The organism is Halogeometricum limi (assembly GCF_900115785.1).
Taxonomy (GTDB): Archaea; Halobacteriota; Halobacteria; order Halobacteriales; family Haloferacaceae; genus Halogeometricum; species Halogeometricum limi.
Genome location: NZ_FOYS01000002.1, coordinates 1 through 56,156, shown reverse-complemented (window position 1 = coordinate 56,156; position 56,156 = coordinate 1). Strand labels below are relative to the sequence as shown.

56 protein-coding genes (1 of these 56 running past the window's edge) are annotated in these 56,156 nt (G+C 66.2%); 22 read left to right on the top strand and 34 right to left on the bottom strand.

Going from position 1 to position 56,156, the window contains the following annotated elements; all coding sequences use genetic code 11:
- The 3 genes from BM282_RS05160 to BM282_RS05150 all read left to right on the top strand — a co-directional run.
- Window positions 1-749 carry the 3' end of an alkaline phosphatase PhoX gene (locus tag BM282_RS05160; protein ID WP_089877547.1) on the top strand. It extends 1,537 nt beyond the left edge of the window, so only the last 749 of its 2,286 coding nucleotides appear in the window; the start codon falls outside the window, past its left edge; the stop codon is at window positions 747-749.
- Between the two features lie 93 nt (window positions 750-842).
- Window positions 843-1,280: a hypothetical protein gene (locus BM282_RS05155; RefSeq protein WP_089877544.1), complete on the top strand. Its 438-nt coding sequence runs from the start codon at window positions 843-845 to the stop codon at window positions 1,278-1,280.
- Between the two features lie 126 nt (window positions 1,281-1,406).
- Window positions 1,407-1,733, top strand: coding sequence for a 2Fe-2S iron-sulfur cluster-binding protein (locus tag BM282_RS05150; RefSeq protein WP_089877542.1), 327 nt, complete (start codon window positions 1,407-1,409; stop codon window positions 1,731-1,733).
- Between the two features lie 122 nt (window positions 1,734-1,855).
- Here BM282_RS05150 and BM282_RS05145 read toward each other — a convergent pair whose 3' ends face one another.
- Together BM282_RS05145 and BM282_RS05140 are read right to left on the bottom strand one after the other, a co-directional pair.
- Window positions 1,856-3,004, bottom strand: coding sequence for an MBL fold metallo-hydrolase (locus BM282_RS05145; RefSeq protein ID WP_089877539.1), 1,149 nt, complete (start codon window positions 3,002-3,004; stop codon window positions 1,856-1,858).
- Window positions 3,005-3,068: 64 nt separating this feature from the next.
- The gene (locus BM282_RS05140; protein WP_089877536.1) at window positions 3,069-4,826 is read right to left on the bottom strand and encodes a globin-coupled sensor protein; all 1,758 of its coding nucleotides are present in this window, start codon (window positions 4,824-4,826) and stop codon (window positions 3,069-3,071) included.
- A gap of 105 nt (window positions 4,827-4,931) precedes the next feature.
- Between BM282_RS05140 and BM282_RS05135 the strand changes: the two genes are divergently transcribed.
- Both BM282_RS05135 and BM282_RS05130 read left to right on the top strand, forming a co-directional pair.
- Window positions 4,932-5,567: a rubrerythrin family protein gene (locus BM282_RS05135; RefSeq protein ID WP_089877533.1), complete on the top strand. Its 636-nt coding sequence runs from the start codon at window positions 4,932-4,934 to the stop codon at window positions 5,565-5,567.
- Window positions 5,567-6,121, top strand: a complete 555-nt coding sequence (locus tag BM282_RS05130) for an MOSC domain-containing protein (protein ID WP_089877531.1) — start codon at window positions 5,567-5,569, stop codon at window positions 6,119-6,121. Before BM282_RS05135 ends, BM282_RS05130 begins: the two co-directional genes overlap by 1 nt.
- Before the next feature lie 8 nt (window positions 6,122-6,129).
- On the opposite strand, the gene BM282_RS05125 is transcribed toward BM282_RS05130, so the two are convergent.
- The 3 genes from BM282_RS05125 to BM282_RS05115 all read right to left on the bottom strand — a co-directional run bounded on the left by BM282_RS05125 (window position 6,130) and on the right by BM282_RS05115 (window position 10,002).
- A complete protein-coding gene (locus tag BM282_RS05125) occupies window positions 6,130-7,080 on the bottom strand; it encodes an acetamidase/formamidase family protein (protein ID WP_089877528.1) in 951 nt (316 codons plus the stop codon).
- A gap of 298 nt (window positions 7,081-7,378) precedes the next feature.
- Complete coding sequence (locus BM282_RS05120; RefSeq protein ID WP_089877525.1) at window positions 7,379-8,620, bottom strand: mandelate racemase/muconate lactonizing enzyme family protein; 1,242 nt, start codon at window positions 8,618-8,620, stop codon at window positions 7,379-7,381.
- Between the two features lie 122 nt (window positions 8,621-8,742).
- The gene (locus tag BM282_RS05115) at window positions 8,743-10,002 is read right to left on the bottom strand and encodes an HAD family hydrolase (RefSeq protein WP_089877522.1); all 1,260 of its coding nucleotides are present in this window, start codon (window positions 10,000-10,002) and stop codon (window positions 8,743-8,745) included.
- A gap of 94 nt (window positions 10,003-10,096) precedes the next feature.
- Between BM282_RS05115 and BM282_RS05110 the strand changes: the two genes are divergently transcribed.
- Window positions 10,097-10,546: a DUF5799 family protein gene (locus BM282_RS05110; RefSeq protein WP_089879401.1), complete on the top strand. Its 450-nt coding sequence runs from the start codon at window positions 10,097-10,099 to the stop codon at window positions 10,544-10,546.
- A 49-nt stretch (window positions 10,547-10,595) separates the two neighbouring features.
- On the opposite strand, the gene BM282_RS18415 is transcribed toward BM282_RS05110, so the two are convergent.
- From BM282_RS18415 to BM282_RS05025, 17 genes are all read right to left on the bottom strand, one after another.
- Entirely contained in the window at window positions 10,596-10,745 is a 150-nt protein-coding gene (locus BM282_RS18415; protein WP_175501384.1) for a DUF7557 family protein, read from the bottom strand.
- Window positions 10,746-10,824: 79 nt separating this feature from the next.
- Window positions 10,825-11,817: a class II fructose-bisphosphate aldolase gene (fba, locus tag BM282_RS05100; protein ID WP_089877516.1), complete on the bottom strand. Its 993-nt coding sequence runs from the start codon at window positions 11,815-11,817 to the stop codon at window positions 10,825-10,827.
- A 300-nt stretch (window positions 11,818-12,117) separates the two neighbouring features.
- Complete coding sequence (locus tag BM282_RS05095) at window positions 12,118-12,600, bottom strand: PTS fructose transporter subunit IIB (protein ID WP_089877515.1); 483 nt, start codon at window positions 12,598-12,600, stop codon at window positions 12,118-12,120.
- A complete protein-coding gene (ptsP, locus tag BM282_RS05090) occupies window positions 12,597-14,300 on the bottom strand; it encodes a phosphoenolpyruvate--protein phosphotransferase (protein WP_089877512.1) in 1,704 nt (567 codons plus the stop codon). Before ptsP ends, BM282_RS05095 begins: the two co-directional genes overlap by 4 nt.
- Before the next feature lie 3 nt (window positions 14,301-14,303).
- Window positions 14,304-14,573 (bottom strand): phosphocarrier protein HPr, encoded by a 270-nt coding sequence (gene ptsH1 / locus BM282_RS05085; RefSeq protein ID WP_089877509.1) that lies wholly within the window; start codon window positions 14,571-14,573, stop codon window positions 14,304-14,306.
- Complete coding sequence (locus BM282_RS05080; RefSeq protein WP_089877506.1) at window positions 14,573-15,037, bottom strand: PTS sugar transporter subunit IIA; 465 nt, start codon at window positions 15,035-15,037, stop codon at window positions 14,573-14,575. Before BM282_RS05080 ends, ptsH1 begins: the two co-directional genes overlap by 1 nt.
- Window positions 15,038-15,117: 80 nt before the next feature.
- Complete coding sequence (locus BM282_RS05075) at window positions 15,118-16,263, bottom strand: PTS fructose transporter subunit IIC (RefSeq protein ID WP_089877503.1); 1,146 nt, start codon at window positions 16,261-16,263, stop codon at window positions 15,118-15,120.
- Window positions 16,264-16,361: 98 nt separating this feature from the next.
- A complete protein-coding gene (pfkB, locus tag BM282_RS05070; RefSeq protein WP_089877500.1) occupies window positions 16,362-17,285 on the bottom strand; it encodes a 1-phosphofructokinase in 924 nt (307 codons plus the stop codon).
- Window positions 17,282-18,049, bottom strand: coding sequence for an HTH-type transcriptional regulator GlpR (glpR, locus tag BM282_RS05065; protein WP_089877497.1), 768 nt, complete (start codon window positions 18,047-18,049; stop codon window positions 17,282-17,284). Before glpR ends, pfkB begins: the two co-directional genes overlap by 4 nt.
- Before the next feature lie 222 nt (window positions 18,050-18,271).
- Window positions 18,272-19,240: a 3-isopropylmalate dehydrogenase gene (gene leuB, locus BM282_RS05060; RefSeq protein WP_089877495.1), complete on the bottom strand. Its 969-nt coding sequence runs from the start codon at window positions 19,238-19,240 to the stop codon at window positions 18,272-18,274.
- Complete coding sequence (gene leuD / locus BM282_RS05055) at window positions 19,233-19,847, bottom strand: 3-isopropylmalate dehydratase small subunit (protein WP_089877493.1); 615 nt, start codon at window positions 19,845-19,847, stop codon at window positions 19,233-19,235. The genes leuB and leuD overlap by 8 nt, the downstream gene beginning before the upstream one ends.
- Window positions 19,844-21,265, bottom strand: a complete 1,422-nt coding sequence (gene leuC / locus BM282_RS05050; RefSeq protein ID WP_089877490.1) for a 3-isopropylmalate dehydratase large subunit — start codon at window positions 21,263-21,265, stop codon at window positions 19,844-19,846. Before leuC ends, leuD begins: the two co-directional genes overlap by 4 nt.
- Window positions 21,258-21,497: a hypothetical protein gene (locus BM282_RS05045; RefSeq protein WP_175501382.1), complete on the bottom strand. Its 240-nt coding sequence runs from the start codon at window positions 21,495-21,497 to the stop codon at window positions 21,258-21,260. The genes leuC and BM282_RS05045 overlap by 8 nt, the downstream gene beginning before the upstream one ends.
- A gap of 5 nt (window positions 21,498-21,502) precedes the next feature.
- Entirely contained in the window at window positions 21,503-22,546 is a 1,044-nt protein-coding gene (gene ilvC / locus BM282_RS05040) for a ketol-acid reductoisomerase (RefSeq protein WP_089877487.1), read from the bottom strand.
- Window positions 22,539-23,222, bottom strand: coding sequence for an acetolactate synthase small subunit (gene ilvN / locus BM282_RS05035; protein ID WP_089877485.1), 684 nt, complete (start codon window positions 23,220-23,222; stop codon window positions 22,539-22,541). The genes ilvC and ilvN overlap by 8 nt, the downstream gene beginning before the upstream one ends.
- Window positions 23,219-24,973 carry a biosynthetic-type acetolactate synthase large subunit gene (ilvB, locus tag BM282_RS05030; RefSeq protein ID WP_089877483.1) on the bottom strand — a complete coding sequence of 585 codons (1,755 nt, stop codon included), beginning with the start codon at window positions 24,971-24,973 and terminating at the stop codon, window positions 23,219-23,221. The genes ilvN and ilvB overlap by 4 nt, the downstream gene beginning before the upstream one ends.
- 364 nt (window positions 24,974-25,337) lie before the next feature.
- A complete protein-coding gene (locus tag BM282_RS05025) occupies window positions 25,338-26,582 on the bottom strand; it encodes a LeuA family protein (RefSeq protein WP_089879396.1) in 1,245 nt (414 codons plus the stop codon).
- Between the two features lie 368 nt (window positions 26,583-26,950).
- Here BM282_RS05025 and BM282_RS05020 point away from each other — a divergent pair, with 368 nt between their 5' ends.
- Complete coding sequence (locus BM282_RS05020; protein WP_089877480.1) at window positions 26,951-27,238, top strand: DUF5779 family protein; 288 nt, start codon at window positions 26,951-26,953, stop codon at window positions 27,236-27,238.
- A 32-nt stretch (window positions 27,239-27,270) separates the two neighbouring features.
- On the opposite strand, the gene BM282_RS05015 is transcribed toward BM282_RS05020, so the two are convergent.
- Complete coding sequence (locus BM282_RS05015) at window positions 27,271-27,999, bottom strand: fosmidomycin resistance protein (protein WP_089877478.1); 729 nt, start codon at window positions 27,997-27,999, stop codon at window positions 27,271-27,273.
- A 191-nt stretch (window positions 28,000-28,190) separates the two neighbouring features.
- Between BM282_RS05015 and BM282_RS05010 the strand changes: the two genes are divergently transcribed.
- On the top strand, window positions 28,191-28,877 hold the full coding sequence (locus tag BM282_RS05010; protein WP_175501380.1) for a hypothetical protein: 687 nt from the start codon (window positions 28,191-28,193) through the stop codon (window positions 28,875-28,877).
- Window positions 28,878-28,918: 41 nt separating this feature from the next.
- Window positions 28,919-29,338 (top strand): hypothetical protein, encoded by a 420-nt coding sequence (locus BM282_RS05005; RefSeq protein ID WP_089877475.1) that lies wholly within the window; start codon window positions 28,919-28,921, stop codon window positions 29,336-29,338.
- Between the two features lie 17 nt (window positions 29,339-29,355).
- On the opposite strand, the gene BM282_RS05000 is transcribed toward BM282_RS05005, so the two are convergent.
- Window positions 29,356-29,568, bottom strand: a complete 213-nt coding sequence (locus tag BM282_RS05000) for a ribbon-helix-helix domain-containing protein (RefSeq protein WP_089877473.1) — start codon at window positions 29,566-29,568, stop codon at window positions 29,356-29,358.
- A 97-nt stretch (window positions 29,569-29,665) separates the two neighbouring features.
- On the opposite strand from BM282_RS05000, the gene BM282_RS04995 reads away from it, so the two are divergent.
- Window positions 29,666-29,992, top strand: coding sequence for a DUF5789 family protein (locus tag BM282_RS04995; RefSeq protein WP_089877470.1), 327 nt, complete (start codon window positions 29,666-29,668; stop codon window positions 29,990-29,992).
- 11 nt (window positions 29,993-30,003) lie between these two features.
- Here BM282_RS04995 and aglJ read toward each other — a convergent pair whose 3' ends face one another.
- Window positions 30,004-31,005, bottom strand: a complete 1,002-nt coding sequence (aglJ, locus tag BM282_RS04990) for an S-layer glycoprotein N-glycosyltransferase AglJ (RefSeq protein WP_089877467.1) — start codon at window positions 31,003-31,005, stop codon at window positions 30,004-30,006.
- Window positions 31,006-31,175: 170 nt separating this feature from the next.
- On the opposite strand from aglJ, the gene aglF reads away from it, so the two are divergent.
- The 3 genes from aglF to BM282_RS04975 are packed head-to-tail and all read left to right on the top strand — an operon-like array spanning window position 31,176 to window position 34,206.
- Window positions 31,176-31,922 (top strand): UTP--glucose-1-phosphate uridylyltransferase AglF, encoded by a 747-nt coding sequence (gene aglF / locus BM282_RS04985; RefSeq protein WP_089877465.1) that lies wholly within the window; start codon window positions 31,176-31,178, stop codon window positions 31,920-31,922.
- A gap of 56 nt (window positions 31,923-31,978) precedes the next feature.
- Complete coding sequence (locus BM282_RS04980; protein ID WP_089877463.1) at window positions 31,979-33,151, top strand: glycosyltransferase; 1,173 nt, start codon at window positions 31,979-31,981, stop codon at window positions 33,149-33,151.
- A complete protein-coding gene (locus tag BM282_RS04975) occupies window positions 33,148-34,206 on the top strand; it encodes a glycosyltransferase family 4 protein (RefSeq protein WP_089877459.1) in 1,059 nt (352 codons plus the stop codon). Before BM282_RS04980 ends, BM282_RS04975 begins: the two co-directional genes overlap by 4 nt.
- Here the strand turns inward: BM282_RS04975 and BM282_RS04970 are convergent.
- From BM282_RS04970 to BM282_RS04960, 3 genes are read right to left on the bottom strand one after another with little or no spacing between them, the layout of a single operon-like run.
- A complete protein-coding gene (locus tag BM282_RS04970) occupies window positions 34,173-35,627 on the bottom strand; it encodes a lipopolysaccharide biosynthesis protein (protein WP_089877456.1) in 1,455 nt (484 codons plus the stop codon). The genes BM282_RS04975 and BM282_RS04970 overlap by 34 nt on opposite strands.
- A 6-nt stretch (window positions 35,628-35,633) precedes the next feature.
- Window positions 35,634-37,037, bottom strand: coding sequence for a sulfatase-like hydrolase/transferase (locus BM282_RS04965; protein ID WP_089877453.1), 1,404 nt, complete (start codon window positions 37,035-37,037; stop codon window positions 35,634-35,636).
- On the bottom strand, window positions 37,034-37,930 hold the full coding sequence (locus BM282_RS04960) for a glycosyltransferase family 2 protein (RefSeq protein ID WP_089877451.1): 897 nt from the start codon (window positions 37,928-37,930) through the stop codon (window positions 37,034-37,036). Before BM282_RS04960 ends, BM282_RS04965 begins: the two co-directional genes overlap by 4 nt.
- 123 nt (window positions 37,931-38,053) lie before the next feature.
- On the opposite strand from BM282_RS04960, the gene BM282_RS04955 reads away from it, so the two are divergent.
- Both BM282_RS04955 and BM282_RS04950 read left to right on the top strand, forming a co-directional pair.
- Window positions 38,054-39,202: a glycosyltransferase family 4 protein gene (locus BM282_RS04955; protein ID WP_089877448.1), complete on the top strand. Its 1,149-nt coding sequence runs from the start codon at window positions 38,054-38,056 to the stop codon at window positions 39,200-39,202.
- A 114-nt stretch (window positions 39,203-39,316) separates the two neighbouring features.
- On the top strand, window positions 39,317-42,484 hold the full coding sequence (locus tag BM282_RS04950; RefSeq protein ID WP_089877445.1) for an oligosaccharyl transferase, archaeosortase A system-associated: 3,168 nt from the start codon (window positions 39,317-39,319) through the stop codon (window positions 42,482-42,484).
- 284 nt (window positions 42,485-42,768) lie between these two features.
- Here BM282_RS04950 and aglM read toward each other — a convergent pair whose 3' ends face one another.
- Window positions 42,769-44,061: a UDP-glucose 6-dehydrogenase AglM gene (gene aglM, locus BM282_RS04945; RefSeq protein ID WP_089877442.1), complete on the bottom strand. Its 1,293-nt coding sequence runs from the start codon at window positions 44,059-44,061 to the stop codon at window positions 42,769-42,771.
- A 150-nt stretch (window positions 44,062-44,211) separates the two neighbouring features.
- Here aglM and BM282_RS04940 point away from each other — a divergent pair, with 150 nt between their 5' ends.
- Complete coding sequence (locus BM282_RS04940) at window positions 44,212-45,231, top strand: DUF368 domain-containing protein (RefSeq protein ID WP_089877439.1); 1,020 nt, start codon at window positions 44,212-44,214, stop codon at window positions 45,229-45,231.
- A 7-nt stretch (window positions 45,232-45,238) separates the two neighbouring features.
- Here the strand turns inward: BM282_RS04940 and BM282_RS18130 are convergent, their stop codons facing one another.
- Complete coding sequence (locus BM282_RS18130; protein WP_139229690.1) at window positions 45,239-45,394, bottom strand: rubrerythrin-like domain-containing protein; 156 nt, start codon at window positions 45,392-45,394, stop codon at window positions 45,239-45,241.
- A 107-nt stretch (window positions 45,395-45,501) separates the two neighbouring features.
- Window positions 45,502-46,059, bottom strand: a complete 558-nt coding sequence (locus tag BM282_RS04935; protein ID WP_089877436.1) for a class I SAM-dependent methyltransferase — start codon at window positions 46,057-46,059, stop codon at window positions 45,502-45,504.
- A gap of 149 nt (window positions 46,060-46,208) precedes the next feature.
- On the opposite strand from BM282_RS04935, the gene BM282_RS04930 reads away from it, so the two are divergent.
- Window positions 46,209-46,409, top strand: coding sequence for an HEWD family protein (locus BM282_RS04930; RefSeq protein WP_089877433.1), 201 nt, complete (start codon window positions 46,209-46,211; stop codon window positions 46,407-46,409).
- A gap of 1 nt (window position 46,410) precedes the next feature.
- Entirely contained in the window at window positions 46,411-46,722 is a 312-nt protein-coding gene (cutA, locus tag BM282_RS04925; protein ID WP_089877430.1) for a divalent-cation tolerance protein CutA, read from the top strand.
- Window positions 46,723-46,724: 2 nt separating this feature from the next.
- On the opposite strand, the gene BM282_RS04920 is transcribed toward cutA, so the two are convergent.
- On the bottom strand, window positions 46,725-47,402 hold the full coding sequence (locus BM282_RS04920; RefSeq protein WP_089877427.1) for a phosphoglycolate phosphatase: 678 nt from the start codon (window positions 47,400-47,402) through the stop codon (window positions 46,725-46,727).
- A gap of 47 nt (window positions 47,403-47,449) precedes the next feature.
- The gene (locus tag BM282_RS04915) at window positions 47,450-48,619 is read right to left on the bottom strand and encodes a Cdc6/Cdc18 family protein (RefSeq protein WP_089877425.1); all 1,170 of its coding nucleotides are present in this window, start codon (window positions 48,617-48,619) and stop codon (window positions 47,450-47,452) included.
- Window positions 48,620-48,971: 352 nt separating this feature from the next.
- Between BM282_RS04915 and glpA the strand changes: the two genes are divergently transcribed.
- From glpA to BM282_RS04900, 3 genes are read left to right on the top strand one after another with little or no spacing between them, the layout of a single operon-like run.
- Window positions 48,972-50,780: an anaerobic glycerol-3-phosphate dehydrogenase subunit GlpA gene (glpA, locus tag BM282_RS04910; RefSeq protein WP_089877422.1), complete on the top strand. Its 1,809-nt coding sequence runs from the start codon at window positions 48,972-48,974 to the stop codon at window positions 50,778-50,780.
- Complete coding sequence (glpB, locus tag BM282_RS04905; RefSeq protein WP_089879392.1) at window positions 50,767-52,032, top strand: glycerol-3-phosphate dehydrogenase subunit GlpB; 1,266 nt, start codon at window positions 50,767-50,769, stop codon at window positions 52,030-52,032. Before glpA ends, glpB begins: the two co-directional genes overlap by 14 nt.
- Before the next feature lie 4 nt (window positions 52,033-52,036).
- Window positions 52,037-53,341, top strand: a complete 1,305-nt coding sequence (locus tag BM282_RS04900; protein ID WP_089877419.1) for an anaerobic glycerol-3-phosphate dehydrogenase subunit C — start codon at window positions 52,037-52,039, stop codon at window positions 53,339-53,341.
- Window positions 53,342-53,470: 129 nt separating this feature from the next.
- Here BM282_RS04900 and BM282_RS04895 read toward each other — a convergent pair whose 3' ends face one another.
- On the bottom strand, window positions 53,471-54,706 hold the full coding sequence (locus BM282_RS04895; protein WP_089877416.1) for an FAD-dependent oxidoreductase: 1,236 nt from the start codon (window positions 54,704-54,706) through the stop codon (window positions 53,471-53,473).
- A gap of 213 nt (window positions 54,707-54,919) precedes the next feature.
- Between BM282_RS04895 and glpK the strand changes: the two genes are divergently transcribed.
- Window positions 54,920-56,156: glycerol kinase GlpK (gene glpK / locus BM282_RS04890; protein ID WP_089879389.1), on the top strand; the 1,237-nt coding region annotated here is incomplete at its 3' end.

Here is a 56,156-nt window from a genome sequence, read left to right as displayed (position 1 = left end):
CGCTTCGCGAAGCGGACCTCGAAGTCATCCACAACGGGAACCGGAACTACATCTCGAACGAGGACATCGTCGAGTGGGCGAAGCAGTACGAGGAGAACGGTCCGGGCGGGGTCGACGAGGAACTCCGACGCGTGCCGTTCTTGGAGACTCGCGCGGCCGCGAAGGAAATCGGCGCGTCCATCGAGTTCAACAAGGCAGAGGGCGTCGACAGCGTCGACGACGCCGGACCGGGCGACTACGTCTACTTCGGCATCTCCGAGTTCAACGACGCGCTGGCGGACGACGAAGGCGACGTCCAGATGGACCGCGTCGACGGGGGCGTGGTCTACCGCGCCGAAATCGAAGACGATTACAACGTCTCGACGCTCGAACCGGTCATCGTCGGACCGGACTTCACCGACCCGCCGGAGGACGCAAACGACGCCCTCCGGAACGTCGACAACGTCTACACGATGCGCGACGGCCGCGTGCTCTGCTGTGAGGACGGTTTCGGCGGACCCGCCCGGTCGTACCCGAACGACGGCCTCTACGTCTACGAACCCGAGGACCCGGACGACGGTGACGGCGACGGCGACGAGAACGGCCAGGACGACGGAAACGACGACGAGGACGGCCAAGGCAACGGAAACGGCGACGAGAACGGCCAGGGCCAAGGCAACGGTAACGGTCAGGGCAACGGCCAGAACCAAGGCAACGGTAACGGCCAAGGAAACGGCGACGACTCGGACGAGGAAGCGTCGAGCGAGTAACTCGGTGCCGAGAGACCGGTGCTGCGCGGCCGGGTCGCCGGACGGCGGCCCGTGAACCGTCGCCGACCGCTCGGCCCCACTTCGAGACCTAACATGTCACAGACCAACCAGCGAACGACCGACGAACAGGCCGCGGACCCGACCGAGTCCGTCTACCGCGAGTACATCCTCGGCGTCCGAATCGTCGAACGAACGGCCGGCGGAGACGAGACAGCCTACCGGTTCGAGGCACCGCACCACGAGGGCATCGAGTTCGACGACCCCCAGACGGCGACGCTGTACGCGGACGTCTACTTCGACGTGAACGGCTTTCAGGAGGCCGGCACGGGAGAGCGAGGCATCCCGCCGGAGATAGTCCAAGCCGGACGGGATACGCTCGTCGCTTACTTCCTCACGCAACAGAACGTGGACGTTGAGTGGGTCGCCTCCTACTACGGCGAGAAACCCGAGAAGGTACGGCGGTACGCGAACCGCGTGCGGAAGCGGGCGAAGAAGATACGCGAGGGGGCGGCCGAGCGCGGACTGACCTGACCGCTCGGACCCGCCAGCGGTCGGCGGAACGCACCGTCGCCGCCGACGTCCGGCACGTTCCGACCTCGGTTCGGCGACGGAATCACTCCATAAAGAGTTTTGATACGGTCCCGCAAATTTCGGTACATGACCGAGTACACCGTCGAGTTCGTCGGGACGGGCGAGTCGATTCAGGTTTCCGACAAGCAGACGATTCTCAAAGCCTGCATCGAGGAAGGCATCGCACAGGAGTACTCCTGCCGGGTCGGCATGTGTCTGGCCTGTTCCGCGGAGATTATCGAAGGCGAAGTCGTCCAACCCGCCGCCCGCGGCTTCACCGACGAGGAGAAAGAACACTACGCGCTGACGTGCATGGCGCGCCCGCAGAGCGACCTGAAGCTGAAGCGCGGCGTCTACCCGCCGAGCATCGAGAACGACGCGGCGTCGGCCGCACCCGCCGCAGACGACGACTGAGCGAACGACGCTCCAGTCTTCGCGACGCGCGGTGCCGTGCGTCGCGTGTCACGACAGTATCCCGAGTGACTACCCAGCGGCGAGTGGCTACCAACCGGCGAGCGACTGCCTCGTTCGAGGCGTCAGTCCGCGTTCGACACCGCGCAGTTGTTCGGGCCGAGTTCCAACTCGAACGCCTCGGCGTCGTCGACGTCCGCCCGTCCCAGGTTCGTCTCGATTATCTCCTCGTAGTTCGCCGGCCGCGGCGGCATGTCGTTCGTGACGTGGTCGACGAACGCGGACTCAGAGAGCGACAGGGCCGACAGTTCCGCCCGAAGGTCACCGAACGTGGTGGTGTACGTCCCGTCGGCGTTCCGTTCGGCGGACGGTCCGTAGTGCGCCGGGGCGACGCGGACGTCGTCGTCGAACGCGCCGAAGACGGTGTGGAGCGTGTCGTACAGTCGCCGTGCGGCCGCCGCCGCCCCCTCGTCGCCCCGCTCTAAGTCGGGTCGGGCGACGCTCTCGACGAACACCGAGTCTCCCGTGAGACAGAGGTCGTCGATGCGGAAAGCGGTCATCTCGGAGGTGTGTCCCGGCGCGTGCACGGCGGTGAGAGCGACGTCCCCGACGCGAATCTCGTCGCCGTCGACGACGTAGGTGGCGTGCACGTCCGCCTGTAGACCGCGTTCTCTCGCCCCGGAGGGGAACATGGGTGTCGCCCCCGTCTCTGCCGCGAGTCGCCGGACGCCGCTGACGTGGTCGGCGTGGACGTGCGTGTCGACGGCGTAGACCAGGTCGGCCCCGTATTCCCGCGCGTCGGCGGCGTAGCGGTCGGTGAACTGTCGAAGCGGGTCGACGACGAGGGCTTCGTCCCCGGAGACGACGAGGTAGGCGAGACATCCGCTCGACGGGCGGCGGTACTGGTGGACCACGTGTTCGCCCGCCATCGGAATCACGACGGAGACGTACACGCGCGCCCACCCTCGCATCCCCTCTTCGAGGTTTTCGGCGTCGAAGCCGGCGTCTCTCAGCAGTTCGGCGACGTAGTCGCTGGCCTCGCCGCGGCCGCAGACGACGACGACGGGGTCGTCGGGGTCGAGTCCGGCCTCGCGGGCGGTGTCGGCCACCGCGTCTCGCACTTCGGCCGCCATGAACTTCGAGTACGGTACGAGCGTCGTCGTGGCCGCCTCGGCGTCGATATGCCACGTCTCGAACTCGTCTCGGTTTCGGACGTCGAGGATGGACGTCGACTCACCTCGTTCGAGTCGTTCGTGGAGGCTGTTCGGTGTCACACCTCCAGTAGCACGTGTCGTGAGAAGAACGCTTCGCGAGTCGTTGGAGCCACTCGGTCGACGTTCAGTCGCCCGCGTCGTCGCCGCCGGTCGCGTCGGTCGACTCGTCGGACGCTGCGGCCGCGAGCACGTCGTCGGGGACGTTCGCCCTGACCGCCTCGGGAATCGCGTCGACGCCGCCGTCCGTGTCGACGAAGGCGGGGGCGGACGCGTCATCCACGACACCGGCCGCCGTCTCGTCGTCGCTCGATTCGCCGCCGGCCAGTTCGCCGTCGTCTCCGCCGTCGTCGCCGACGGCGAGTCGCTTCGTCGACTCCCGGATGCCTTCCATCTTGGTGGCCTGTCGGCGACTCGCGTCCGCCACGTCCTCGACCTGTTCGGCGACGGTCTCGGCCTGCTGACGCGTGTTCTCGACCACGCTCGTGACCTGTTCGGCGCTCATCGCCTGGTTGTCGGTGGCGTCGGCGACTTCAGCGATTCCGTCGGTCGTTCGCTGGACTGCGTCGACGATTTCGCCGAGACTGCTCATCGCGTCCTCGCCGCGCTCGATCCCTTCGTGGAGTTTCTCGGTCGTCTCCGACAGACTCTCGACGGTCTCACCGGCCTCCTGTTGGACGCTGTTGACCGTCTGTTCCACCTCGCTCGCCTGCGCTTGCGACTCCTCGGCGAGCGACTTCACCTCGTTTGCGACGACGGCGAATCCCTCGCCGGCGTCACCGGCGCGTGCGGCCTCGATTGAGGCGTTGAGCGCGAGGAGGTTCGTCTGTTCAGCGATTTCGTTGATGGTCTCGATGACGCCGTCCACCTCGTCTATCTTCTCCTGCAGGCGACGGACGTCTTCGGACGCCTCGGTCGCCGCCCGACTGACGTCCTCCATCACCTCGATAGCCTCGTCGGCCGCCTCCTCGCCGTTCGCGGCGCGCTCGGCGGCCTCCGTGCTCGTGTGCTCGACTTCCTCCGCGGTGGCGGCTATCTCTTCGACGGTCGCACTCATCTGAGACACCTCGCCCGCGACTTCGTCCATGTCCGCCGCCTGTCGGTTCGCGATGCTGCGAATCTCCTCGGCTTCCTCGGAGACGGTGAGCGACGACTGGTGGACGTCTTCGATGGGGTCGCGGAGTTCGCCCTCGACCTGCGAGGCGAGTTTGCGACGCCGTTCGGCCTGTGCGCGCGCTTCCTGACTGTACGAGTGGATGTACGTGTCCATCGCGACCTGTTGGTCGAGGAGGAACAGCTTCATGAGCGAGAGCGTCCGTTCGACCACGGCGTCGACCGCTGCCGACACGTCGCCGCCGTCGCCGGAACCGCGGAGGCCAGAGAGGAGTCCGCCGCCGTCCGCGTCGGCACCGCCGTCGCCGTACTCCCGTTTGACCTCCGCGCCGATGGCCCGGGTCAGCCCCTCGTAGTACACCGAGTACGCGCCGAGGTAGAACTTCGGCCCGAGTTCCAACATATCGTGAATCTTGCCGACTCGCGCCCGCCGCTCGAAGTACTCGCGGTCGTACTCGCCGGTGCCGAGCGACCGGAGGTACGCGCGTTGGTCGGCCTTGAGTGCCGTCAGACCCTTACTCGACCGCCCCAGTATCTCCGTCGCCCCCTCGTCGCCCGTCAGGTGGTCGTAGAACTCGTCGACCACCTCGTCGGCCACGTCGTCGAACACGGGTTCGAGCGACTCCAGTCGAGCCACGTCCTCCGCGCCGAATCGGTTGAACTCCTTGCGCCACGCTATCTCGTCGCCGTCGAGACCGAGACCGTCCGCGAGGGCCGACCCGTCGACCATCTCACGCTGTTCGTCGGTCACGGCAACAGCGTCGTCGCTCATGTCCTCCCCGATGGGACACCCCATGAAGAATGTTCGTCGCCGGATATCAGAACTGAGACCGCCCCGACACGAAGGTTCACGACGGTACTGCCCGAACGACTGGGTATGGACGCAGCGACGCTCCGTTCGACGGTCGAAGAAGACAAGCAGACGGAGTTGGACCGACTCGGCTCCCAACAACTGCTCGTCGCGTTGACCGACGCGGACCTGACGCGCGAACGGGTCCTCGACGTGGCGGCCGCGAGCGAACACGCCGCTCACGTGACGTTCGACGGATGGACGGCGGACGAAACCGACGACGACGCGCGCGAGGCGTTCGCCGTCGTCGCCGACCAGGAGGCCGACCACCTCGAACGCGTGACCGCAGAACTCGACGGGGAATGGGAACCGGACGACGAACCGGGACCGATGCACGCGTACCTGCGCGGCCGCGACGCGACGGTCGAGCGAATCGCCGCCGGGATGGTCGGTCGTCCCCTCGTGAGCCAACGGACGTACAACCAACTCATCGGATTCTTCGTGAACGAGGCCGACGAGAGGACGGCAGACGTCCTCCGCGGACTGAAATCGGAGACGCTGGAGACGCTGGAACGGGGACTGTCGCTCCTCGATGCGACCTGTGAGACGGAAGAAGACTGGGAGACGGCCCGGCGAGTCGCCGGCTACACCATCCAGTTGGCGTACGAGGACTACGCGGACGCACTGCGGGGTCTCGGGTTCGACCCCCGGTCGGTGTGCTGATGGCGGGAGACGACGCGGGCGAACGGGAGCCACTGGGCCGCGTCGAAGCGCTCTGGACGAGTCCGGAAGACGGTGCGCCGATGGTGTCGCACGAGTCGATAGAAGCCGTCGACGGCGGCCTCCGCGGCGACCGCTACCTCCTCGGGACGGGCTACTACTCGCCGTACGACGTGTGCGAGGTGACGTTCGTCGACGCCGGCGCACTGGAGGCGATTCTCGAAGAGACGGGTATCGACCTCACCGACGGCCGTCACCGACGAAACGTCGTCGTGCGCGGGGTCGACCTCCACGACCTGCTGAAGACGACGTTCCGCGTCGGCGAGGTGACGTTCCGCGGGACGCGGCCGCGACCACCCTGCGCGCACGTCGAACGGGTCGCCGGCGAGGACGGCGTCGCTCGCGCCCTCGGACGGAAGCGCGGCGGCATCTGCGCGAACGTGGTCGACGGCGGGACGATTCGCGTCGGCGACGAACTCGAACTGCTCGAAGCGGACCCCCGGACGGTCGGGAAATCCATCGCAGACCGCTTGCGCGAGACGTTCGGGGACGACTGACTCGTTCGCTACGGGAAGATGCTCTCGGGCACGTACGCCGTGACTGTCCAGTTCGGCGCGTCGACGACTTCGCTTATCTTCAGGTCGACCGCCGCAGAGCAGAGGATGTACGCCTCGCCGCGCGTGAGGCCGCGTTCCGCCTCCAGATGGTCGATCATGTGTCTGACCGCCTTCTTCGTCGCGACCATCAGGTCGTCGGCGATGCCCGTCGTCGCGTACATCGGTTCGTCGGACCCGGTCGGGGTGAACGGTCCGGTCGTCTCCAGTTGCGGTTGCTTGACGGACTTGTCCTTCAGCACGTCGAACCGCGCGGTGACGAACATCGGTGCCTCTATCCCGGTCACGCAGACCTCACCGTCACCCTGCGCGGCGTGGCAGTCGGCGGTGGAGAACAACGCCCCCTCCGTCTCGACGGGGAGGTACACCGTCGACCCCGCCGTCATGTGTTTCACGTCCATGTTTCCGCCGGTGTCCCGCGGCGGGAGCGTGTCGTGTTCGCCGTCGTCGCCGGGGGCGACGCCGATGATACCGGGGAACATGTCGAGGGGAACTTCGATACCGTTCACGAACTGCGCCACCTCGTCGTCCAGTTCCCAGACGTGTAGGCCCGCCTCCTCGAACTCCTCGGGCAGCAGACCGAGACCCATCTCGCCGGGCATGTACCCCGTGAACCCCCAGCCTTTGTGCTCGAAATCCAGCAGTTCGACGGCCAACACGTCGCCGGGTTCCGCGCCTTCGACCGCGACGGGGCCGGTGAGCGGATGGACCGGGTCGAAACTCGCGTTCGCGAGGTCCTCGGCGTCGGAGTCGGGGCCGACCTGTCCGTCGAGTGCGTCCCGGCACTCGAACCGGACGATGTCCCCGGGTTCGACCGTGACGCGGGGGTCGAGACTGTTGTCCCACACGTGGTGGACGTTCTCGTCGGCATCCGAGAGTTCGTAGTCGACAGAGTACGACATACGTCAACAGTTGACTCGGCGTTCGATAAGTGTAGGTGTACCGGCACGTACGTTTTTATAAAGAGCGGCGGCCAGTCCGCGCCGTGACGTGACAGTCACTCGGAGCGACCTGCGAGTGCGCGGCGCGACCGCTTCGAGTAGTCGAACGCGCGCCGCCTGTCCGTCATAAAGCGTCGGTCTCGTGGCTCGACTCGCCTTACGCTTCGTCGAACACGGAAAATCGAAGATTTTCCTGCACGACGAGTCGTTTCACTCCCCGTCGAACGGCGCAGCACCTCGTGCTGCGAGTACGACGAAGCTACGCTTCGTCGAACAACGTCTCGCCGTCGACCATGTGTTCTTCGACGACGTCCATGTCGAGCGTGACGCCGAGACCGGGTTTCTCCGGAATCTCGATGTAGCCGTCCTCGATGACGTCCTCTTCGACCAGGTCCTCCCACCAGCCGAGTTGGTAGCTGTGGTACTCGACGGCCAGCGAGTTCGGGATGGCCGTCCCGACGTGGGCGCTGGCCATCGTCGCGACGGGCGAGGCGACGTTGTGCATCGCGACCGGCACGTAGTAAGTGTCCGCCATGTCGGCTATCTTCCGCGTCTCGCGCATCCCGCCGACCTTCGGCATGTCGGGCGCGATGATGTCGACGGCCTGCTCTTCGAGGAGACGACGGTGCCCGTGCTTCCGGTAGACGTTCTCGCCCGCCGCGATGGGCGTTGTCGGGGAGGCCTGCGTGACTTCACGCTGGACGTCGTGGTTCTCCGGCGGGACGGGGTCTTCGAGCCACCAGACGTCGTAGTCGGCGATTGCGGCGGCGAGTCGCTTCGCGCTCCCCGCCGAGAACGTCCAGTGACAGTCGAAGGAGACGTCCGCGCGGTCTTTCACGCGTTCGGTGACGGCCTCCACTATCTCTTTCTTGTGGCGAATCTCGGAGTTGCGCAGGTGACGGTTCGCTCGGTCCTTCTCGTGGCCCGAGGGGACGTCGAGGTCGAACTTCAGCGCGTCGTAGCCGAGTTCCTCGACGACGCGTTCCGCCTCGTCGGCGCACGCTTCGGGGTCGGCCTCGTCGGCCGTGTGGCAGTCGCAGTAGACGCGCACCTTGTCGCGGTACTTGCCCCCGAGCAGTTGATAGGCCGGAACGTCGAGAATCTTCCCTGCCACGTCGTGGAGGGCGACTTCGATGCCGGAGATTGCGGTCACGGTGACGCCCTGTACCGACCCCTCGCCGGACATCTTCTGGACGAGGTGTTCGAACAGTCGGTCGATATCCAGGGGGTTCTCCCCGACCAGGAACGGCTTCATCCGTTCGATGAGTTCCGGGACGCCCGCGCCCCAGTAGGCTTCACCGGTGCCGACGACGCCCGCGTCGGTGTAGACGCGAACGAGCGTCCACGGGAAGTTGCCGTCTATCATCGTCGTCTGGACGTCGGTTATCTCGACGTCGCGGCGGCCACCGCGTTTCCCCGAGACACCCATCGTTTCGGCGGAGAGTTCCCGCATCGTGTACTCCGCGTTCGGGTCGTGCAAGTCTGCGTAATCTTTGCTCATAGTTCTGCGTTTACTCGATAAGTTGTAAACCTTTGCACTCCGGCCGTCGGTCGTCGGAGCGTCCGAATCGGCCGTTCGGACCCGGACGGCAAAAGTGGTTCGTGCGGGCAGTTCCCCCGGGACTACAGTTCGTCGAGGAGGTTCATCACGTAGACGATGCGGAGCAGAGACGCGGCGTCGCCGCGGTCGTACACCAACTCGTCGGTGGCGCGGACGTGAGTCAACACGTCTTCGGAGGCGTGTTGCGGCGCGGCCGCGATACCCGCGTCGGCGTCGTCGGCCCACTCCATCACTCTGAGGTCGGATTTACTGTCGCCCATCACGAGGACGAACGGGTCCTCGACGTCGAGGACGTCGAGGGCCGCCCGAACGCCGTTCGGCTTGTTGAGTTCGAGCGACCCGATTTCGGCCGCGTCGGCGTGGTAGTACGCGACGTCGATGCGGTCGAACAGCGACCGAACCGTCTCGGGGACGTCTTCGGGGTCACACTCCGGTGCGGCGCCTCTGTCGCCGAGGACGGTCTGAACTTCGGGGTCCGCGGCGGCGTAGTACGCGCGGGCCCAGTCTTCGGCGACCCCGCCGTCGGCGTCGACGCCGAGTTCGCCGTCCAGTGCGGAACCGACCGCGCGGCCGAGGAGGTCCACGAGGTAGACGAGGCCGTGGTCGATGACCTCTTCGGCGGGGTCGCTCCCGATGTCGAAGTTCGGCTTGAGCGTGATGTTGAACTCGTTGCCCTGCAGGTGGACGGACTCGCGCAGGTCGTCCGGCGCCTGCGGGAGGACGCGCGAACGAACCTCCGAGAACACCTCGCGGACGGTGTCGTCTAAGTCCTCGTACAGCAACTGCTTCGTCGTCGACCCGTGGCCGGGAGTGAACACGCCGGTCCCCGCCTCGTAGACGATGCTCACGTCGCCCGAGTGGACGAGTTCGTTGCCGAGACCCTGGATGGTGAACCCCTTGACGTTCTCTAAGGTCTGTCCGGTGCAGATGACGATGGGGACGCCCGCCTCGTGAAACTCCGTCAGGAGGTGGAGCGTGTCGCGCGGAATCTCGTTGTCCGTCCGCCCGGCCGAACGAAGCGTCTCGTCGACGTCGAGGACGAGTGCGTTCACCGACCGGCCGTACTTCGAGTGCAGGTCGAGTGCCGTGAACGTCTGGTCGCGAGTCGCCCGCGCGGCTATCTCGGCGAACGTCGCGCCGGCGGCGAACGACGACTGCACCTCCTCTTTTCGGTCCTCTAGTTCGTCGCTCGCGTCCTCCCAGTAGTCGAGTGCGATGCGCGAGTCGACGGGGGGAAAGAGGTCGACGAAGTTCTGTAACTCTCTGAGCGTGTCCGTCTCGAAGTCCGCGTACAGTCGGTAGAGAAGGTCGTATCGTTCCATACGACTATCGGGACCCACGGGCGCAAAAAGGATGCCCGTGCGGCGATTCCTGCACGGGGAAACGCTCAAACGCCTCGTACGCATACGCCGACACATGGCTAACTGGACCGACAGCATCGTCGGAGACCGGATGACGGTCGACCGCGAGTTCAACGACCGAGTCGCCGCCTCGGAGTTCTCCAGTCAGGAGTGGGGACTCATCATGACGGCGACGGAGTTCGAGATCGAACACGCGGACGACCCCGAACGGGCGCGCATCGTCGCGGACACCGAGAAACTCCCGCAGATAATGCCCGAACTGAAGAACGTCCGGTCGCAGATGGCGCAGATGGGCGGCGCACCCGCGGAGTCGTCGTCGGGCGGCGGTGGCGGTCTGTTCGACTCCATCAAGGGCGCACTGGGACTCGGCGGTGGCGGCGGCGGCGACGACGCCGAGAAACGGCGAGAGGCGGAGCGTCTCGTTCAGGAGTACGCCGACGAGTTACAGCGTCACCTGGAGTCGAACGGAAAGTGGGAACGAGTCAGAGTCGCGTACCAAGAGTAGCAGGCCGCGGGCGCGTCTGAAACCGGTGAGTCGGCGGGTCGGCGGTCGGTCAGACTTCGTCGCCGGTGCGGAACAGCGTGAGTTCTTCTGCCTCGTAGATGTTGATGAGTTCGGTGATTATCTCGTCGTAGTCTTCGTCCTCTTCTCGAAGCGAGTCGAGTCGGGCCACCGTCTCCTCGTCGAGGTGTACTTGAGGCATGACTGACAGAAGGTCACGGAGCGACTTAAGCGCGGGGGCGGTGTCGACGCCGCCGACGAAAGAGGAGTGCGCGAGGCGTTCAGCGGTAGCGACTTCGGCCCGCACTGCCGGAGACGTGCGTCAGGTCCGCGTGCACGTCCGCGACGCGGTCACGAATCTTCCGGCCGACGACGCGGGGGTCGAACACGTCTTTGTTCGGCGACCACTCGGTCTCGTTGAAGAACGTGTCGCGGGCGTCCTCGACGCCTTCGGGCGGGACGATGGCCTCGTGGTCCTCGCGGTAGTGGTCGTACGCCGTCCGCGTGTACTCGTACTGGTAGCGCGTGTCCTTGTTGACCTTACAGATGCCGTGTTGGAGCATCTCCTGCAGTTGGTCGGGTTGGACGCCCGAGGACCCGTGCAGGACGAGGGGCGTGTCGAGGCCGTGGTCGCGGAGTGCCTGTCGGATGTCGTGTGCGAGGTCCGGGCGGAGTTCGAGGTCCTTCCCCTTCGCGACGCCGTGTTGCGTCCCGACGGAGATGGCGAGGAGGTCACACCCCGTCCGGTCGACGAACTCGACGGCCTGTTCGGGGTCGGTGTAGAACGCCTCTTCGGCCTCTATCTCGTCTTCGACGCCCTTTATCTGACCGAGTTCGGCCTCGATGAGGACGTCCGCACCCTTCTCCTCTTTCATCTCGACGACTTCCTTGCTCGTCGCGACGTTCTCCTCGAACGCCTCGTGGGAGGCGTCGATCATGATAGAGGAGGGAATCCCGAGGTCCATCTGCGCCTCGATGAACTCCATGTCCGTCTGGTGGTCCATGTTGAGGAAGACGCCGATGTCGTACTGGTCGGCGATGACCTCGATGTAGTTGCCCATCGCCTTCAGGCCGGAGACGGCGTCGCCGTTCCCGGCGAACGAACAGGCACCGCCGGACAGTTGCATGAGGAGGTCGGAGTTCTCTCGCGAGGCACCCTCCATCAACCCCATCATGACGTTGGTTTCGGCGACGTTCGAGGCGACGAGACCGAACCCGTCTTCCAGTGCGTCGTCGTAGACCTTGCCGAGTTCACTACCGCCGTAGAATGGCACTATGGGTCACCTGTCTGGGGATTCACGTGCGGGGATTATAACGTATGCGGAGAGCTTTCGTTCCTGCACGATTTCCCGAGTACGACGCACGAACTGCGAACAGCACATATCGGTACTCGAATCCGTGTAAATCGGCGAGTCGGACGAGATATGACCACCGGCGTGTCTGTTCGGTTCTGTTCGTTTTCGAGAGCGTTCGTGACTGTTATCGACGCAGTGTGCAGCGAGCGCGCGAAGGACGAAGCGCGGAGCGCGGAGTGAAGCGGCGAAGAACGGAGAGCGGAGAGCGACGACGGCGGTTCAGGAGAAGAGTTTCTTCAGACGGGCGAACAGTCCCTTCTCGCGGTCGCCGCCGCGGCGTTGCTGCGTCGCCTGCTGCGAGTTCGTCTCCGCGGGTTCTGGGTCGGAGTCGGCATCGGACTCGGCGTCCGCCGCGTCCGAACCGCCGGCGGCGACGTCGACCTGTTCTGCGCCGTCGGACTCGGCGAGTTCTTCGGCCTTCTTTACGAGTCCTTCGGCGTCGTTGACGCCGTCTTTGACCGTTCCCTTCACGAGGGATTTACCCTCGAACCGGTCGCGGCTGACGGCCGTGTCGGCGGCGATGATGACGACGTCCGCCTCGGCGATGTCGTCGGCCGTGAGTTCGTTCTGCGCGCCCATCGCGCCCTGCACTTCGACCTTGATGTCGTGGCCGAGTCGGTCTGCTGTCTGTTCGAGGTTCTCTGCGGCCATCTGGCTGTGAGCGATGCCAGTTGGACACGCGGTGACTGCGACTAGCTTCATGATTGTGTGTTCTGTGTTAGCACTTGTTCGACTTCATCTTTGGTGCTGGCCGACAGTGCGCTATCGGCCAGTTTTCGCGCCGCCTCCGTGTTCGTCTCCGTCACGGCCTGTTTCACCTGCGGCACGGTGACGGCGCTCATGCTGAGTTCGTCGAGGCCGAGGCCGAGGAGGAGTTCGGTCAACTCGGGGTCGCCGGCCATCTCACCGCACATGCCGACCCAGACGTCGGTTCCCTCGGCGGCGTCGACGGTCGCGCGGATGGCTCGGAGCACCGCCGGTTGTCGGTAGTCGCCGAGGTCGGCCACGCGTTCGTTGCCGCGTTCGGCCGCCATGACGTACTGTGCGAGGTCGTTCGTCCCGATGCTGAAGAAGTCGACTTCTTCGGCGAGGTCCGCGGCCATGAACGCCGCGGCGGGCGTCTCGACCATCACGCCGAACTCGGGAACGGCGTACTCGATTCCCTCTCGCTCCAGGTCGTCGGCGAACAGTTCGAGTCGTTCGCGGGCGGCCACCACCTCGTCGACGGTGGAGACGAGTGGGAGCATGACCGCGAGGTCACCGCCCGTGTCGTGCGCCGCGGCGCGCAAGAGCGCGCGAAGTTGCGTCTCGAACAGGTCCGCGTCGGGACTGAGCGACCGCCGAATCCCCCGTTCGCCGAGGAACGGATTCTCCTCTTCGGGCAGGTCGAGGTAGTCGATTGGCTTGTCGCCGCCGACGTCGAGCGTTCGGACGACGACGCGGCCCTCGGGGAACGTCTCCAACGCCTCGACGTACGCCTCGTACTGCTCCTGTTCGTCCGGCGGCGACTGCCGGTCGAGAAAGAGGAACTCGGTGCGGAAGAGACCGATGCCGTCGGCACCGCGGTCGGCGGCCGGTGCGAGGTCAGCCCGCGTGCCGACGTTTCCAGCGACCTCTATCTCGACGCCGTCGGCCGTCGACACCGGGTCGTGACGAACCGTCACGTCGTCGCCGTCGACGGCGGCCTCGCGGGTCGACTCGTCGGGGTCCACGACGACGACGCCGTCCGTGCCGTCGACGGCGACCGTCTCGCCGTCTTCGACGTCGTACAACTCTTCGCCGACGCCGACGACGGCGGGAAGCGCCAGCGAGCGAGCGAAGATAGCCGCGTGGGAGGTTCGGCCGCCGGTGACCGTGACGAACCCGGCGACGCGTTCGGGGTCCAACTGCGCCGTGTCGCTCGGCGTCAGTCGCTCGGCGAAGACGACGCTCCCCTCGGGCAACTCCGCGAGGTTCACCCGTTCGCCGCCCGCGAGGACGCGAACGAGTCTGTCGCGCACGTCGCGCAGGTCGTCTGCGCGTTCGGCCATCCGACCTTCCATGCCCTCGAACTGCTCGACGAAGCGGTCGAACGTCCGCTGGACGGCGTGTTCGGCGGGGAGTCCCTCGGCTATCTTCTCTTCGACGCCGTCGGTTATCTGCGGGTCGTCGAGGAACTGGACGTGCGCGTCGAACACCGCCGCCTCGTCCTCACCGACGCGCTCTGCGGTCCGTTCGCGTTCGAGTTGCAACTCCTCACGTGCCGTGGTGCGAGCCTCCTCGAATCGCGTCGTCTCGGCCTCGGCGTCCACGTCTTCGGGGGCCGGCGGGTCGTCCAGTTCCGCGTCGGGCGCGTACCAGACGACGTCGCCGACGCCCGACAGTGGCGTGACGCCGACGCCGCCGAGTCGTCGTTCTGTCATCGGTTACAGTTCGTCCTCCGGTGTCGAAAGCACTTCTTCGAGGGCGTCGAGTGCCGCTTCGGCGTCGTCGCCCTCCGCGGAGATGCGGACCTTCTCGCCGCCGGAGACGCCCAGACCGGTGACGGCGAGCATGCTCGCGGCGTTCACCAAGTCGCCGTCTTCGGGGCCGACTTTGACCTCCGAGTCGTACTCGTTTGCCGTCTCGACGAACTTCGAGGCGGGACGGGCGTGCAGGCCGTCTTCGGGGACGACTTCGACGACGCGTTCGGGCATCAGTTCACCGCCTCCCGAACCGTGTTCTGAACCGTCTCTTCGTCCTCGGCGTTCAGGAGTTTCTCGCGCACGTCCTCGTGCATGAGGGCGCGCGAGAGCGAACTGAGAATCTGCAGATGTTCCTCGCCGCCCTCCTCGGGGACGAGAATCATGAACAGCAGTTTCGCGGGTTCGTCGTCCATCGCGTCGAAGTCGATGCCCTCCGAGGACCGCGCGAACGCGACGGAGGGAGCCTCGACGGCGGTGGTCTTGGCGTGCGGGATTCCGATTCCCATGCCGACGCCGGTGGTGGCCTCTTTCTCTCGCTCCTTGAGGTCCGCGAGTGCCGTCTCGCGTTCGGTCACGCGACCGTTCTCCACGACGAGGTCCAAGAGGAACTCGATGGCCAGTTGTTTCTCTGCGGGCGGTTCGTCTAACGAGATGTGCGCCGTCGGCATCAGGCGGTCGATTTCATCTTCGAGCATTTTCGTGCGAATATGTGAACGGGAAGAGTAAGGTAGTTGCGTTGTCGGTGGTCTTTAGTTCGATTGGTCGGTGGTCGTGGTCAGTCGTCGGACGCCGCCGCGCCGGACCCGGTGCCGACGCGTTCGTCGAAGTCGGGTTTCGTGACCGTCGCGATGACGGCCGTGACGAGAGACCCGATGACGATTGCGGCGAGGAACATCAACGGCTTGTTCGACAGCGGAACGACGAAGATACCGCCGTGCGGGGCGGGCATCGTCACGTTCAGCGCCATCGACATCGCACCGCCCACCGCGCTTCCGGCGATGATCGAGGGGATGACGCGGACGGGGTCCGAGGAGGCGTACGGAATCGCGCCCTCGGTGATGAACGAGAAGCCGAGGACGATGCCCGACTTCGCGTTCTCGTACATCTCGGCCGCGTACTTGTGCGGCGCGATGAAGTTCGAGATGGCGAGGCCGATGGGCGGGACCATCCCGCCGATCATCACGGCCGCCATCGGGGCGACGACGCCCTCGGCGATGAGGCCCGTGGCGAACACGTAGGCGACCTTGTTGACGGGTCCGCCCATGTCGAACGCCATCATGCCGCCGAGGAGTGCGCCGACGAGGACCGCTTGGCTCCCCTGCATACTCTGCAGGAAACTGGTCAGTCCGGCGTTCGCGATGGCGACGGGGACGCCGAGGACGAAGATGACGAGAGGCGACAGAATCGCCATCGTCAGCACCGGTACGATGAGCACCGGCATCATCGGCTGGACGAACGACGGGACGCTCCAGCCCTTTATCCAGCGAGCGACGTATCCGGCCAGCAGACCGGCGACGAGCGCGCCGAGATAGCCCGCACCGGCCGCACCGCCCTGCAGGCCGATGACGTCACCGGCCGCCTGCAGGACGTTGCCTTGCTGGATGATGTACGACAGCAGGAATCCGGGTGCGAGGCCCGGACGGTCGGCGATGGCGTACGCGATGTACGCGCCGAGGATGGGCACCATGATGGTGAGCCCCGCCACACCGATCTGTGCGAGGAACCACCCCATCGTCCCCGTCGCGCCGAACACGTCCTGGACGCCCGTTCCCGTCACGCCCGCCACCGCGTAGCCGAGGGCGAGGAAGATGCCCCCGATGGTGACGAACGGAATCATGTACGATACACCCGTCATCAGGTCCTCTTTGATCTTCGTCAGGTAGGACCGGTATGCGTTCTCCGCTGACTGCTTACGTGCCATAGTTTGCTCCCTCACGATAGTTACTAAACGTCTTCAAAAACACTTTCGGATATGCGCATTTGTGTTCGCTTCTGCGTCGAGACCCGAACTAACGAACATTAGGGTCGGGCGGTGGAGACGCCCACGTCGTCTCGCGTCTCGAAGACGCCCTCGAAGTCCGGGACGCTGGTCCCCGAGGCGGCGACGACGCGCGAGGCGACGGTGACGCCCGTTCGGAGCGCGGTCCGTTCGGACTCTCCGCGCGCGAACCCGGCCAGGAATCCGGAGAGGAGAGCGTCGCCCGCGCCGACGGTGTCGACCACGTCGACCGGAAGCGCCGCGGCGTGGTAAGTGCCCGAGTCGGTGGCGAGCAACGCACCGTCGGGGCCGAGTGACGCGACGACGAACTCGAACCCGCGTTCGCGGAGGGCTTGCGCCGCCGCGACGCAGTCCGCAGTCGTCTCGACGGCCATCCCCGTCGCGACGCCGAGTTCCTCGCGGTTGGGCTTGCAGACGAGGTACGAGGCGTCGAGTTCGGTGAGCGACGCCCCGCCCATATCGACGGCCGTCTCCCAGTCGCCCGCCGATGCGAGTTCGTCGACGTCGGCCGTGGAGACGCCGTTCGGAAGACTCCCGGCGATGACCAACCTGTCCGGGTCGCGGGCGCGGACGCGTTCGACGAGCGTCTCGACTTCGTCCTCGGAGACGGTCGGCCCGTCGTGGTTTATCTTGTACTCGCCCTCCGGACCGAGCACCGTCGTGTTCAGTCGCGTTCGGTCACCGATAGTGACGAAGTCGTTCGGCACGGCGTCGTCGGTCAGTCGGTCGCGAATCATCCGGCCGAACGGCCCGCCGAGAAAGCCCGTGGCGGGCGCGTCGACGTCTAGCGCCGTGAGGTACTTCGAGACGTTGATTCCCTTGCCGCCGGCGTCGAACTTCGCGTCGTCCGTCCGGGCGACTGCGCCCGTCCGAAGCGGTTCGGTCACGCGGACGGTGTGGTCGACGGCCGGGTTCATCGTCACCGTCAACACGTCGTCGCTCATTCGGGCGACACCTCCACGACAGTGACGCCCTCGTTCTCCAAGGCGCGGCGTTCGCGGGGCGGCAACTCGCCGTCGGTGACGAACACGTCCACGTCGGCGACGTCGGCGAACTTCACGAACGAACGTTTCCCGACCTTCGTCGTATCGGCGACGAGGACGACGCGGGCGGACTTCTCGACCATCAGCTGCTTCATCCGCGCCTCGTCCTCGTTCGGCGTCGTCAACCCGCCCTCGGAGTCGATGGCGTTCGTCCCGAGAAAGAGGAGGTCGAAGTTCGTCCGTTCCATGAACGATTCTGCAGTCGGTCCGACGAGCGCCCTCGTCCGACTGCGAAGCGTCCCGCCCGTCAACTTCACGTCGTTCTCCTCGCGCCCGAGTTCGACGGCGAGACGCGGCGAGTTCGTCACGGCGAGCATCGACCCGTCTTTCGGGGCCTGTTTGGCCACCTCTATCGTCGTCGTCCCGGCGTCGAAGAAGACGACCTGACCCTCGGTTATCTCTTCGACCGCGCGGGCGGCGATGGCTCGCTTTCCGGCGAGGTTCTGCACCTCTTTCTGTCCGTACGTCTGTTCTTTCCCGACCGTCGTGACGGGAACCGCTCCACCGTGTGACCGTTCGACGAGTCCGCGGTCCTCCAGTTCTCGGAGGTCACGCCGGATGGTGGCCTTCGAGTAGCCGAGTTCCTCCGCGAGGCCCTCGACGGACCGGCCGTCGTCCGCCGAGACGAGTTCCACGATTCGTCTTTTTCGCTCTGCTGGTAACATAAGCGTCAGTCGTACTCGGGAGTAGCGCCTGTTCGTTGTTAATTGTTTGTGTTCGATATACGTTCGCTCCTGCACGTTTCCCGCAGAAAATTCGTGAAGTCGTGCAGACACTCGACTGTCGGCCGGTCGCGGACGGATGAGACGCCGAGAACAGCGTCGAGAATCAGCGGTTCGGACGAACTGGGCTCGAAAGCGGGCGGAAAACGAACCGTGTCCGGTCGTTCAGTCGAGTCGGTCGACGATGGCCGCGGTCACGTCCTCGGTGGAGGCGTCGCCGCCCAAGTCGGCCGTGCGCGGGCCGTTCTCCAAGGTCGCCTCGACGGCGTCTCGGACCGCGGCGCCCTCCTCTTCGTAGCCGAGATGCTCCAACAGCATCGCCGCGGAGAGAATCGTCGCCGACGGGTTGGCGACGCCCTCGCCCGCGATGTCTGGGGCCGTCCCGTGGACGGGTTCGAAGAGCGCGTTGTCCGGACCGATGTTCGCCGACGGGAGGAGACCGAGTCCGCCGACGAGTCCGGCCGCGAGGTCCGAGAGGACGTCGCCCGCGAGGTTCGGGCAGACGACCACGTCGAACTGTTCGGGGTTCAGGCAGACGTGCGTCGCGAACGCGTCCATCAACACCTCGTCGGTGTCGACGCCGTTCTCCTCGGCGACGGCGACGACGCTATCGCGGAACCGGCCGTCCGTCTCGCGCATCACGTTCGCCTTGTGCGCGACGTGGAAGCCCTCGGGAGCGTAGTCGCAGGCGAACTCGGCGAGTCGTTCCGACGCCGAGGTGGTGACGACGCGCGTGAGCGTCGAGAGGTCCTCGGAGAGTCGGTCCTCGTGTCCCGAGTAGACGCCCTCGGTGTTCTCGCGCAGGAAGACGACGTCCGTCTCCGGGCGAAGCGCGTCGACTCCCGGGTAGGCTTTCGCGGGGCGGACGTTGACGAACGAGTCCACCGCCTCGCGAAGGGGAAGGATGACGTCCGCGGCCGTCTCGCCCGCCGCGCCGAACAGCGTCGCGTCCGCGTCGGCGACGAGGTCGTACGTCTCCTGCGGGAGTGCTTCGCCCGTCTCCTCTCGTACGGCGTCGCCCGCCTCGGCCTCGACGAACTCGAAGTCGCCGACGGCGTCGAGGACGGTGACGGCCGCCGGGACGACCTCTTTGCCGATGCCGTCGCCCTCGACGACGACTATTTCCTCAGTCATCGCTCTGGATGTACGGCAGGGAGTTCGCCGTCTCCTGTACCGCGCGGGCGTTCGATTTCATCAGCGCCGTCGTGTCCCAGACGCCGTCGACGAGTGCCTTTCGCTGGGCGTCGTCGACGGTCACGTCGACGGTGTTCCCGCCGTAGGTGACCGTCTCCGCTTCCACGTCCACGTCGATGTCGCCGTCGGGATTCTCCTCGACCCACGACTGCAGTTCCGAGATGGTCTCGTGGTCGGCGGTGACCGTCGGGATGCCGAGTGCGAGGCAGTTGCCCGCGAAGATTTCGGCGAACGACTCGCCGACGATGGCGTCGATTCCCCACCGCATCAGCGCCTGTGGCGCGTGTTCGCGAGAGGACCCGCAGCCGAAGTTGGCGTTGACGACCATCACCGAGGAGTCTTTGAACCGGTCTTCGTTCATCGGGTGGTCCTTCGGTTCGTCGTCGTCGTCGAACCGCAGGTCGAAGAACGCGAACTGACCCAGTCCGTCGAAGGTGACCACCTTCATGAACCGCGCCGGAATTATCTGGTCGGTGTCGATGTCGTTGCCGCGGATGGGAATCCCCGTCCCCGACACGTAGTCGACTTCCGGAATCTCCTCGGTCATGCGACGTTCACCTCCTTCATCTCGCGCACGTCGGTCACTTCCCCGCGAATCGCCGCGGCGGCGACCATGCGCGGGTTCATCAGGACGGTGCGCCCGTCCTTCGAGCCCTGTCGGCCGACGAAGTTCCGGTTCGAGGAGGAGGCGCACGCCTCGTCGCCCTCCAACTGGTCTTCGTTCATGCCGAGACACATCGAACAACCCGCGTTGCGCCACTCGAAGCCGGCTTCCTCGAAGACGTCCTTCAGGCCCTCCTCTTCGGCGGCCGTCTGGACGCGCTGACTGCCGGGGACGACCATCGCGCGGACGTCCTCGTGGACCTGTCGACCCTTCACGAGGGCGGCCGCGCGGCGCAGGTCCGCGAGTCGTGCGTTCGTACACGACCCGAGGAACGCCACGTCGATGGGGTAGCCCTGCATCGTCTCGCCGGGCGTCACGCGCATGTGCTCCTGCGCGCGGCGCGCGGTGTCCTGTTTGTCCTCCGGCAGGTCTTCGGGGGCCGGAATGGGTTCGGTGATGCCGACGCCCTGTCCGGGCGTGGTCCCCCACGTGACGACGGGTTCGAGTTCGTTCCCGTCGATGGTGACCACGTCGTCGTACTCGGCGTCGTCGTCCGAGCGGACGGACTCCCAGTACGGCTTCAGTTTCTCGAACTTCTCGGGGTCGTCGCGGAAGGCGTCCGTCTCCGCGAGCCACTCGTATGTCGTCTCGTCGGGGTTGACGTAGCCCGCGCGTGCGCCGCCCTCGATGGACATGTTACAGATGCTCATGCGGCCTTCCATCCCGAGGTTCTCGATGGCCTCGCCCGCGTACTCGTAGACGTAGCCGACGCCGCCGTCGGTGCCGAGTCGGCGGATGATTTCGAGGATGACGTCTTTCGCCTCGACGCCGTCGCCGAGTTCGCCGGTGACCTCGATTTTGCGAACCTGCTGTTTCTCCATCGCGATGCATCCGGTCGCCAGCACGTCGCGAATCTGCGAGGTACCGATACCGAACGCGAGCGCGCCGAACGCGCCGTGCGTGGAGGTGTGACTGTCGCCGCAGACGATGGTCATACCGGGTTGGGTCAGGCCTTGCTCGGGCCCGATGACGTGGACGATACCCTGGTCGCCCGACGTCGGGTCCGAGAAGTCGATACCCGCCTCGCGGACGTTCTCCTCTAGCTCCGACATCATCTCTTCGGCCGCGCCGTCGGCGTAGGGTCGCGACTGGTCGGCGGTTGGGACGATGTGGTCCACCGTCGCGTGGGTTCGCTCGGGGAACGCTACCTCCATGTCGCGCTCGCGAAGCATCCCGAACGCCTGCGGACTCGTCACCTCGTGGATGAGGTGCAGACCGACGAACAACTGCGTCTGCCCGGTGGGGAGCGTCGTGACGGTGTGTTCGTTCCACACCTTGTCGTACAGCGTCCCCTCACTCATCGCTATCACCGCGGCCGCGGTTCCACACCGCGTTGGCGCCGTCGCCCTCCCGCGGCGTGTGGTCGACGTTCGCCATGGCGTCCTCGTCTCGTCGCTCGCCGCCGTCGGTGACGGCCGGTCCGCGACGGAACGTGTCGCCGAGCGTCTCGTTCGTGTACGGATTCGTGTGGCTCACGCGTCGCATCTCTGTCTCCGTCTCCGTCTCTCGGGTTCGATTGTCGTTGTCGCTCATCGTACTCAGTCGTCAGCGGGCGCTTCCGCGGCCTCTTTCTCGTCCTCGTCGGCCCACGAGAACAGGTCGCGAAGCGGTGCACCGACCTGTTCGATGTGGTGGTTCTCCTCGCGGTCTTTCAGTTGCGTGTAAGACGGTCGACCGGCCTGATTCTCCGCGATCCACTCGCGGGCGAACGTACCGTTCTGCACCTCTTCGAGAATCTCTTCCATGTTCTCGCGGGCGTGGTCGTCGACGACGCGGTCACCGCGCGTCAGACCGCCGAACTCGGCGGTGTCGGAGACGGAGTCCCACATCTCGCCGAGGCCGCCTTCGTACATCAGGTCGACGATGAGCTTCAGTTCGTTCAGGCACTCGAAGTACGCCATCTCCGGGGAGTAGCCCGCCTCGACCAGCGTCTCGTAGCCCTGCTTCACCAGCGAGGTGACGCCGCCGCAGAGGACGGCCTGTTCGCCGAAGAGGTCCGTCTCGGTCTCCTCTTGGAACGACGTCTCGATGACGCCCGCTCGGGTGCACCCGATGGCGTGGGCGTACGCGAGCGCTTCCTCCTTCGCCGACCCCGTCTCGTCCTGGTAGACGGCGATGAGGCCCGGCGTCCCCTCGCCCGCCTCGTAGTTACGGCGGACGAGGTGGCCCGGCGACTTGGGGGCGGCCATCGTCACGTCCACGTCTTCGGGCGGGCGAATCTGGTTGTAGTGGATGTTGAAGCCGTGCGCGAACTGGAGCGTGTCTCCGGCCTCCAGTTCGTCGCGAATCTCCTCGAACACCGCCGGTTGGACGGTGTCGGGGACGAGGACGGAGACGATGTCTCCCTCCGCCGCCGCCTCGGCGGGCGTCGCCACGCGGAGGCCGTCGGCTTCCGCGGCGTCTCGCGAGGAGGACCCCTCGCGCAGGCCGACGACGACGTCGACCCCGCTGTCCGAGAGGTTCTGCGCGTGGGCGTGGCCCTGGCTGCCGTACCCGAGGACGGCCACGGTCTTGTCGTCTATCTGCGAGCGGTCTGCGTCGTCGTCGTAGTATACGGTCGTCGTGAGTTCGTCGTTAGTCATCGTAGTTCGTTGGTGTGGTCGGTTCGCCGGCGGTTCCGGGTTTCTCTCCGGGGACGGTCGCTTGGTCGCCGCGTGCGAGTGCGGTCTGACCGGTTCGGGCTATCTCGATGATGCCGAACTGGCGGAACGCGTCGATGGCGTCGTCTATCTTTCGCTCGTCGCCGGTCAACTGGACCGTGATGGTCCGCGGCCCGGCGTCCAGCGTCTTCCCCTCGTACATCTCGGTGATGGCGTGGACCTTGTCCGGTTCGTCGCCCTCCACCTTCAGGAGGACCAACTCCGCGCGGACGGCGTCGTCGTCCAACTCGCCCACGGAGATGACGGGCTTGAGCTTCGCCATCTGTTTCTCTATCTGGTCGATACCGGGGTCCGGTTCCTCGACGACCATCGTGATTCGCGCGTGGCCGTCGACGGTGGTCGGACCGACCGTCAGGCTCTCGATGTTGAACTGCCGTCGAGAGACGAGTCCCGCGACGCGCGAGAGCACGCCGGGTTCGTTCTCGACCAACGCGGAGATGACGGCGCGTCGCGGGTCGTGTTCCGCCTCGACTTCGGGGTCGATGCGGATACCCTGCGAGTTGCGCCGCCCCTCCGGGTGGGGTCGTTCCTCCGGTCGGGGGCCGGCCAGTCCGTGCTTCGGTAAGTCGGTCGTCTCGTTCGAATCGTCGGAGCTCATAGCTGGTCCTCCGTGAGTGCGAATTTGCCGTTCGCGCCGCCGGAGGCGACCATCGGGTAGACGTTCTCTCTCGGGTCGATGTGGAAGTCGATGACCGAGGGACCGTCGTACGCGAGGGCCTCCTCGATGGCGTCTGCGACTTCGTCGTAGTCGTCGACGCGCCATCCGCGCGCGCCGAACGCTTCGGCCAGTTTGTCGAACTCGGGGCACCAGTTGTACTCGGCGGCCATGTGACGCCCCTCGAAGAAGGCGTCCTGCCACTGTCGCACCATCCCGATGTACTCGTTGTTCAGGACGGCGACGGTGATGTCCAACTCCTCGCGGACGGCGACGGAGAGCTCCTGAATCGTCATCAAGAACGAGCCGTCACCGTCGACGCAGACGACCTCCTGGTCGTCCTCGGCGGCGAGTCGGGCGCCGATTGCCGCGGGCAGACCGTAGCCCATCGTGCCGAGGCCGTGCGAGGACACCCACGTCCGCGGTTCCGTGAACGTCCAGTACTGCGCGGCCCACATCTGGTGCTGGCCGACGCCGCTCGTGACGACGGCGCGGTCGGAGGTGGCCTCGTCGAGACACTCGACGACGAACTGCGGTTTCAGCGGTTCGTCCTCGGGCGTCGCGTAGTCCATCGGGTACTCGTCTTTCCACGTGAGGCACTGCTCGCGCCACTCGCCCGCGTCGGGTTCGGTCGCGACTTCGTCCGCGAGGCGGTCGAGCGTCGTCGCGGCGTCGCCGACGACGGGGTAGTCCGCGTGGACGTTCTTCGATATCTCCGCGGGGTCGATGTCGACGTGGACGACTTCCGCCTCGGGGGCGAACGAGTCCACTCCGCCGGTCAGTCGGTCGTCGAAGCGCGTTCCGACGGCGACGAGGAGGTCCGTGTGGGTGATGGCCATGTTGGCGTAGCCGGTGCCGTGCATGCCCGCCCACGAGAGACACAGGTCGTCGTCCTCGGGGAACGAACCGATTCCCGGCATCGTCGTGACCACCGGAATACCGAACTCGCGCGCGAACGCGCGAGCTTCGTCGGTGGCGTCGGCCTTGATGACGCCGCCGCCGAGGAGGAGCAACGGTCGTTCCGCCGCCTCGATGGCGCGCGCCGCGTCGGCGACGGCCGCCTTGTCGGGCGTCGTCTTCGGCGTCGTCGTCTTCGGCGTCTTCGCCGGACCGGGTTGGCGGTCCGTCTCGTCCATCGTCACGTCTTTCGGGAGGTCGACGAGCGTCGGTCCGGGGCGGCCCTCGCCGGCGAGGGCGAACGCCTCGCCGACGGTGTCGCCGACGGAGTCCGCCTCCGCCGCGAAGTAGTTGTGCTTCGTGATGGGCGTCGTGACGCCGATGGTGTCCGTCTCCTGGAACGCGTCCGACCCGACCATCTCGGAGGGGACCTGTCCCGTGAGGGCGAGGACGCCGTCCGAGTCCATGTTGGCGTCGGCGATGCCGGTGACGAGGTTCGTCGCCCCCGGTCCCGACGTGGCGAGACAGACGCCGGGTTCGTTGCGGACGACGCCGAACGCGTCGGCGGCGTGCGCCGCGCCCTGTTCGTGGGCCATCGTGACGTGGTGGATGTCCGAGTGCCAGAGGGCGTCGTAGACGGGCATGATAGCGCCGCCTTGCACGCCGAACGCGGCTTCGACGCCGGCGTTCTCCAGCGCGCGGACGACGGACGACGCGCCCGTGGTCACGGGTGTCTGTTCGGTCGCCTCGTCGGCCGGTTCGTCGGCGTCTTTCTTCGGTGGTGCTGGTTCGCTCATCGTCGGCCTCCGTGGGTGAGGGGTCGGTTCGGTCGCCGGTCGCGTGTACTGTCGTGGTGCTCCATCGTCTGGAAGGTCTGTGAGTCTCTCTGTGGCTGTGTGCCGGGCGAAACGTCGACGGTCGAGAGGAGAGAGTGAGGGGCTAGGCGGCCCCTACGATAATGAGCGACTGCGCGGCCGCCACGTCGTCCGCGGGGACTCCCGACGCTGCGGGAGTGGCGGACTGCTGTGGTGGTCGTCGTCGCATCGTACTCGGTCGATTTTCTCGCACCGTAATCAACGTTTCGCGGGACGCAAGCGTTGCGGGCCCACGGCCGGCCGCGCACCCGTGGCTCACCGTCGTGAGCGAACGGGGCGCGAGCCATCAGGCTCGAACCTCCGTGTCGTCCTCGTGTTCGACGCCCTCTTCGCGAGCGATTCGCGTCAGGACGTCCGTCGTCACGCGCTCTTTCTCCGCGCCGAAGTCCTTGACGCGGCGCGTGACCGCGCGTACTTCGCCGTCGTCGGGCGTGAACCCGGCGTCCTCCAGTCGCTTGCGAACCGAGTGCGCGCCGGTGTGTTTGCCGAGGACGAACTCGCGTTGTGCGCCGACCATCTCGGGCGTCATCACACCCGGCTCGAACGTGTCCGAGTTCTCGATGACGCCGGCGGCGTGGATGCCGCTCTCGTGGCTGAAGGCGTTGCGCCCGACCACCGGCTTGTTCGCCGGCACCGGGATGTCGCTCGCCTCCTCGACGATGCGCGACAGTTCCGTGATGCGCTTCGTGTCGATTCCCGTGTCGACGTCGTACAGCGATTCGGCCGACATGACGACCTCTTCGTAGGCGGCGTTGCCGGCGCGTTCGCCGATGCCGTTGACCGACACCTGCGCCTGCGCCGCGCCCGCCTCGAAGCCCGCCATGGCGTTCGCGGTGGCCAGTCCGAAGTCGTCGTGCGCGTGCACGTCGATGTGTGCGTCGGTGTGCTGTCGCACCTCGCGAACCAGGTCCGCAAAGCGCGTCGGCGTGGCGACGCCACACGTGTCTGGGATGTTCACCCAGTCGACGCCGGCGTCGTCGACGGCCGACAGTATCTCGGCCAAGAACCCCACGTCCGTCCGCGTGGCGTCCATCGGCGAGAACATGACCTCCACACCGGCGTCTTTTACTCGTTCGACACTCGCGACGGCGCGTTCGACTGCCTCCTCCTTGGAGGCGTGCATCGAGTCGGCCAGTTGGACGTCGCTGGTGCTGACGAAGACGTGGACCATCTCCACCCCCGCGTCGAGGGCGGCTTCCACGTCTTTGTCGACGACGCGGGCCAGCCCACAGACGGTCGTGTCCGTGGACGCGGCGATGTCGCTGACTGCCTCGAACTCGGCGTCCGAGTTGACCGGGAAGCCCGCCTCGATGACGTGCGTCCCCATCTCGTCTAGCGTCGCCGCGATGTCGCGCTTCTCCTCGTAACTGAACGAGGTGCGTGGCGACTGCTCACCATCGCGCAGCGTCGTGTCGAAAATCCGTACACCGTCAATCTCCGATTCAGTAATGTGGGCTAATGTGCCCTGGAAGAACTCGACCCGCCGGGGAGCCCGACGAAGTGTCCTCCGTGTGTCGTTGAGACATCGTATCACATCCCAGCCCCGAGACGTATAAAAGCGTTTCCCTGCTACCGTGTCACGAACGGTATACAGTCTCTCACGGTCTTCGAAGAGATACCACGAAACCGCCCGACGTAAACGGGTTGGGTAGGATACGAAGTGTACATATTACCTTATATCCCTCCCTCACCGTAACGAGTCAGAACATCTACTGTTGGGATTTTTCCGGGCCTGAATTTGTGAATGAATGGTTCCGGTGGCTCGCGCGCGCCGTCGATTGGACGAACGTGGACCACGAGAAAGAGACACGTACGCACGACCGTGTGGTGAGACTGGGTGAGGAGTTCCGCCGCCCGCGCACCGAATCCTTTTCGTCCCCCTCCGCAATGTGACCGGGTATGAGCGACTTCAACCTCGACCTCTCGTCGGCCGAGGACCAACTCGACGACGAAGACCTGAACGGAGACGTGGTTCTCGGCGTCCTGGACGGCGGCACGGAACCCCGAGAGTGGGTCCGACTCGTCGACGACGGTAACGTCCTCTTTCTCGCAGTCGAGGGCGACCTGAACGAGTTAGCGACCGGGTTCGCACGCGAGATAAAGGACATGGGCGGACAGCTGATGCACTTCCGGAAGTTCCTCGTCGTGACGCCGCCGGGCGTCGACATCGACACGAATCGGCTCTGAGCGTCGCGTCGGCGACGCCCGTTCTGCCACACTCACCGGCAGTCGGTGACGAACGTGAGGACGTGCCCGTCCGCGTCGCGCACGCGGAGTCCGCCCGCCACTTCGTCGGGGCCGTCGACCCACGGCCCGGCCGCCTCCGCGGCCGCCGCCGGGTCGGCCGTCTCGAACGTCAGGTCGACGTGCAGGCCGCCGCGAGCGTCCGCGATACCCAACTGCGGTTCCCACAGTTCGAGGTCGACCGGACCCGACAGACGGACGCGCGGGCGGTCTTGGCCCCTGTCGCTCACCTCGAACCCGAGCGCGCGGAACTGCGCTTCGGCGCGTTCGAGGTCGGTCACCTCCAGCACCACCTCGAAGATGCCCGTCAGGGGGAGGTCCGACGACAGCGGGTTCTCCCCGCCGAGCGACTCGGCGTCGTTCCCGTCGTCGATGCCGCCGATCTCGACGCAGTTGCCGTCGGCGTCGTAGACGTACAGCGAGTTGGAGTGCCCGAAGCTGAACTCCACCGGGTCGAGGTCCGACAGCGACGCCATCCAGTCGGGGTAGGCCTCGCGCGTCGTCGAGAACGCGTAGTGGGTGTGGACGCCGCCGCGAGGGACGTCGAGCGGACGGCGGAGTTCGAGCGTCGTCTCGCCGACGCGGTACGTCACGGCGGTGTCGGACTCGTCGGTGGGGGCGAGGCCGAGACGCGTCTCGTAGAACTCTCGGGCCGTCCCGAGATACTTGGCCTCCAATCCGAGACGGCACAGGCGGGTGAGCATAGCCCGCTCTACGCGAGGAGGCCCCAAAATATCGACCCGTCTCCCGCGGCCCGAGAGGACGAACCACGAACCGTGCACCACGAACTACACATCACGAACCGTGCACCACGAACCGCCAGATAAACCCCGCCGGGAGCGGCAACCCGCGCTTCGGCGACGAGGTTTATACTTACGCCGTCCTTCGTTCGGGTATGCCGATGAAGGGTCGCGGGACGGCGGAGTACCGAGTGATAGACCGGTGGGACGGCGGCGTCGGATGGCTCGCGTACCCGGACGAGAAGATGCAACGAGCGAGCCACGCACTCGTCGGCGACGACGGCGGCCTCTGGGTGTTCGACCCCGTCGACGCCCCCGGCCTCGACGAACTCTTGGCCGAGTACGGGGAGGTGTCGGGCGTCGTCGTCGGCCTGGACAGGCACGTTCGAGACGCCGGAAAGCTGGCGAACCGCCACGACGTGCCTGTGTACGTCGCCGACTGGATGTCCGGCGTCGCCGGGGACGTGGACGCGCCGGTCGAACGGTTCGGACGGACCCTCGCCGACTCGGGGTTCGAGGCGTTCACCGTCGTCGACTCGTCGCTCCCGCCGTGGCAGGAGGTCGGCTTCTACCACGAGGCGTCGGGGACGTTGCTCGTTCCCGAGGCCCTCGGGACGGCGTCGTACTTCTGCGCGCCCGGCGAACGCCTCGGCGTGCACCCGATGCTCCGTCCGCTCCCGCCGCGCCGCGCCCTCCGGGGCTACGACCCCGAACGCGTCCTCGTCGGACACGGCGCGGGCGTGACGGAGAACGCCGCGACGGCCCTCCGAGGTGCCCTCGAAGACGCTCGCAAGAACCTTCCCAGCGCGTACAAGAAGGCGTTCCAGAAGATGCTCTCCTAGGGCGCGGTCACGTTTTTACACGCCGGCGTACTACAGCGACTGTGGTCTTCATCACCCGAGGGCTCCACGACGCGCTCCTCGACATGGCGTCGGAGGCCGAACCGGAACGAGTCACCGTCGTCCTCGCGACGACGCCCGCCGAGGAGTTCGGCGACGACGTCGAGCTAGACCCGGAGACGCCGGTACTGACGCACTTTTATCTCCCCGAGGCGGGGCGGTCGGTCCGCGCCGTGTTCGGGATGGACCTCGGCACGCCCGCCGGGCGCGGACGCGCGAAGTTCGTCTCGCACCCGCAGGGACCGGCCGAACCCACCCGAGAGGACGACTTCGCGGCCGCCGTCCTCGTCGCCGTCCCGCCGTGGGACGACGCTTCGATGGACGCGTTCGACCGCTCCGGGACGCGCCTCTCCCTCGAAATCCTCGACGCGGAACCGCCGCGAGAGTCGCTCGCGAACGACTGAACGGGAACTCTCGGTGCTCAGCGGTCGAGGTAGCCCAGGTCCGCGAGTTGCTCTGCGATGTCCTCGAACTGCGCTTCCGTGAGTTTCCCTTCGCGCTGGTGTTGAATGACGATACTGCGGAGGAGGAACCGCACGAGGTCGCTCGTACTGGAGAAACTGGTCCCCTCTATCGTCGACTCGACGCGTTCGGCGAGGTCTTTCGGTATCGACACGGTGGTGTAGTCCGTCATCGTCGTCCTGTCACACGAACTCCCGCCGGTTAACAGATACGGACGGTCTCGAACGTAGTCGGGGGTTTTTCAACGGATGAGACCGTAGCCTCCGTCGATGGCTGCACGACCACCACCGCAGGGCGGGGACGAACCAGACACGCTCGAGTTCGGTATCGCCGCACTCGCGAAACACCTGTCGGAGGCGGACGTGACGTACCCCGTGACCGCCGACGAACTCGTCCGCGAACTGGACGACGTCGCGGTCCCGTACAACGCCGCCGGGGGAAGCGTCCGACTCAGCGAGGCACTGGAGTCCGTGCCGCAGTCCAAGTTCGCCAGCAAGGCCGAACTACTCGACTCGCTGCATCCGGTGTTCGAGGAGTACCGACGCTCGGCGTCGAACAACTTCCTCGGCCAACTCCGAGCGATGCTTCCGTTCTGAGGTCGCGTCTCTCAGTGGTCGCGTCCGTCCTCGCCGTCAGATTCCCCGCCGTCGGGGGCCACGTCGACTCGCCGTGACGACCCGGCGGACGAGTCGGCGTCCTCGTTCTCCTCCTCTATCTTCCGCAAGGTGTCCCGGTGCAGCGACAGGATGAGGTCCGAGAGCACCCCGAACATCAGGAGTTGCACGCCGAACAACACGGCGAAGGCGGCCACGACGGCCATCACCTCGTGTGAGATACGAACGGTCACCCACTCGACGGCGACGTAGAGGGCGATGACGAACCCGACGACAGTGGAGGCGCCGCCGACGCTCCCGAAGTAGAACAGGGGGTTGTTCGTCTTCGCGCGCCGGTAGAGTTCGAGGAAGATGATACCGCCGTCGCGGATGGGCCGCAGGTTCGTGTCCGACCCGTGGGGGCGCGGGAGGTACGTGATGGGGACGACGGCCGTCGGGATGTTTCGCTTCACGCACTCGACTGCCATCTCCGTCTCGACGCCGAACCCGTCGGCGGTGAGCGTCATCCGCATGAACGAGTCCCGAGAGAACGCGCGGTAGCCGGAGAGGATGTCCTCGTAGTCGTGGCCGTGGATGGTCGCGAACGCGCGGTTGACGATGCGGTTTCCCAGTTGGTTGAAACGCGTCATCGCCCCCTCGCGCATGTCGGCGAACCGGTCGCCGATGACGTGTTCGTACCCCCCATCGAGCGGTTCGAGCATCGCCTCCGCGTCCTCCGCCCGGTACGTCGCGTCGCCGTCCAACATCAGGACGTACTCCGCGTCGACGTGGTACTCGACCGCCTCGCGAACCGCCTGTCCCTTGCCGGACCCCGACTGGACGACGACGCGCGCGCCGTGGTCTCCGGCGACGGCGACGGTGTCGTCGTCGGACCCACCGTCGATGACGAGGACGTTGGTGAACCCCTCCCGGCGGTAGTCGTCGACGACGTCACCGATGGTTTCGGCCTCGTTGTAGGTGGGCACGAGGACGCAGACGGAATCCAATGGGGGCATCGGCCGGATTTCTTCGTGGCGAGCGCAAAAGGGTTGCTGTCTGCGGCGACGACGGGGACCCCTCGGGAGCGGAGACGGCCGCACTCCCATCGGCTCGCGGAGACGAGACTGAAACGCAGGCGGCGAACGCACACCCGAGATATATACGCACCGACGGAGAACGTCGGGTCATGCAAGCGGTGGTTCTCGCGGCAGGAAGAGGAACTCGACTTCGGCCGCTGACAGACGACAAGCCGAAAGGGATGGTCGAAGTCGACGACAAACCGATCATCACCCACTGTCTGGACCGACTGAAAGAACTCGGCGCGGACGAGTTCGTCCTCGTCGTCGGCTACCTGAAAGAGAAGATCATCAGCCACTACGGCGACGAGTACGAGGGAATCCCCATCACGTACGCTCACCAGCGCGAACAGAAGGGGCTCGCACACGCCCTCCTGACCGTCGAAGAGCACATCGACGACGACTTCATGCTGATGCTCGGCGACAACGTGTTCAACGCGAACCTGAAGGACGTCGTCCGGCGACAGCGAGAGGACCGGGCGGACGCGGCGTTCCTCGTCGAAGAGGTGCCGTGGGAGGAGGCCAGTCGGTACGGCGTCTGCGACACCAACAAGTACGGCGAGATAACCGGCGTCGTCGAGAAACCGGACGACCCGCCGTCGAACATCGTCATGACGGGCTTTTACACGTTCTCGCCCGCCATCTTCCACGCCTGCCACCTCGTCCAACCCTCCGACCGCGGCGAGTACGAGATTTCCGACGCCGTCGGCCTCCTGATAGACAGCGGTCGAACGATAGACGCGATACGGCTCGAAGGCTGGCGAATCGACGTCGGCTACCCGGAGGACCGAGACGAGGCCGAGCGGCGACTTCGTGAGGAAGCCGACGACGCAGAGAGCGACGACGCCGACGAGTAACGCGCCCGAGAGCGGTGACACGGGAGATTTTTCATCTCGGCGCGAAGAAGCCAGCTATGCGCCGCAACGCAGTCGCCCTCGGTTCGACGGCCCTCGCCGTCTGTCTGTCGGCTATCGCGCTCTTTCCGTACCTCCTCTACCTCGCGCTCTTCGCGCTCCTCCGACCGGAGGGGTCGCCGGCGGAGAAAGGCGAGTGGGAACCGACCGTCAGCGTCGTCGTCCCGACGTACAACGAAGCGGAGATCATCGAGACGAAACTCCGGGACGTGCTCGCTCTCGACTATCCGATGGAGAAGGTCGAACTCGTCCTCGCGGACGCGTCCGACGACGGCACGCCCGCGGTGGTTCGCTCGTTCTTCGAGGGTCGAGACGCCCCGTCGCTGACGATTCTCCACGACGACGAGCGACGCGGGGTCGCACCGGCGCTCAACGACGCGATTCGGGCCGCCTCGGGCGAGGTGGTGTTCCGAACCGACGCCGACTCGAAACTCGACCCGAGCGTTCTCCGAGTCGCCGCCGCGAACCTCGCGGACGACGCAGTCGGTGCGGTGACGGGCCGACAGACGGATGTCATCGGCGACAGCGACGTCGAACAGGACTACCGCGACATGCTCTCTCTCGTCCAGCGCGTCGAGTCCCGACTCGACTCGACGTTCATCTTCCACGGCCCCTGTTTCGCCTTCCGTCGAGACCTGTTCTCGCCCATCGCCGAGGACTCACTCGCCGACGACACCGAAATCGCGCTCCGAATCAGACGGGCGGGCAAGCGCGTCGTGATGGACCCGACGATGCAGTTCGCCGAGTCAGGCGTCTCGGAGTTCACGAAGCGTCGGACGCGGAAAGACCGCCGCGCGATGGGACTGCTCCAACTGCTCCACCGACACGCCGACGCGCGGTTCGACTCCTCCCTGGGGCTGTACGGACTCGTCGTCCTCCCCGCGAACTACCTCCTGATGGTCGTCGGACCGTGGCTACTCCTCGCTGCTGCGACGCTTTTCACCGCCGGCGTGTTCGTCCTCGGGGGGCCGTTCGGCCTCTGCCTCATCGCCGCCTTCCTCGCGTTCGGCGCACTCGGTCAGCGAGACGCACTCGGCCCGCTTCAACCCGTCTACGCGGTGTTGGACGCGCAGGCGTCGCTGCTGGTCGCCGCCCTTCGACTTCGAGGCGACGCCGACGGGACGTGGGAGATAGACCGCGAGTCGCGCGCGGCGTTCGAGAGCGAGCGATGAGGGTACTCTACGTCACCTCGAAGTACCCGCCACACACCGGCGGCGTCGAGACGCACGTCGAGGAACTCGCCGCGGGGATGGTCGAACGCGGTCACGACGTGACCGTCTTCAGCGCGGACGACGGTCCCGACGTGGAGACGACGTGCGTCCGCGACGGTGTCTCGGTTCGGCGGTTCGACGCGTTCGCACCCGGCGACGCCTACCACGCCGCCCCCGGAATCTTCACCGCCGTCCGCGCGTTCGACGCCGACGTCGTCCACGGCCACAACTACCACTCGCTCCCGCTGGCGTTCGCCGCGGCGGCGACGACGGACCCGTTCGTCGCGACGCCGCACTACCACGCGGGGAGCGCATCGGGGTTCCGAGACGCGCTGCTCCGTCTCTACGCGGCGGTCGGCAGACGCGCACTCGAACGCGCACGGCAGGTCGTCGCCGTCAGCGAGTGGGAGCGGCGACGGCTCGACGACGACTTCGGTATCGACGCGACGGTGATTCCGAACGGTCTCCACGTCGACCGATTCGCCGGGGCGGAACCGTTCGACCGCGACCGACCGTACCTCCTCTGCGTCGGCCGCGTCGAGGAGTACAAAGGCGTCCAGTTCGTCGTCGACGCGATGACCGAGTTGCCGGAGTACGACCTCTTGGTCGCCGGGAGCGGGTCCTACTCCGAGGAACTGAAGCGACGGGCCGAGTCCCGCGGCGTCGCGGACCGCGTCGAGTTCCTCGGCTACGTCGCCGACGAGGAGTTACCCGGACTGTACGCCGGTGCGGCGGCGTTCGTGACGATGTCGTCGTTCGAGGCGTACGGCATGACCGTCGCGGAGGCGTTGGCGGCGGGGACGCCGTGCGTGGTTCGGGAGGCCGGGGCGTTGGTGGACTGGGTGGGACGAGACGACTGTGTGGGCGTCGACGACCCGACGCCGTCTACCGTCGCGGCGGCGGTCGGACGGGCCGCGGGCCTCGACGCACCGAGCGAGTCGCTCCCGAGGTGGGACGCCGTCTGCGAAGAGACCGAACGGGTCTACGAGTCGCTGGTCTCCGACGAGACGAGTTGAGACAGCGTCGACGAGACGAGGTCTCTGAAGTGGTCGCTGAGGACGGTCAGTGCGACGAAGTAGACCACGCCCGCGAAGCCGACGACGAAGAGGAGGTCCAGCCACCCAGCGATGCGGAACTCGCGGGTGACGAGTTCGACGGCGACGAACATGGTCGCCGCCGCGACGGCCTGGTGGAACATCGGACGGGTGGCGACCGGTCGACCGAACTCGCGGTAGGCGACGGTCTGATACAGGACGAACCGGGTCAACTCCGCGATGACCGTCGCCGCGACGACGCCGATGACGCCGAACTCCCAGCCGAGGGGGAACGCGAGCGCGACGTTGACGACGACGGTGACGAGCATGACTCGGAACTTGAGTTTCGGTCGGTCCGTCGCCTCGATGAGCGCGTCTATCGGCTGTCGATAGGAGTTCAACACCTGAAACAGCGCGAGTCCGATGAGAACCGGGCCGGCGCCCGAGAACGTCGGGCCGAACACCGTGACCATCAGCGCCTCCGGAATCGCCAGCGCGCCGAAGAAGATGGGAAGCGCGAACAGGCCGACGTACGACATGGCGTTCTTGAGGTCGAACTCGACGCTCTCGCCGATGGACGACAGGCCGCTCATCTTCACGACGAGTGGGGCGGAGATGCTCGCAGCGAAGTACGCGGCGACCTGCGAGAGGCGGAGCGACGTCTCGTAGGCGGCCACGGGGTCGGTACTCACGAACAGGATGCCGAGGATTATCACGTCCATCCTGAAGTACGACGCCGAGAGCAGCGAGTTGGGGACGCTCCACTTCGAGAACGACCACGTGCGTCCGAGCGCTGTGCGGGACGGCATCGTCGGTTGGACGCCCGTGTTGACGAGCATAGCAACCGCGGTGACGATGGCCGCGAGCACGTACCCGCCGACGAGACCGTATACGGCGTATCCCATGAACAGGAACACGAGCTGCAGACCCAGTGTGAGTACGCTCCTGACGGTATCCATCCACGAGGCGCGAGCGGGGTAGCCGCTTCCCTCGAACACCTTGAACGCCACCTCGAACAGACCGAACGACGCGACGATGAGCGCGATGAGTACCGGTTGCTCGAACGCGTCGATGTACCGCTGGAGGACAGAGCCGAACAGGACGACGACGGCGACGGTCACAGCGGTGACGACGACGTGAGTGAGCAGTCCGATAGAGATGTACTCTCCTGCCTGGGTCTGCGCCTCGCTGATGCGCTTCTTCAGCGCCGTTCCGACTCCGGTCTGGACCTTCGCGATTATCTGACTGGGTGCGAGAAGAAGGTAGTACAGTCCCAACCCCTCCGCGCCGAGTTCGTTCGCGAAGATGACGACACCGGCGAAGCCGAGGGCGGCCATCGCGACCTTGGAGGTGACGGCAGAGAGCGCTTCGCTCTTGAGGTTCAGGTCGAGAGAGGACTTCACGAGCGCTCAGAGGTAGCCCAAGTCTTCGAGTCGCTGCTTGGTTGCGGTGTTCGTCTCTCCCCTCGACTGGGAGGCGAGACCGGTCTCACGGGCGTCTTCCAACGGGACGGAGAACGACGCATCGAACTCCGCGACGTCGATTCCGTCGTCGGCCAGTCGCTCCCAACTCGGTCGGTCGGGGTCGAGTTCGTATCGCCCGGAGAACCCCGTCGAGTCCCACAGGAACTTGTCTCGACCTTCGTAGACGGCTCGAATCGTTCGGGTGAGACGCCGTCTGACCTTCTCGGAGTGGTCGTTCGACGTGGTCGAGCCGATTCGCTCGGCGAAGACGCGACTCCGACCGATATCGGGTGCTGTCCCTGATGTGAGGCCGACTATCAACTCACCCAGGTCCAGATGACTCACGTAGTCGTCGACGACGGCAGTCGAAGACGCTGGAGCGTTGATGATTAACAGTGGCACGTGCAAGAGCGCCTCCGAGAGCGACGCATTGTGCCCGATGAGGCCGTCTTCTCGCTGGTACGCGAGGTTTTCGCCGTGGTCGGCGGTGACCACGAACGTCGTCTCGCGCGTGGTCGCTTCCTCGATGCGTCCGATCAGTGCAGAGACCTTCCGGTCGAGGTACTCGACCGACGCGTCGTAGAGCTGTCGGAAGTTCTCGATATCGTCGGGGTACTCCGCCGCCTCCCCGCGGATGTTGATAGCGGCGTCGTCCAGCCTGTCGGAGTGCCAGCGGGCGGGCACGTCGTGCAACGACTGGTCGTATCCCCAAACGGGCGTGTGCGGGAGGTGCGCGTCCATGAAGTTCGCGAAGAGGAAGAACGGTCGGTCGTCGTGGTCGGCGAGTCGTTCGACGTTCTTCGCGACGATACTCGCTCCGTCGTCGGTGGGCTTCGGGAACGGGAGCTTCGCGGAGATATCTTCCAGTTGCACCACGGCACCGTTCGCGAGGCTCTCCAGCGTGTGGTCGTGTTCGAGTGCCGCGCGGACGAACGCTGCGTACTTCGAGAGACCCCGTTCGTCCGATTCGGAACCGAACTGGACGACGTCAAGGCCGTTCGGAAATCGCCGGTGCGGAGAGACATCGACGAACTCGTCGAACAGACCGTCGAACCCGTACGCGGAACTGGCGTAGACGTTCGCACTCGTTCCGACGAGTCGATGCTCGGAGAGGTCACCGAGGAACGTGTCCTCGCGCGAGAGGTGAGAGAAGTCGGGGTTGAACGCGTGGACACCGTGTTCGTGTGGCAGTTCGCCGGTGAACATGCTCGCGTGACTCGGCGGACTCCACGAACTCGCCGCACGACACTGCGTGTACTCGACGTCCGCGCGGTCTTGGAGGCGTGTCGCGAACTCCTGAAACGTGTCCATCCGCACGGAGTCCAGACACAGCAGGACGACGTTCCTCATTTGACGAGGCGTTTCTGCCCGAGTTTCGAGAGTCTGTCGGTGTCGATTTCGATACCGTACGTCTCCTCGATGTCGGAGACGGTCATCCGGTTCTCGTAGATGTACTTTTCGACCGAACCCTTCTCTTTGAACTGTTCGGGAGCCTCGTGGTGCGGTCGACCCCGCGCCTTCGCGTACGCGTAGAGATGCGTTCCGAAGTCCCACGCTTTCTTCAGTTGTCTCGCGGGATAGCTCCGGTCCTTCTCGACGATGCCGTACTGCGGGTGCGACAGCGACCACTCGAGCGCGCTCTTCAGCGTGATACCCGACTGGAAGTCACAGATCTTCCCGTGGATGTCTCGGTTGATCTCGTCCATCAGCGACTTCTCGTAACCGAGCGAGCACCCGATGGAGTCGTGCTGGAGCCAAATCATCGCGTCTCGGGCGAACAATCGACGCCACAGGTCGCGGTCCTCCGCGCCGCCGAGGTTGTAGTACGGCACGTCCAAGAGAAGACTCCGCGGAGCGATGTTGATTCCCCACCCGTGGAGCATGAACTCGAAGTCCACCTGTTCTTCTATCTGATGGTAGAGGTCGGTGAAGTCGACGATGATGTTGTCGTAGTAGTCGTCGCAGTCGAGTGATTCGAGGATGTACTCCCCCGCAGACGCCTCGAAGGAGGTGTTCCGGTCGGCGCCGAGGTAGCGGTCCGAGTCGGGGCGAAGCGAGACGACGCGGAGCATCTCGTACTCGTCTTCGAGGTCTCTGAGTATCTCTAAACTGCCGTCCTGCGACCCGCCGTCGACGACGACCATCTCGAAGGTGTCGTCGAGTTGGTCGAGCATGGCGCGGAGCGACCGCTCCACGGTCTCGACCATGTTGTAGTTGCAGACGGCGACCGTGTGCTTCACCATGTGTGTATTCCGCCCGTCCCGACTATTTCAGTGTTGTCAAACCACGTCTCTACGCCGTTTCGTGAGGCCTCCTGCACCTAGATAACACAACATATATACTTCCGTCACGGGAGCCAAAAACCGATGCACGTTGGTCTGGTGACCCCTCGCTATCCGCCGACGATGCGCGGCGGCGGCGAGGTCAGCGTACAGTTACTGGCGGAACACCTGGACCGACACGACGCCGTCTCGGACGTGACCGTGTTCAGTTTCGACGCGAGGCGTGAGGACGTCGTAAACGGCGTCACGGTCAGACGACTCGGGTCACCACCGCACGTCCTCCCGGAACTCGGGAACCTCTACGCCGCCGCCGCGTTCGAGTTCACCGAGACGGGTCTCGACGATATCGACCTCCTCCACGCCTACAACATGGCACTCAACCCCGTCGTCGGCTATCTGAGCGACCGGTACGACGTGCCGAGCGTCGCGACACTGAACTCCTACGATATCCTCCCGAAACGGACGTTCAACGTCGAGCCGAACCGGCTCCGACGACTCTACGAGCGACTCGCGTTCCCGACGACAGGCCGGGTCATCCGCGCGTACACGAGACGCATCGACCGCTTCGTCACCTTGAGCGAGGCGTCGAAGCGCGTCTACTGCGAGAACGGGTTCGACCCCGAGTCGTTCGTCGTGGTCCCCAACATGGTTGACCCCGACTTCGAACCGCTCGAACGACGAGAAGCGAACGACTGCGACGGGTACTCGGTGCTCTACGTGGGGTCGCTCATCAAGGAGAAAGGCGTCGACGTGCTCGTCCGGGCCGTCGCCCGACTCCCCGAGGACGTTACGCTCCGAATCGTCGGCGACGGCGACGAACGGGAGCGAATCGAGTCGGTGGTGACGGCACTCGACCTGGAGGACCGAGTGACGTTGGAGGGGCGCGTTCCGTACGAACGGGTGAAGCGGTACTACGCTTCCTCGGACCTGTTCGTCCACCCCGGCGTCTGGCCCGAACCGTTCGGCCGGACGCTCCTCGAAGCGATGGAGTCGGGACTCCCGGTGGTCGCAACCGACGTCGGCGGACCCGCGGAGATAGTGACCGACCCCGCGTTCAGAGCCGAACCCGGCGACTCGGAGGCACTCGCGGCGGCCATCGAACGCGCACGCGAGGCAGGTCCGTCCGTCGGCGAGGCGAACCGCGCGTCGGTAGCCGAGCGATTCTCTCCCGAGGCCGTACTCGAACAGATGCTGTCCGTGTACGACGAGGCCACCGCCGAACACGACCAGTGACGGACGGAGAGACGAGAGAGTCGGTCGACCGAGCGTCGCGCTCGACTATCCTGACAGGGAGCCTATAGACCGTCATCATAAGGCTTATGCGCGTTTTCCTCCGTCACCAAAGCGATGAGTGTAGACAACGAGCGTCGCGAGGACTACGACACGTCTTCGGTCCTCGAACGCTTCGAAGACTGGTACCACGTCCCCGCACTTCTCGTGGTGATGGCCGCCATGTTGGTCATCCGTCTCCAGTCGTACAGCAAGTTTATCAGAGGCGGAGAGGTGTTCTTCTCCGGTAACGACGCGTGGTATCACCTCAGAGAGGTGAACTACGTCGTCAGGCACTGGCCGTTCACGATGCCGTTCGACCCGTGGACGAACTTCCCCTACGGTACGAGCGTCGGGCAGTTCGGGACGCTCTACGACCAGATCGTCGCGACCGTCGCGCTGATTCTCGGTCTCGGGAGTCCGAGTCCGGAACTCGTCGCGCAGACGCTGTTGGTCGCTCCCGCCGTGTTCGGCGCGCTGACCGCGATTCCGGTGTACGTCATCGGCAAGCGTCTCGCCGGACGCGGCCCCGGCGTCTTCGCCGCCGTCCTCCTCGGTCTGATGCCCGGTCTGTTCCTCCAACGGACGCTCGTCGGCGTCTCGGACCACAACGGCGTCGAACCGCTGTTCCAAGCGCTGGCCATCGCCGCGCTGATGATCGCGTTCGCCGTCGCCGAGAAGGAGATGCCCATCTGGGAAGTCGTCTCCGAACGCGACTTCGACGCCATCGGCTCGTCCATCACGTGGGCGGCCCTCGCCGGCGTCGCGACGGCACTCTACATGTGGGTGTGGCCGCCGGGCGTGCTCATCGTCGGCGTCCTCGGGGCTTTCGTCCTCGTGAAGATGTCGAGCGACGTGGCGAACGGCCGAAGCCCCGAGCCGACGGCGTTCGCCGCCGCCGTCTCGATGGGCGTCACCGCACTGTTGATGTTCGTTCAGGTGGACCAGTTCAGCTTCTCTGCGGTTCACTTCTCTCTGGCACAACCGCTTCTCTCTCTCGCCGTCGGTGTCGGCGCGGTGTTCCTCGCGTGGGTCGCCAGGCAGTTCGAGTCGCGCGACGTCGAGCCGTCGGCGTACCCGGCGGCCGTCCTCGGTCTCGTCCTCGTCACCCTCGGGTTCCTCTACGTGGCGCTGCCGAGTGCGTGGTCGCTCATCGCGACGAACTTCTTCAACATCCTCGGCTTCGGCACCGGTGCCGCGACGCGGACCATCGGCGAGGCCCAACCGTACCTCGACCCCAACTCGCTCAGCCGACTGCAACTGACGCCGGTCAACCGCATCGTCTCCGACTACGGCTTCACGTTCTTCACGGCCATCGCGGCGGCGATCTGGATGCTCGCGAAGCCGCTCGTCTCCCGCGGCGACACGCGTGACTACGCGTACGTCGTCGGCAGTCTCTTCGCCGTCTTGCTCGTCTTCCTCGTGCCGGCCATCCCGGCCGGAATCGGGAGTCTCATCGGCGTCGGCGGCCAACTGGTCGGCCTCGCCATCGTCAGCGGCCTCATCGTCGGGGCGACGCTACTCGTCCGACAGGACCCCGAACACCTACTCGTCCTCGTCTGGGCGGTGTTCATGACGTCCGCGGCGTTCACGCAGGTTCGCTTCAACTACTACCTCGCCGCCATCGTCGTCGTGATGAACGCGTACCTCCTCGGCGAGGTGCTGTCGTTCCTCGACGTCCGCGCGACGGCGTCCAGCGTCACGGACCTCGAACTGTACCAGGTCGTCTCGCTCGTGATGGTCGTCCTCCTCATCGCAGCGCCCGTCCTCCTCGTCCCGCTCAACGTCCGAGACACCGGTAACCCGGCGTTCGACGACACGAGCACCGCGTGGCAGACGAGCGCGGCGAACGGCCCCGGCGACGTGCTTCGGTGGGACTCCTCGCTCGAGTGGATGCAAGGGAACACGCCCGCCGAAGGCACCTTCGGCGGTGCTGACAACGAGATGGAGTACTACGGCGAGTACGACGAGACGGACGACTTCTCCTATCCGGAGGGGGCCTACGGCGTCCAATCGTGGTGGGACTACGGACACTGGATAACCGTCGAGGGTGAGCGCATCCCGAACGCCAACCCGTTCCAGGAGGGTGCGACGGAGGCGGCGAACTTCCTCCTCGCGCCGAACGAGTCCCAAGCGGAGGACGTGCTGGCGTCGCAGAGCACCGAAGGCAACGAGACGCGCTACGTGATGGTCGACTGGAAGATGGCGACGCCGGGGTCGAAGTTCGGCGCGCCGGCCGTCTTCTACGACGCAGAGGAGAACTTCTCCTCCTCGGAGTTCTACGAACAGCGCGTCTACCGTCTCGACAGCAGCGGCCAGTACACGGGCGAGAACTTCCTGGTGCGCAACCAGCGGTTCTACGAGAGCATGATGACCCGCCTGTACTACTACCACGGCAGCGCCAAACAGCCGTCTCCGGTCGTCGTCGACTGGGAACCGCGGACGGTACAGACCGGCAGCGGAACGGTCACCGTCCCCGGTAACCCGGCCGGTAACGCGTCGGTCGTCCGCACGTTCGACAACATGAGCGCGGCCGAGCAGTTCGTCGAAGAGGACGGCAACTCGCAGGTCGGCGGCATCGGCGGCTTCCCCGAGGAACGCGTCGAAGCCCTCGACCACTACCGCCTCGTGAAGGTGAGCAACTCGACGGCCACCTCCTCGAACCAGTACCTGCAACTGACGTACCAGGACGCGCGGGCCGCACAGGTCAACCCGCAGGCGCTTCTGCCCGAGAGCAGCGCCTGGGTGAAGTCCTTCGAGCGCGTCCCCGGCGCGACAGTGCAGGGAAGCGGTGCACCCGCGAACACCACGGTCACCGCGAGCGTGCAGATGGAGATGCCCACGTCGAACCAGACGTTCACCTACACCCAGCAGGCCCAGACGGACGAGAACGGCGAGTTCACGATGACGCTCCCGTACTCGACGACGGGCTACGACGAGTACGGCCCCGACAACGGCTACACGAACGTCAGCGTTCGTGCGACGGGCCCGTACACCATCTCGACCGCCGCGTCGCTGAACGAGAGCGGCTACATCGTCAGCGACCGCGCGAACCTCTCGGTCTCGGAGGGACAGGTCAACGGCGCGGAGTCCGGTGACCTCTCGGTCGAACTCGAACGCAACGCGCAGAAACTCGAACTGAACACCGGTTCGAGTTCCTCGTCCGACGGCGAGGGCGACGAGGGGTCGACTTCCTCGTCGGTCGTCGCCCCCGACTCGGCGACGCTCGCCGAACCCGCGGCGTAACGCCGTCGAACGACGAGTCGACTCGTCTCGACTCGAACTCGACCAACTCTTCTTTGGGAACGTCGCTCCGACGAGCGGACGCCGTCTCCGGACGCGCGGCGAGCGGAGCGTCTACGGGTCGGAGAGGGGACGGAGAGACGAAGAGGAGCAGAGAAACGGCGGGGGCAGAGAGACGAAGAGGAGCAGAGAGAGTCGAAGGCGAACGGGGAGAGACAACGAGAGGTGGAGAAAAGCGGTGAAGGCGAAAAGCGGAGACGAGGAGAGAACGGGGTTCGGGCGTCGGCTCAGACCAGCGACTCGTAGACGATGCCGTCGCGTCGCGTGACGATGCGGCGGCCGTCGACGACGACGGCTTCCGACATCGCGTCGAACTCGTCGTCCAGGGCGGCGAACTCGTCCCAGTCGGTGACGACGAGGGCGGCGTCGGCACCGTCGAGTGCGGCGGCGGCGGAGTCGGCGTAGTCGATGTCGGGGAACTTCTCGCGGAAGTTCGCCGTCGCGACGGGGTCGTAGCCGACCACGTCCGCGCCGGCGTCGACGAGGGCGTCCACGAGGGGGATGGCGCGGGAGTTGCGCACGTCGTCGGTGCCGGGTTTGAACGCGAGGCCGAGGACGGCGACGCGCGCGCCGTCGGGGTCGACGTGGTCGCGGAGGATGTCGAGCATCCGGACGGGTTGGCGGTCGTTCACCTCCATGGTCGCCTCCAGCATCGCGGGGTCGTAGCCGACGTCGCGCGCGGCGGCGACGATGGCGGCCACGTCCTTCGGGAAGCAACTGCCGCCCCACCCGACGCCCGCGCCGAGGAACGCCGAGCCGATTCTGGAGTCCAGTCCGATGGCGTCCAGCACTTCTTTCGAGTCGACGCCGTACTCCTTGCAGATGTTCGCGAGGTCGTTCGCGAGCGAAATCTTCGCCGCGAGGAAGGCGTTGTTGGCGTACTTTATCATCTCGGCCTCCCGGATGCCCGTCTCCACGAGGGCGGCGTCGGGCGCGCGTTCGAGGAGGGGGTCGAAGACCGCGCGCATCGTCGCCGCGCCGCGGGACGTGTTCGACCCGAGGACGACCTTGTCGGGGTCTAAGAAGTCCGATACGGCGCTCCCCTCGCGGAGGAACTCGGGGTTCATGCCGACGTCGAAGTCCTCCCCCGCCGTCTTGCCGGAGTGCTCTTCGAGGATGGGCGTGATGACCTCCTCCGTCGTCGTCGGGACGACCGTGCTCTTCGTGACCACGAGGTGGTCGCTGTCCTTCTCTGCGAGCGTCGACCCGAGCGACTTCGTCGCCGCCTCCATGATGGAGAGGTCGATGTGTCCGTCGTCGTCGGAGGGCGTCGTGAGAGCGAGGAACGTCACGTCGGTGTCGAGGACGGCGTCGTAGTCCGTCGTCGCGCGGAGGCGGTCGCCGGCGTGTTCTTCGATGAGTTCGTCCAAGCCGGGTTCGTGGATGGGCGAACGGCCGTCGTTCAGCGCCTCGACGACGTCCTCGTCGATGTCGACGTTGACGACGTCGTGTCCGAGGTCGGCGAAGCACGCGGCGATGGTGGTGCCGACGTACCCGCTGCCGATGATGCTGAGCTTCATTGTGATAGTTCACTGCTCGTGAGCGTTTGAACGTTCGCCTCGCTCCCGGATTCTGCTACCGAGCGCAGTGGAGTTGCACCACGTCCGGCCGAGTCGCACGCACTCGCGCGGAGCGAAACACGGGAGTACCTCCGCGGCAAACGACCCTCCATGTCGAAGGCCGCTGACGACGCGCGCGCACAACTCTCCACCTCGTGGCTCGTCGTCTTTCTCAAAGGCGTCTGTATGGGTGCCGCCGACGCCGTCCCCGGCGTCTCCGGCGGGACCATCGCACTCGTCACGGGCATCTACGAACGACTCATCGCCGCCGTCACCGCCGTCTCGCCCGGTCGCATCGCCGCCGTCCTCGGCGGCGTCGTCCCCGCCCGTCGCGACGACGCCGTCGAGGCACTGCACGAGATGGACGTCGCCTTCCTCCTCACGTTGGGAACCGGCATCGCCGTCGCCGTCGTCAGCATCACTCGCGTCGTCCACATCGGTATCACGGAGTTCCCGGTGCCGACGTTCGGGTTCTTCTTCGGTCTCATCGCCGCCTCGGCGTGGGTGCTGTTCTCCGAAGTCGAGGTCGACACGCCCCGTCGAATCGCCGCCGCCGTCGCCGGGTTCGTCTTCGCGTTCGTCGTCTCCGGGCAGGCGGGGTCCTCGCTCGGGACGAGTCTCCCCGTCACCCTTCTCGCGGGTGCCATCGCCGTCAGCGCGATGATTCTCCCCGGCATCTCGGGGTCGCTACTCCTCATTCTCCTCGGGCAGTACGAGTACATGACTGGAACGCTCGGCGAGTTCGTCGACAGTCTCCTCGGACTCGTCCTCGGCGGGGCCGTCGCTCCCGTCGTGGAGAACGGTGTCGTCGTCGTCGTGTTCATGGTCGGGGCCGTTCTCGGACTGCTCACCGTCGCGCACGCCGTCCGCTGGGCGTTAGAACACTACCGAGAGGCCACGCTCGCCTTCCTCGTCGCCCTCATCGTCGGCGCGCTGAGAGCGCCCGTCGCGAAGACGACGGAGCAACTCGGCGAACTCGGCCGCGTCTGGACGACGGAGGGCTACGCGATATTCGCCGTGACGGCCGTCTTCGGTGCCGTCGCCGTCCTCCTCGTCGACCGATACGCGGGACTCGCGGAAGTGGACGAGGAGACTGTCGACGAAGCCGCACCCAGCGGTGGCCTCGACTGAGGGAGAACTACTCGCGCGAGACGGAGAGGTTGAACACGGCGTCGCTACCGCACCCCTCACAGGTGGTGACCGCGGTTCCCGAGACGCGCGCACCGCAGTCGCGACACTCGTAGTAGCCTTCCTCCGCCCGGTAGGGGTCGATGACCGCGTTGTTCAGTACCATGTCTTCGAGTGGCAAACTCTCGCCGATAAGCGTTGTCCTGACACAACCTAATTCGATATTCAGTACTAGATTTTCCTAGTACGGACGTCGTTCGTTAGACGTTCGTGTTATCGGCGGCGAGCGACGCAGACGAACGTCTCGCGGCGCGTCGCCGCCGTCGCCACGTCGAACCCGTGCGCCTCGAAGGCGGAGACGGCGTCGCCGAGGCCGAACCGTTCGTCCGTCGGCGGCCCGTCGTCGCCGTCGCCCGTCTTCGACCAGTCGACCGTGACGAGACGGCCGCCGGGGCGGACGACGCGGGCGAGTTCGGCGAACGCCTCGTCGCCGGCGAACTCGTGGTACACCATCGTCGAGAACGCCGCGTCGAGGTGGTCGTCCGCGAAGGGAAGCGACGCGACGTCGGCGGTGACGAACTCGACGTTCTCGGGGACGCCGTTCTCGCGGTACAGGTCGTGCATCGCCGACTGCACGTCGACGGCGTAACACGTCCCGACGTGCGGGGCCACGTCGTCGGTGTAGAATCCGGTTCCGCTGCCCAAATCGGCGACGACGGCGTCGGGGTCGGCAGAGAGAAGCGAGAGGAGTTCCTCGCGAGAACAGAACCGGTAGCGACCCTCGTCGTCTAACTTCGCGGCCCGGTCGACGTCGAACGTGTGAAATCCCATGTCCGCTGGACGGTCCGGGCGGGCAAAAACTCCGCCGGTGGCGGCGGGCCGAGAGCGGACGCGACGGGGGGGAACGCGACGAGGAGACGCAACGAGGAGACGCGAGTGACAGAGCAACTTTCTTCGCGTTGGCCGCCGTCTCTCGGCGCATGACGGGACCCACCCTCCGGACGCCGACGAGGCGGACCTGTGAAATCTGCGGGCGAACCGAGAAATGGGACGACGCCGAGGCGTCGTGGCGCGTGACCGACGCCGACGACGAGACGACCGTCGGGAGTCTCTACTGCATCCACGAGTGGGACATCAACGGCACGTTCGCGCCGTTCGAAGACGACGGCGCGGAAGCCTGAGGTGCCCACCGTCTACGTCACGGCCCCGCCCGACGCCGCCGACGAACTCGCGCGAACGCTCGTCGAAGAGCGACTCGCCGCGTGCGTGAACCGCGTCGCGTCCGACTCCGTCTACCGGTGGGACGGCGAGGTGCACGACGAGAGCGAGACCATACTCCTCGCTAAGACGACGGCGGAACGGTACGACGAACTCCGCGACCGAATCGAGGCGTTACACCCGCACGACGTGCCCTGTATCGAACGGTTCGACGAGAGCGACGTGCTCCCGGCGTACGCGTCGTGGGTCGACGCGTCGACGAGCGAAGAGACGTAGCGTTACTCGGAGAGCGAACGCAGCACCGAGAGCGTCCCGTCCATGTACGACTCGGAGAGTACCTCGTCGGCGGCGGCCCGCGCCGCCTCGTCCGCGTTGGCGACGGCGTACGACCGGCCGACGACGCCGAACGTGGACACGTCGTTGACGCTGTCACCGACGGCGACGAACTCCTTCGCGTCCATCCCGAGCGTCTCGCACAGTCGCTCGAAGCCGACTCCCTTCTCCACGCCCGGCGTCTTCACGTGGTAGGCGTAGCCGGTGTCGATGACCTCCATCTCGTGTTCCTCGGCGACCGCTCTGAGGAGCGTCTCGTCCGCCGAGCGGTCCACCGCAACTTCCGTCTCGCGCCAGTAGTTCGTGTCGTCGAACGACCCCCATCCGAGGTCGCCGCCGCGTGCGACGAACTCGTCGGCGACGGCCTGCGCGGCGTCTCTGTCGCCCGTGTACGTCACCTCGCCGGCGGCGAGTACGACCCCGCCGTTCTCGGCGACGACGTTCTTGTCGAGGCCGAGGTAGTGACAGAGACTCACCGGGTAGGGGAACGCCTTCCCCGTCGCGAGGACGACGGGCGCGTCCCACGACGGGAGGACGTCGAACGCGCGCGGGTCGAGGCGGCCGGGGTCGTCGGTGAGCGTTCCGTCGATGTCGAGAACGAGTGGCGGCGCGTCGCTAGCCATAGTCGCGGTTCGGCGTACGACGGCAAAGAGGCACCGTCCGCGGCGACTCACTCCGGCGTCGGCCCCGCCGTCAGTCGCTCGAAGACGACCGTCGGGAAGTTCGGTTCGGGCCTGGTCGGCGGACGGCCGGGGCCCTCGTCGGTCGTCTCGCCGCGGACGCGACGGACGAAGCCGTGTTCGGCGAGTTCGTACACGACCCGCTTCACCGTCGTCGCCGACAACCCCACCGACTCGTCCGCCGCGATGGCGTCCGCGGCGACGACGACGGAGGAACGGGATTCCGGCGGGAGCGACGCGAGGACGGCGAGGACGCGACGGCGACTCTCCGAGAGGGCGAGCACCTGCCCCAGCGAACAGCAGTCGTCGGGGACGGCGTCGCACCCGGCGGCGACGTGCGAGGCGTCGATTCGCGGTGCGCCCTCGTCGGTGGCGGTGACGGCGGCACCGAACAGCGCGGCGAGTCCGTCGTGCGCGTCGCCGTCCGCCCACGACGCCACGTCGCTGACCGTCTCGTGGTCGAACGCGTCGCGAGTCAGGGCGTCGGAAGCGCGCGCGGTCAGCACGTCGACGAGCGCGTGGCGTTCGTACCGCGGAATCTCGACCGTCGGTCGCGTCGCGTCGGTGAACTCCCGGCCGACGGCGACGTAAGAGAGCGCCGAGGAGAAGGGGTCCAACGCCGAGTCGAGCGTCGAGAGCGAGAGCGTCTCCGGTTCGCCGACGTGGTCGACGGCGACGACGAGACGACGCCGGTAGTCCAGTTCCGCGGCGAGTCGGTCGCGGAGCGTCTCGGTCCCGACGCCTTGCCGCGGCACGCGTTCGTCGACGACGGCGTCGAGCACCGTTCGGAGGAGCGCGAACTCCGAGGTTGCCGCCCGTGCATCGACGGCGGCGAACTCGGTGGGTGACGGTTCCGACGCTCGCGTCGTGGTCTGGATGACGCCGCGCCGCGTCGTCGTCGTCGTCGCCGCGAGGTGGTCGAACAGGGCGGAGACGACGGCGGACTTCCCCGCGCCCTTCGGGCCGACGACGCAGAACGACTCGGGGAGGCGGCCGTCGAACGTCGAGTCGAGTCTATCGAGGAGGCGTTCCAGCGTCGGCCCGCGGCCGATGGGTTCTGCGAGGTGATGCGTCGGGTTCAGCGCCGAGAGTTCACGGACGAGGCTGTGCACTCTCTCCCCGCGGCGTCGTCGACGGTCGATTCGGTCGGTGAGTCGCATGAGATACGCTGGCTATCGTTGCCAGATTCTCCGAGGACCGATAAAAACACCTGGTCTCCGGTCGCGGAACGCGAGGCGTCTCTCACCCCGGTGACGGCGGGTAAATCTCTCGGGTGGGTTCGCTCTCCGCGTCGGTGTTCGGCGGTCAGCGAGGAGCACACGTAACTATTAGGAACGTTCATCTACGTCGTAGTGTCAGACGCGAGAGCACGCGGTGAATGCGGTCGAGAACCTCTCTCACGGGAGTTGAAGGCACCTCGGGAGAGTCGGTCCCATCGGAAGAGATAGTTTACGCGTGGTGTCGGAGAGGAGGTAAAATAAAGTGGGGTCGGTCCCACCAGAAGGTAGTGAGATGACCGAAACGCCGAGCGTCCTCGTCATCGGCGGCGGGTCAACCGGGTGCGGCATCGTGCGCGACCTCGCGATGCGCGGACTCGACGTGACCCTCGTCGAGAAGGGGAATCTGACACACGGGACGACGGGGCGGATGCACGGCTTGCTCCACAGTGGAGGCCGGTACGCCGTCTCGGACCAAGCCTCCGCCAAGGAGTGTATCGACGAGAACCGCGTCCTCCGTCGCATCGCCAGTCACTGCGTCGAGATGACCGGCGGCCTGTTCGTCCAACGGCCGGAGGACGACGACGACTACTTCCAGAAGAAACTCGACGGCTGTCGCGAGTGCGGCATCCCCGCCGAAGTGCTCTCGGGCGAAGAGGCCCGCGAGATGGAACCGTACCTCGCGAAAGACGTCAAACGCGCCATCCGCGTCCCCGACGGTGCGGTGGACCCGTTCCGCCTCTGCGTCGCCAACGCCGCCGACGCCATCGACCACGGGGCGCGCGTCGAGACGCACGCGGAAGTCGTGGACGTCCTCGTCGAGGACGGCGAGATAATCGGCGTCGAAGTCGAACACCAGGACAAGGACCTCGGCATCGGCGAGGGCGAACCGGGCACGCGCGAGAAACTGTACGCCGACTACGTCGTGAACGCGACGGGCGCGTGGGCCGGACAGATAGGAGAGATGGCCGGCGTCGAAGTCGCCGTCCGCCCCTCGAAGGGCGTCATGACCATCATGAACGTCCGACAGGTCGACACCGTCGTCAACCGCTGTCGGCCGAAGGGCGACGCCGACATCATCGTCCCCCACGAGACGACGTGCATCCTCGGAACGACCGACGAGGAGGTCGAGGACCCCGAAGACTACCCCGAGGAGGGGTGGGAGGTCGACCTGATGATAGACACGCTCTCGGAACTCGTTCCGATGCTCTCGGAGGCGCGGACGATTCGCTCGTTCTGGGGCGTCCGCCCCCTCTACGAACCGCCGGGAACCGGGACGACCGACCCGACGGACATCACCCGCGACTTCTTCCTCTTGGACCACGGCGACCGCGACGACCTGCCGGGGATGGCCTCCATCGTCGGCGGGAAACTCACCACGTACCGTCTGATGGCCGAGAAGATATCCGACCACGTCTGCGAGAAGGTCGGCGTCGAGGCGGAGTGTGAGACCGCAGACGTTCCCCTCCCCGGGTCGTCGGACTTCTCCGTGCTCCGCGACTGGATGGACGAGTTCGGCATCCGTTCGCCCGTCGGCCGTCGAAGCGCCCAGCGTCTCGGGTCGCGCACGGACGAGGTACTCGGCGGGTGGGACGGACCGAACCCGACCGTCTGCGAGTGCGAAGCCGTCACGCAGGCCGAGATTCACGACGCGCTCGACCACTCGGGGACGGACCTGAACGCCGTCCGCATCCGAACCCGCGCCTCGATGGGCAACTGTCAGGGCGCGTTCTGCTGTCACCGGATGGCGAACGAGTTGATAGGAGACTACAGCGAGGTGGTCGTCCGCGACTCGCTGGACGAACTCTACCAAGAGCGCTGGAAGGGCGAGCGACACGGTCTGTGGGGCGAGCAGCTCTCGCAGGCGATGCTGAAACACCTGCTGCACGCGACGACGATGAACCGCGACGGCGACCCGGCGGCGTCGGACGAGGGCGTCGACTTCGCCGCGTTCGACACCGGCGCGAGCGCAGCCGTCGGAGCGGCCGGAGACGCCGCGGGCGACGACACCGACCGCGCGGCGACTGACGGAGGTGAGCGACGCGACGCGTCGCGAGTCTCGTCGGACTCGCGGTCAGACGGAGGGCACCATGCCGATTCGTGACGACGTCCTCGTCGTCGGCGGCGGCCTCGCCGCGACGACGGCGGCCCTCGCCGCGGCGGAGTCGGGCAAGAAAGTCCGTCTGGTCGCACACAAAAAGAGCACGCTCAGACAGGCGAGCGGGCTGATAGACGTTCTCGGCTACGCCGACGGCGACGGACCGCACGCCGACCCGTACGCGGCGATGGCCGACCTGTCCGAGGACCACCCCTACCGCATCCTCGGCGAGGAGGCGGTGAGAGAGGGTCTCCGCATCTTCGACGAAGCGGTCGGCGAGATGTACGCGGGCGGGCACACCGACACGAACGCGCTCGTTCCGACCTACGGCGGGACGGTCAAACCGACCGCCCGCTACCCCGCGTCCGTCGCGCCGGGTCTGGCGAGTATCGACGAAGACACGCTGTTCGTCGGCTTCGAGGGGACGACGGACTTCGCGGCGAACGTCGTCGCGGAACACGTGGCGAACGCGGGCGTCCCGTTCGAGACGCGCGGCGTCACCCTCCCGTTCCCGAAACGGTTCCGCGCCGACGCTCGACTGACCCGGTTCGCGAAGGCGTTAGACGAGGACGAACGCGTCGACCGCGGCGTCGGCGTCCGGCGCGCCCTCGCGGACACGGTTCGCGAACACACGAGCGGCGAGGACCGCGTCGGCTTCCCGGCGATGCTCGGCGACGTGCACGGCGACGAGGTCCGGGAGGACTTGGAGTCTCGACTCGGCATGTCGGTGTTCGAGGTGCCGACGGGGCCGCCGAGCCTCCTCGGCTTGAAGCTCGAAGACCGCCTGTTCGACGCCTTAGACGACGCCGGCGTCCGCATCGCGACGGGCAACCCCGCCGTCGGCTACGAGGCGGACGGCGACCGAATCGAGGCGGTGTACGTCGACCAGAAGGGGAGTCGCGTCCCCTACCACGCAGAGCAGTTCGTCCTCGCGACGGGCGGACTCGTGGGGAAGGGAATCGACTCCGACCGCGAGGGCGTCACCGAACCGCTGTTCGACTGTCACGTCCCGCACGCCGAGGACCGGTACGACTGGTCCGAGGAGGCGGCGTTCGGCGACCACGCGTTCGCGCGGTTCGGCGTCGTCCCCGACGAGGAGATGCGACCCACGACGGCGAGTGGCGAACCACAGTTCGAGAACCTCCGGGCGGCCGGCGGCGTCGTCGGCGGCGCGGACGTGGCACGCGAGAAGTCCGCGAGCGGCGTCTCACTGGCGACGGCGGCAGTCGCGGGCGGCCGTGCCGGAGAGGAGGCCTGACCACATGAGCGACGCACAGACACCACCATCCGACTTCGGCGTTGACGAACAGAACGACTTCGAACCCGTCCAGGTGTTCGACGACGAGACGAACATGGACCTCCGCCCCGGCGCGGACAACTGTTACAAGTGTACCGCCTGCGACACGTCGTGTCCGGTGGCGGAAGTCGACGACGACTTCCCCGGGCCGAAGTTCCAGGGTCCGGAGCAGTGGCGACTCAAGCGCAAGGGCGACGAGGACATCGACGACTCCATCATGTCGTGTTCGAACTGCATGCGCTGTGACGGCGCGTGCCCGTCGAGCGTCCCCCTGAGCCAGATGCACAACACCGCTCGCGGGGAGTACGTCGACGAACAGATGGACAAACTCTCGCGGGAGTACGTCCGAAACCGCATCCTCTCGAACTACCGACTGCTGGCCGAACTCGGGAGCAAGGTGCCGCGACTCACCAACTTCGTGATGGGCAACTCGCTCGTCCAACAGGTGAACGAGAAACTGCTGGGAATCACCGCCGAGAGGGAGTTCCCCGAGTTCGCCGAACAGACGTTCCGCGAGTGGTGGGCCGAACGCGGCGGCGCGAAGGTGTCCTCCGAGGAGAAGAAGATAGCGTACTTCCACGGCTGTTACTCGAACTACAACACTCCGGAGGTGGCGAAGGCACTCGTCCGCGTGTACGAGGAGTTCGGCTACGAGATAGCCGTCCCGAGACAGCGCTGTTCCGGCACGCCGATGTTCGCCAACGGGATGCTCGACGACGCCGAACGCGCCGCCGCGGTGAACGTCTCGGAGTTCGACGACCTGATAGACGAGGGCTACGACGTGGTCGCCTCCTGTACCTCCTGTTCGATGTCGCTGAAGCAGGAGTACCCCGAACTGTTCTCGTTCTCGGGAACCGAGCGAGTCTCCGCGCACACGTTCGAGGCGATGGAGTACCTCCGCGTCCACGAGGACCTCGAAGCGGCCATCGAGGACGCCTCCGTGGAGGAACAGTCGTTCGCCTACCACGCGCCGTGTCACGCCCGAAATCAGGGTCTCGACCGGCAGGCGGTCGAACTGTTCCGCGAACTCGACGGCGTCGTCATCGAAGACGTGGGCGACTCCTGTTCGGGCATCTCGGGCACCTACGGATGGAAAGAGGAGAAGTACGACACCTCGATGAAAATCGGCGAGGAGATGTTCGACCACATGCACCACGCCGAGGGGAACGTCGGCATGACCGAGTGTCCGACGTGTTCGATGCAGATGGAACACGGCACCGGCTACGACATCAAACACCCTCTGCAACTGCTCGAAGAAGCGCTGGTCTGAGCGCCTTCGCGACGCGCTTTCGCTCTCCGCCGGAGCACGCGACTGTCTCGACCGTGAGCGAAGCGTCCGAGTCCGGCGCGGGATTCGCCGTCGCCGACGGCCGCCGATAGCGCGCGATTCCGCACTCCGTCAGTCGTCCGCGCGGCCGCGAACCACGTCCTCGTCTGTCGGTTGTGCCTCCCCGAACGCCGCGACGAAGCGGTCCAACTGTTCGGGGTCGTCCGCTCCCGGGAGTCGCTTTTCGGCCGTCTCGCACGCGGCCTCGACGCCGAGTCGGTCGCAGACGCGGTCCGCCGTCGCCTCCGCCATCTGGCGGTAGGTGGTGAGTTTCCCGCCGACGACGCTCGTGAGGTTCTCGACGCCCTCCTCGGCGTGGTCGAGGACGAAGAACCCGCGAGAGATACCGCGGGCACCGCCTCGGGAGTCCTCGTCGGGGGCGTACAGCGGTCTGACGCCCCACCAGACCCGCCGTTGTTCGGCGTCGGCGACGGCCGGGAGCATCTTCCCGCACTCCTCGCGCATCGCCACTACCTCTTCGGCGTCCTGCGGGTAGTCGTCCGGGTCGTCGACTTCGACGCTCGTCGTGCCGAGGACGACTTCGCCGTCGTGCGGGACGACGATGTCGCCGTCTTCGGGGTCGCGGGCGCGGTTGAGTACCGGGCCCAACCCCTCGTAGTCGACGGAGACCATCACGCCCTTCGTCGGGCGCAGCTCCACGTCGACGCCGGCCATCTCGCCGAGTTCGCCCGCCCACGCGCCGGCGGCGTTGACGACGTGCGTGGCTTCGATGGTGTCGTCGACGCTGCCGCCGACGGCGACGGCGACGACTTCCCCGCCCTCGACGCGCATCCCCTCGACGGGCGCGTCCGTGAGGATGGTCGCGCCGTGGTCGCGGGCGTCCGCCGCGTTGGCAGCGACGAGGCGCGAGGGGTAGACGACGCCGTCGGGCACCTTCATCACCCGTTCGACGCCCGCGGAGAGGTCGGGTATCTCCGCGCGAATCTCCTCGCCGGAGAGCGTCTCGGTCGGGATACCGATGTCCTCGCAGGCCGCGCGCTTGGCGTCGAAGTACCCTGGGTCGTCGCCTTCGAGTTGGACGAACAGACCGCCCGTGTCGCGGATGCACTCACCCGCGATATGTCTCAGTATTCGATTCTCTTCGATGCACTCGCGCGCGCCGACTTCGTCGGCCTCGGCGTACCGCGCACCGCTGTGTAAGAGCCCGTGTGACCGCCCGGACGTTCCGGACGCCAGGCCCCCGCGTTCGACGAGTGTCACCTCGACGCCGCGGAGTGCGAGGTCACGAGCGATTCCGGCACCCGTCGCACCACCGCCGACCACCAGCACGTCGGTGTTTCGCGTCATTACCAGATGTTGGTCCGCGCGGGTATGGGTCTGACGGCGACGGAACTCCCTGACCGCCCGACTGTACCGCGAACGTTCGAACTGTACGGACATTCGCAAACGTGGTATTTGAGAAACGTTTATGCTAATTCTTGGGGTCTGTTAGCACGTTCGGCGTACCGCGGCGTCGCCGACGGCGGGCCCGTGGGGCCGGCAGGAGTTGGAGTTGTAATCATGACAAACGAAACATACGTCGGAGCCATCGACCAGGGCACTACCGGAACCCGCTTCATGGTCTTCGACCACGACGGCCGAGTCGTCGCCAACGCGTACCGAAAACACGAACAGATCTACCCCGAACCCGGCTGGGTCGAACACGACCCCGAAGAGATTTGGGAGAACACCGAGGCCGTCATCCTCGACGCCCTCGACGAAGCCGACCTCGACGCAGAGCAACTCGAGGCTATCGGCATCACCAACCAGCGCGAAACCACCCTCATCTGGGACCGCGAAACCGGCAAACCAATCGCCAACGCCATCGTCTGGCAGGACCGGCGCACCACCGACCGCATCGAGAAACTCCAAGACGAAGGCAAAGAAGAGTGGGTCCGCGAGAAGACCGGCCTCGAACCCGACGCATACTTCTCCGCGACCAAAGCAGAGTGGCTCCTCGACAACACCGACCAGATCAAACTCGCGCGCATGCGTCCCGACGACGTCCGTGACCGCGCCGAGGACGGCGAGTTGATGATGGGTACCATCGACTCGTGGGTCATCTACAACCTCACCGGCAACCACATCACCGACGTCACCAACGCCTCCCGAACCATGTTGTTCAACATCCACGACATGGACTGGGACGACGAACTCTTAGACGAGTTCAACGTCCCCGAGGCGCTTCTCCCCGAAGTCCGACCCTCGTCGGACGAGGACACCTACGGCTCGACCGACGCCGACGGCTTCCTCGGCGCGGAAATCCCCGTCGCCGGCGCGCTCGGCGACCAGCAGGCCGCGCTGTTCGGACAGACCTGCTTCGACGCCGGCGACGCCAAGAACACCTACGGTACGGGGTCGTTCATGCTCATGAACACCGGCGACGAAGCCGTCATGAGCGAGAACGGCCTCCTGACGACGGTGGGCTTCCAGCGCTCCGGCGAACCCGTCCAGTACGCCCTCGAAGGCTCCATCTTCATCACCGGCGCCGCTATCGAGTGGCTCGAAGATATGACCCTCATCGAGGACGCCGCCGAGACAGAGGAACTCGCCCGCTCGGTCGACTCCACCGACGGCGTCTACTTCGTCCCCGCCTTCGCCGGCCTCGGCGCGCCTCACTGGGACCAGCGCGCACGCGGCACCATCGTCGGCATGACACGCGGCACCCGACGCGAGCACGTCGTCCGCGCGACGCTCGAATCCATCGCGTTCCAGACCCGCGACGTCGCCGAAGCCATGCAGGAAGACAGCGATATCG

Coding starts and splice junctions, on each gene's coding strand:
- BM282_RS05155 (WP_089877544.1), top strand. CDS start 843: ATGTCACAGACCAACCAGCGAACGACCGACGAACAGGCCGCGGACCCG.
- BM282_RS05150 (WP_089877542.1), top strand. CDS start 1,407: ATGACCGAGTACACCGTCGAGTTCGTCGGGACGGGCGAGTCGATTCAG.
- BM282_RS05140 (WP_089877536.1), bottom strand. CDS start 4,826: ATGAGCGACGACGCTGTTGCCGTGACCGACGAACAGCGTGAGATGGTC.
- BM282_RS05135 (WP_089877533.1), top strand. CDS start 4,932: ATGGACGCAGCGACGCTCCGTTCGACGGTCGAAGAAGACAAGCAGACG.
- BM282_RS05130 (WP_089877531.1), top strand. CDS start 5,567: ATGGCGGGAGACGACGCGGGCGAACGGGAGCCACTGGGCCGCGTCGAA.
- BM282_RS05125 (WP_089877528.1), bottom strand. CDS start 7,080: ATGTCGTACTCTGTCGACTACGAACTCTCGGATGCCGACGAGAACGTC.
- BM282_RS05120 (WP_089877525.1), bottom strand. CDS start 8,620: ATGAGCAAAGATTACGCAGACTTGCACGACCCGAACGCGGAGTACACG.
- BM282_RS05115 (WP_089877522.1), bottom strand. CDS start 10,002: ATGGAACGATACGACCTTCTCTACCGACTGTACGCGGACTTCGAGACG.
- BM282_RS05110 (WP_089879401.1), top strand. CDS start 10,097: ATGGCTAACTGGACCGACAGCATCGTCGGAGACCGGATGACGGTCGAC.
- BM282_RS18415 (WP_175501384.1), bottom strand. CDS start 10,745: ATGCCTCAAGTACACCTCGACGAGGAGACGGTGGCCCGACTCGACTCG.
- BM282_RS05095 (WP_089877515.1), bottom strand. CDS start 12,600: ATGAAGCTAGTCGCAGTCACCGCGTGTCCAACTGGCATCGCTCACAGC.
- ptsP (WP_089877512.1), bottom strand. CDS start 14,300: ATGACAGAACGACGACTCGGCGGCGTCGGCGTCACGCCACTGTCGGGC.
- ptsH1 (WP_089877509.1), bottom strand. CDS start 14,573: ATGCCCGAACGCGTCGTCGAAGTCGTCCCCGAAGACGGCCTGCACGCC.
- BM282_RS05080 (WP_089877506.1), bottom strand. CDS start 15,037: ATGCTCGAAGATGAAATCGACCGCCTGATGCCGACGGCGCACATCTCG.
- BM282_RS05075 (WP_089877503.1), bottom strand. CDS start 16,263: ATGGCACGTAAGCAGTCAGCGGAGAACGCATACCGGTCCTACCTGACG.
- pfkB (WP_089877500.1), bottom strand. CDS start 17,285: ATGAGCGACGACGTGTTGACGGTGACGATGAACCCGGCCGTCGACCAC.
- glpR (WP_089877497.1), bottom strand. CDS start 18,049: ATGTTACCAGCAGAGCGAAAAAGACGAATCGTGGAACTCGTCTCGGCG.
- leuB (WP_089877495.1), bottom strand. CDS start 19,240: ATGACTGAGGAAATAGTCGTCGTCGAGGGCGACGGCATCGGCAAAGAG.
- leuD (WP_089877493.1), bottom strand. CDS start 19,847: ATGACCGAGGAGATTCCGGAAGTCGACTACGTGTCGGGGACGGGGATT.
- leuC (WP_089877490.1), bottom strand. CDS start 21,265: ATGAGTGAGGGGACGCTGTACGACAAGGTGTGGAACGAACACACCGTC.
- BM282_RS05045 (WP_175501382.1), bottom strand. CDS start 21,497: ATGAGCGACAACGACAATCGAACCCGAGAGACGGAGACGGAGACAGAG.
- ilvC (WP_089877487.1), bottom strand. CDS start 22,546: ATGACTAACGACGAACTCACGACGACCGTATACTACGACGACGACGCA.
- ilvN (WP_089877485.1), bottom strand. CDS start 23,222: ATGAGCTCCGACGATTCGAACGAGACGACCGACTTACCGAAGCACGGA.
- ilvB (WP_089877483.1), bottom strand. CDS start 24,973: ATGAGCGAACCAGCACCACCGAAGAAAGACGCCGACGAACCGGCCGAC.
- BM282_RS05020 (WP_089877480.1), top strand. CDS start 26,951: ATGAGCGACTTCAACCTCGACCTCTCGTCGGCCGAGGACCAACTCGAC.
- BM282_RS05015 (WP_089877478.1), bottom strand. CDS start 27,999: ATGCTCACCCGCCTGTGCCGTCTCGGATTGGAGGCCAAGTATCTCGGG.
- BM282_RS05010 (WP_175501380.1), top strand. CDS start 28,191: ATGCCGATGAAGGGTCGCGGGACGGCGGAGTACCGAGTGATAGACCGG.
- BM282_RS05000 (WP_089877473.1), bottom strand. CDS start 29,568: ATGACGGACTACACCACCGTGTCGATACCGAAAGACCTCGCCGAACGC.
- BM282_RS04995 (WP_089877470.1), top strand. CDS start 29,666: ATGGCTGCACGACCACCACCGCAGGGCGGGGACGAACCAGACACGCTC.
- aglJ (WP_089877467.1), bottom strand. CDS start 31,005: ATGCCCCCATTGGATTCCGTCTGCGTCCTCGTGCCCACCTACAACGAG.
- aglF (WP_089877465.1), top strand. CDS start 31,176: ATGCAAGCGGTGGTTCTCGCGGCAGGAAGAGGAACTCGACTTCGGCCG.
- BM282_RS04980 (WP_089877463.1), top strand. CDS start 31,979: ATGCGCCGCAACGCAGTCGCCCTCGGTTCGACGGCCCTCGCCGTCTGT.
- BM282_RS04975 (WP_089877459.1), top strand. CDS start 33,148: ATGAGGGTACTCTACGTCACCTCGAAGTACCCGCCACACACCGGCGGC.
- BM282_RS04965 (WP_089877453.1), bottom strand. CDS start 37,037: ATGAGGAACGTCGTCCTGCTGTGTCTGGACTCCGTGCGGATGGACACG.
- BM282_RS04960 (WP_089877451.1), bottom strand. CDS start 37,930: ATGGTGAAGCACACGGTCGCCGTCTGCAACTACAACATGGTCGAGACC.
- BM282_RS04955 (WP_089877448.1), top strand. CDS start 38,054: ATGCACGTTGGTCTGGTGACCCCTCGCTATCCGCCGACGATGCGCGGC.
- BM282_RS04950 (WP_089877445.1), top strand. CDS start 39,317: ATGAGTGTAGACAACGAGCGTCGCGAGGACTACGACACGTCTTCGGTC.
- aglM (WP_089877442.1), bottom strand. CDS start 44,061: ATGAAGCTCAGCATCATCGGCAGCGGGTACGTCGGCACCACCATCGCC.
- BM282_RS04940 (WP_089877439.1), top strand. CDS start 44,212: ATGTCGAAGGCCGCTGACGACGCGCGCGCACAACTCTCCACCTCGTGG.
- BM282_RS18130 (WP_139229690.1), bottom strand. CDS start 45,394: ATGGTACTGAACAACGCGGTCATCGACCCCTACCGGGCGGAGGAAGGC.
- BM282_RS04935 (WP_089877436.1), bottom strand. CDS start 46,059: ATGGGATTTCACACGTTCGACGTCGACCGGGCCGCGAAGTTAGACGAC.
- BM282_RS04930 (WP_089877433.1), top strand. CDS start 46,209: ATGACGGGACCCACCCTCCGGACGCCGACGAGGCGGACCTGTGAAATC.
- BM282_RS04920 (WP_089877427.1), bottom strand. CDS start 47,402: ATGGCTAGCGACGCGCCGCCACTCGTTCTCGACATCGACGGAACGCTC.
- BM282_RS04915 (WP_089877425.1), bottom strand. CDS start 48,619: ATGCGACTCACCGACCGAATCGACCGTCGACGACGCCGCGGGGAGAGA.
- glpA (WP_089877422.1), top strand. CDS start 48,972: ATGACCGAAACGCCGAGCGTCCTCGTCATCGGCGGCGGGTCAACCGGG.
- glpB (WP_089879392.1), top strand. CDS start 50,767: ATGCCGATTCGTGACGACGTCCTCGTCGTCGGCGGCGGCCTCGCCGCG.
- BM282_RS04900 (WP_089877419.1), top strand. CDS start 52,037: ATGAGCGACGCACAGACACCACCATCCGACTTCGGCGTTGACGAACAG.
- BM282_RS04895 (WP_089877416.1), bottom strand. CDS start 54,706: ATGACGCGAAACACCGACGTGCTGGTGGTCGGCGGTGGTGCGACGGGT.